The 55,127-nt window shown below is 72.4% G+C and carries 56 protein-coding genes; 32 read left to right on the top strand and 24 right to left on the bottom strand.

All coding sequences use genetic code 11. From position 1 onward, the window contains the following. Positions 1-47 precede the first annotated feature (47 nt). The gene (locus tag ACFRCG_RS22250; RefSeq protein ID WP_380033932.1) at positions 48-1,175 is read left to right on the top strand and encodes a uroporphyrinogen-III synthase; all 1,128 of its coding nucleotides are present in this window, start codon (positions 48-50) and stop codon (positions 1,173-1,175) included. Positions 1,176-1,452: 277 nt separating this feature from the next. Next, the gene (locus ACFRCG_RS22245) at positions 1,453-3,156 is read left to right on the top strand and encodes a helix-turn-helix domain-containing protein (protein ID WP_380033930.1); all 1,704 of its coding nucleotides are present in this window, start codon (positions 1,453-1,455) and stop codon (positions 3,154-3,156) included. 32 nt (positions 3,157-3,188) lie between these two features. On the opposite strand, the gene ACFRCG_RS22240 is transcribed toward ACFRCG_RS22245, so the two are convergent. The 3 genes from ACFRCG_RS22240 to ACFRCG_RS22230 all read right to left on the bottom strand — a co-directional run bounded on the left by ACFRCG_RS22240 (position 3,189) and on the right by ACFRCG_RS22230 (position 5,348). Then, on the bottom strand, positions 3,189-3,413 hold the full coding sequence (locus tag ACFRCG_RS22240) for a hypothetical protein (protein WP_078974137.1): 225 nt from the start codon (positions 3,411-3,413) through the stop codon (positions 3,189-3,191). A 376-nt stretch (positions 3,414-3,789) separates the two neighbouring features. Next, positions 3,790-4,635, bottom strand: coding sequence for a DUF4097 domain-containing protein (locus ACFRCG_RS22235; protein WP_380033928.1), 846 nt, complete (start codon positions 4,633-4,635; stop codon positions 3,790-3,792). A gap of 170 nt (positions 4,636-4,805) precedes the next feature. Continuing rightward, positions 4,806-5,348 carry a hypothetical protein gene (locus ACFRCG_RS22230; RefSeq protein WP_380033926.1) on the bottom strand — a complete coding sequence of 181 codons (543 nt, stop codon included), beginning with the start codon at positions 5,346-5,348 and terminating at the stop codon, positions 4,806-4,808. 957 nt (positions 5,349-6,305) lie between these two features. Between ACFRCG_RS22230 and ACFRCG_RS22225 the strand changes: the two genes are divergently transcribed. Continuing rightward, positions 6,306-7,154, top strand: coding sequence for a helix-turn-helix domain-containing protein (locus ACFRCG_RS22225; protein ID WP_380033925.1), 849 nt, complete (start codon positions 6,306-6,308; stop codon positions 7,152-7,154). Between the two features lie 49 nt (positions 7,155-7,203). Here the strand turns inward: ACFRCG_RS22225 and ACFRCG_RS22220 are convergent, their stop codons facing one another. The 3 genes from ACFRCG_RS22220 to ACFRCG_RS22210 all read right to left on the bottom strand — a co-directional run bounded on the left by ACFRCG_RS22220 (position 7,204) and on the right by ACFRCG_RS22210 (position 9,679). Next, positions 7,204-7,887, bottom strand: coding sequence for a L,D-transpeptidase family protein (locus ACFRCG_RS22220; protein WP_380033923.1), 684 nt, complete (start codon positions 7,885-7,887; stop codon positions 7,204-7,206). A 203-nt stretch (positions 7,888-8,090) separates the two neighbouring features. After that, positions 8,091-9,545, bottom strand: coding sequence for an MFS transporter (locus ACFRCG_RS22215; RefSeq protein WP_380033921.1), 1,455 nt, complete (start codon positions 9,543-9,545; stop codon positions 8,091-8,093). Then, positions 9,542-9,679 (bottom strand): hypothetical protein, encoded by a 138-nt coding sequence (locus tag ACFRCG_RS22210; RefSeq protein WP_380033919.1) that lies wholly within the window; start codon positions 9,677-9,679, stop codon positions 9,542-9,544. The genes ACFRCG_RS22215 and ACFRCG_RS22210 overlap by 4 nt, the downstream gene beginning before the upstream one ends. A 121-nt stretch (positions 9,680-9,800) precedes the next feature. Between ACFRCG_RS22210 and ACFRCG_RS22205 the strand changes: the two genes are divergently transcribed. The 3 genes from ACFRCG_RS22205 to ACFRCG_RS22195 all read left to right on the top strand — a co-directional run bounded on the left by ACFRCG_RS22205 (position 9,801) and on the right by ACFRCG_RS22195 (position 13,663). Further along, positions 9,801-10,487 carry a TetR/AcrR family transcriptional regulator gene (locus ACFRCG_RS22205; protein WP_380033917.1) on the top strand — a complete coding sequence of 229 codons (687 nt, stop codon included), beginning with the start codon at positions 9,801-9,803 and terminating at the stop codon, positions 10,485-10,487. Positions 10,488-11,010: 523 nt separating this feature from the next. Next, on the top strand, positions 11,011-12,714 hold the full coding sequence (locus tag ACFRCG_RS22200; protein ID WP_380033915.1) for an LCP family protein: 1,704 nt from the start codon (positions 11,011-11,013) through the stop codon (positions 12,712-12,714). A 505-nt stretch (positions 12,715-13,219) separates the two neighbouring features. After that, positions 13,220-13,663: a CBS domain-containing protein gene (locus ACFRCG_RS22195; protein ID WP_380001443.1), complete on the top strand. Its 444-nt coding sequence runs from the start codon at positions 13,220-13,222 to the stop codon at positions 13,661-13,663. 155 nt (positions 13,664-13,818) lie between these two features. On the opposite strand, the gene ACFRCG_RS22190 is transcribed toward ACFRCG_RS22195, so the two are convergent. Then, a complete protein-coding gene (locus ACFRCG_RS22190; protein WP_380033913.1) occupies positions 13,819-14,922 on the bottom strand; it encodes an alkene reductase in 1,104 nt (367 codons plus the stop codon). A 55-nt stretch (positions 14,923-14,977) separates the two neighbouring features. Continuing rightward, the gene (locus ACFRCG_RS22185) at positions 14,978-15,436 is read right to left on the bottom strand and encodes a RidA family protein (RefSeq protein WP_380033911.1); all 459 of its coding nucleotides are present in this window, start codon (positions 15,434-15,436) and stop codon (positions 14,978-14,980) included. Between the two features lie 132 nt (positions 15,437-15,568). Between ACFRCG_RS22185 and ACFRCG_RS22180 the strand changes: the two genes are divergently transcribed. Then, on the top strand, positions 15,569-15,994 hold the full coding sequence (locus tag ACFRCG_RS22180) for a MarR family winged helix-turn-helix transcriptional regulator (protein ID WP_380033909.1): 426 nt from the start codon (positions 15,569-15,571) through the stop codon (positions 15,992-15,994). A gap of 45 nt (positions 15,995-16,039) precedes the next feature. Here the strand turns inward: ACFRCG_RS22180 and ACFRCG_RS22175 are convergent, their stop codons facing one another. Next, on the bottom strand, positions 16,040-17,092 hold the full coding sequence (locus ACFRCG_RS22175) for an alpha/beta hydrolase family protein (RefSeq protein WP_380033907.1): 1,053 nt from the start codon (positions 17,090-17,092) through the stop codon (positions 16,040-16,042). Between the two features lie 162 nt (positions 17,093-17,254). Here ACFRCG_RS22175 and ACFRCG_RS22170 point away from each other — a divergent pair, with 162 nt between their 5' ends. The 8 genes from ACFRCG_RS22170 to ACFRCG_RS22135 all read left to right on the top strand — a co-directional run bounded on the left by ACFRCG_RS22170 (position 17,255) and on the right by ACFRCG_RS22135 (position 26,434). Beyond that, positions 17,255-17,911: a GNAT family N-acetyltransferase gene (locus tag ACFRCG_RS22170; RefSeq protein WP_380033905.1), complete on the top strand. Its 657-nt coding sequence runs from the start codon at positions 17,255-17,257 to the stop codon at positions 17,909-17,911. A 38-nt stretch (positions 17,912-17,949) separates the two neighbouring features. Beyond that, a complete protein-coding gene (locus tag ACFRCG_RS22165) occupies positions 17,950-18,819 on the top strand; it encodes a PaaX family transcriptional regulator C-terminal domain-containing protein (RefSeq protein WP_380033903.1) in 870 nt (289 codons plus the stop codon). A gap of 100 nt (positions 18,820-18,919) precedes the next feature. Next, a complete protein-coding gene (locus ACFRCG_RS22160; RefSeq protein WP_380033902.1) occupies positions 18,920-19,492 on the top strand; it encodes a GNAT family N-acetyltransferase in 573 nt (190 codons plus the stop codon). Between the two features lie 27 nt (positions 19,493-19,519). Beyond that, the gene (locus ACFRCG_RS22155; protein ID WP_380033900.1) at positions 19,520-20,902 is read left to right on the top strand and encodes a PLP-dependent aminotransferase family protein; all 1,383 of its coding nucleotides are present in this window, start codon (positions 19,520-19,522) and stop codon (positions 20,900-20,902) included. A 166-nt stretch (positions 20,903-21,068) separates the two neighbouring features. Then, a complete protein-coding gene (locus ACFRCG_RS22150) occupies positions 21,069-21,986 on the top strand; it encodes a branched-chain amino acid transaminase (protein ID WP_380033898.1) in 918 nt (305 codons plus the stop codon). 123 nt (positions 21,987-22,109) lie between these two features. Then, on the top strand, positions 22,110-22,313 hold the full coding sequence (locus tag ACFRCG_RS22145) for a hypothetical protein (RefSeq protein ID WP_380033896.1): 204 nt from the start codon (positions 22,110-22,112) through the stop codon (positions 22,311-22,313). Positions 22,314-22,790: 477 nt separating this feature from the next. Next, positions 22,791-24,524, top strand: a complete 1,734-nt coding sequence (locus tag ACFRCG_RS22140) for an ABC transporter ATP-binding protein (RefSeq protein ID WP_380033894.1) — start codon at positions 22,791-22,793, stop codon at positions 24,522-24,524. Further along, a complete protein-coding gene (locus tag ACFRCG_RS22135; protein ID WP_380033892.1) occupies positions 24,521-26,434 on the top strand; it encodes an ABC transporter ATP-binding protein in 1,914 nt (637 codons plus the stop codon). Before ACFRCG_RS22140 ends, ACFRCG_RS22135 begins: the two co-directional genes overlap by 4 nt. A 28-nt stretch (positions 26,435-26,462) precedes the next feature. Here the strand turns inward: ACFRCG_RS22135 and ACFRCG_RS22130 are convergent, their stop codons facing one another. Next, a complete protein-coding gene (locus tag ACFRCG_RS22130; protein ID WP_380033890.1) occupies positions 26,463-27,737 on the bottom strand; it encodes an MFS transporter in 1,275 nt (424 codons plus the stop codon). Positions 27,738-27,928: 191 nt separating this feature from the next. Between ACFRCG_RS22130 and ACFRCG_RS22125 the strand changes: the two genes are divergently transcribed. Then, on the top strand, positions 27,929-28,669 hold the full coding sequence (locus ACFRCG_RS22125) for a FadR/GntR family transcriptional regulator (RefSeq protein ID WP_380033888.1): 741 nt from the start codon (positions 27,929-27,931) through the stop codon (positions 28,667-28,669). 11 nt (positions 28,670-28,680) lie between these two features. Then, complete coding sequence (locus ACFRCG_RS22120) at positions 28,681-29,922, top strand: pyridoxal-phosphate dependent enzyme (protein ID WP_380033886.1); 1,242 nt, start codon at positions 28,681-28,683, stop codon at positions 29,920-29,922. 21 nt (positions 29,923-29,943) lie between these two features. Here ACFRCG_RS22120 and ACFRCG_RS22115 read toward each other — a convergent pair whose 3' ends face one another. The 3 genes from ACFRCG_RS22115 to ACFRCG_RS22105 all read right to left on the bottom strand — a co-directional run bounded on the left by ACFRCG_RS22115 (position 29,944) and on the right by ACFRCG_RS22105 (position 32,037). Continuing rightward, complete coding sequence (locus tag ACFRCG_RS22115; protein WP_380033884.1) at positions 29,944-30,558, bottom strand: DJ-1/PfpI family protein; 615 nt, start codon at positions 30,556-30,558, stop codon at positions 29,944-29,946. A 102-nt stretch (positions 30,559-30,660) separates the two neighbouring features. Then, positions 30,661-31,062, bottom strand: a complete 402-nt coding sequence (locus ACFRCG_RS22110; protein ID WP_380001412.1) for a pyridoxamine 5'-phosphate oxidase family protein — start codon at positions 31,060-31,062, stop codon at positions 30,661-30,663. A 147-nt stretch (positions 31,063-31,209) separates the two neighbouring features. Continuing rightward, positions 31,210-32,037, bottom strand: coding sequence for an isocitrate lyase/phosphoenolpyruvate mutase family protein (locus ACFRCG_RS22105; RefSeq protein ID WP_380033883.1), 828 nt, complete (start codon positions 32,035-32,037; stop codon positions 31,210-31,212). Between the two features lie 156 nt (positions 32,038-32,193). On the opposite strand from ACFRCG_RS22105, the gene ACFRCG_RS22100 reads away from it, so the two are divergent. Next, entirely contained in the window at positions 32,194-33,786 is a 1,593-nt protein-coding gene (locus ACFRCG_RS22100) for a class I adenylate-forming enzyme family protein (protein WP_380033881.1), read from the top strand. 1 nt (position 33,787) lies between these two features. Here ACFRCG_RS22100 and ACFRCG_RS22095 read toward each other — a convergent pair whose 3' ends face one another. Together ACFRCG_RS22095 and ACFRCG_RS22090 are read right to left on the bottom strand one after the other, a co-directional pair. Next, entirely contained in the window at positions 33,788-34,489 is a 702-nt protein-coding gene (locus ACFRCG_RS22095; protein ID WP_380033879.1) for a helix-turn-helix transcriptional regulator, read from the bottom strand. A gap of 111 nt (positions 34,490-34,600) precedes the next feature. Beyond that, complete coding sequence (locus ACFRCG_RS22090) at positions 34,601-35,209, bottom strand: superoxide dismutase (RefSeq protein ID WP_078974164.1); 609 nt, start codon at positions 35,207-35,209, stop codon at positions 34,601-34,603. A 138-nt stretch (positions 35,210-35,347) separates the two neighbouring features. Here ACFRCG_RS22090 and ACFRCG_RS22085 point away from each other — a divergent pair, with 138 nt between their 5' ends. The 3 genes from ACFRCG_RS22085 (at position 35,348) to ACFRCG_RS22075 (ending at position 37,602) form a co-directional block, all read left to right on the top strand. After that, positions 35,348-36,397, top strand: coding sequence for a questin oxidase family protein (locus ACFRCG_RS22085; RefSeq protein WP_380033877.1), 1,050 nt, complete (start codon positions 35,348-35,350; stop codon positions 36,395-36,397). A gap of 127 nt (positions 36,398-36,524) precedes the next feature. After that, the gene (locus tag ACFRCG_RS22080) at positions 36,525-36,803 is read left to right on the top strand and encodes a hypothetical protein (protein WP_380033875.1); all 279 of its coding nucleotides are present in this window, start codon (positions 36,525-36,527) and stop codon (positions 36,801-36,803) included. Positions 36,804-36,960: 157 nt separating this feature from the next. After that, complete coding sequence (locus ACFRCG_RS22075) at positions 36,961-37,602, top strand: uridine kinase (RefSeq protein ID WP_380033874.1); 642 nt, start codon at positions 36,961-36,963, stop codon at positions 37,600-37,602. Between the two features lie 18 nt (positions 37,603-37,620). Here ACFRCG_RS22075 and ACFRCG_RS22070 read toward each other — a convergent pair whose 3' ends face one another. Together ACFRCG_RS22070 and ACFRCG_RS22065 are read right to left on the bottom strand one after the other, a co-directional pair. Further along, a complete protein-coding gene (locus ACFRCG_RS22070) occupies positions 37,621-38,454 on the bottom strand; it encodes an aldo/keto reductase (RefSeq protein WP_380033872.1) in 834 nt (277 codons plus the stop codon). 68 nt (positions 38,455-38,522) lie between these two features. Further along, positions 38,523-39,794: an MFS transporter gene (locus ACFRCG_RS22065; RefSeq protein WP_380033870.1), complete on the bottom strand. Its 1,272-nt coding sequence runs from the start codon at positions 39,792-39,794 to the stop codon at positions 38,523-38,525. 151 nt (positions 39,795-39,945) lie between these two features. On the opposite strand from ACFRCG_RS22065, the gene ACFRCG_RS22060 reads away from it, so the two are divergent. Next, positions 39,946-40,392, top strand: coding sequence for a MarR family winged helix-turn-helix transcriptional regulator (locus ACFRCG_RS22060; RefSeq protein ID WP_380033868.1), 447 nt, complete (start codon positions 39,946-39,948; stop codon positions 40,390-40,392). 93 nt (positions 40,393-40,485) lie between these two features. On the opposite strand, the gene ACFRCG_RS22055 is transcribed toward ACFRCG_RS22060, so the two are convergent. Together ACFRCG_RS22055 and ACFRCG_RS22050 are read right to left on the bottom strand one after the other, a co-directional pair. Next, positions 40,486-41,535 carry a lactonase family protein gene (locus tag ACFRCG_RS22055; RefSeq protein ID WP_380033866.1) on the bottom strand — a complete coding sequence of 350 codons (1,050 nt, stop codon included), beginning with the start codon at positions 41,533-41,535 and terminating at the stop codon, positions 40,486-40,488. A gap of 178 nt (positions 41,536-41,713) precedes the next feature. Continuing rightward, a complete protein-coding gene (locus tag ACFRCG_RS22050; protein WP_380033864.1) occupies positions 41,714-42,370 on the bottom strand; it encodes a TetR/AcrR family transcriptional regulator in 657 nt (218 codons plus the stop codon). Positions 42,371-42,449: 79 nt separating this feature from the next. Between ACFRCG_RS22050 and ACFRCG_RS22045 the strand changes: the two genes are divergently transcribed. Together ACFRCG_RS22045 and ACFRCG_RS22040 are read left to right on the top strand one after the other, a co-directional pair. Continuing rightward, a complete protein-coding gene (locus ACFRCG_RS22045; protein WP_380033862.1) occupies positions 42,450-43,235 on the top strand; it encodes an ABC transporter ATP-binding protein in 786 nt (261 codons plus the stop codon). Positions 43,236-43,250: 15 nt separating this feature from the next. Continuing rightward, a complete protein-coding gene (locus tag ACFRCG_RS22040) occupies positions 43,251-44,021 on the top strand; it encodes an ABC transporter permease (RefSeq protein ID WP_380033860.1) in 771 nt (256 codons plus the stop codon). Positions 44,022-44,063: 42 nt separating this feature from the next. Here ACFRCG_RS22040 and ACFRCG_RS22035 read toward each other — a convergent pair whose 3' ends face one another. Then, positions 44,064-45,041 (bottom strand): helix-turn-helix transcriptional regulator, encoded by a 978-nt coding sequence (locus ACFRCG_RS22035; protein ID WP_380033858.1) that lies wholly within the window; start codon positions 45,039-45,041, stop codon positions 44,064-44,066. Between the two features lie 172 nt (positions 45,042-45,213). Between ACFRCG_RS22035 and ACFRCG_RS22030 the strand changes: the two genes are divergently transcribed. Continuing rightward, positions 45,214-45,447: a hypothetical protein gene (locus ACFRCG_RS22030; protein WP_380033857.1), complete on the top strand. Its 234-nt coding sequence runs from the start codon at positions 45,214-45,216 to the stop codon at positions 45,445-45,447. Positions 45,448-45,538: 91 nt separating this feature from the next. On the opposite strand, the gene ACFRCG_RS22025 is transcribed toward ACFRCG_RS22030, so the two are convergent. After that, a complete protein-coding gene (locus ACFRCG_RS22025) occupies positions 45,539-46,276 on the bottom strand; it encodes a DedA family protein (protein WP_380033856.1) in 738 nt (245 codons plus the stop codon). Between the two features lie 157 nt (positions 46,277-46,433). Between ACFRCG_RS22025 and ACFRCG_RS22020 the strand changes: the two genes are divergently transcribed. After that, complete coding sequence (locus ACFRCG_RS22020; protein ID WP_380033854.1) at positions 46,434-46,907, top strand: GNAT family N-acetyltransferase; 474 nt, start codon at positions 46,434-46,436, stop codon at positions 46,905-46,907. A 171-nt stretch (positions 46,908-47,078) separates the two neighbouring features. Here ACFRCG_RS22020 and ACFRCG_RS22015 read toward each other — a convergent pair whose 3' ends face one another. Continuing rightward, positions 47,079-47,483, bottom strand: coding sequence for a PPOX class F420-dependent oxidoreductase (locus tag ACFRCG_RS22015; RefSeq protein ID WP_380033852.1), 405 nt, complete (start codon positions 47,481-47,483; stop codon positions 47,079-47,081). A gap of 114 nt (positions 47,484-47,597) precedes the next feature. On the opposite strand from ACFRCG_RS22015, the gene ACFRCG_RS22010 reads away from it, so the two are divergent. Beyond that, positions 47,598-48,113, top strand: coding sequence for a GNAT family N-acetyltransferase (locus tag ACFRCG_RS22010; RefSeq protein WP_380033850.1), 516 nt, complete (start codon positions 47,598-47,600; stop codon positions 48,111-48,113). Here the strand turns inward: ACFRCG_RS22010 and ACFRCG_RS22005 are convergent. Further along, positions 48,097-48,768 carry an SDR family oxidoreductase gene (locus ACFRCG_RS22005; protein WP_380033848.1) on the bottom strand — a complete coding sequence of 224 codons (672 nt, stop codon included), beginning with the start codon at positions 48,766-48,768 and terminating at the stop codon, positions 48,097-48,099. The two genes, ACFRCG_RS22010 and ACFRCG_RS22005, sit on opposite strands and share 17 nt — an antisense overlap. Positions 48,769-48,950: 182 nt before the next feature. Here ACFRCG_RS22005 and ACFRCG_RS22000 point away from each other — a divergent pair, with 182 nt between their 5' ends. Both ACFRCG_RS22000 and ACFRCG_RS21995 read left to right on the top strand, forming a co-directional pair. Beyond that, positions 48,951-49,502 carry a GNAT family N-acetyltransferase gene (locus ACFRCG_RS22000; RefSeq protein ID WP_380033847.1) on the top strand — a complete coding sequence of 184 codons (552 nt, stop codon included), beginning with the start codon at positions 48,951-48,953 and terminating at the stop codon, positions 49,500-49,502. A 179-nt stretch (positions 49,503-49,681) separates the two neighbouring features. Continuing rightward, entirely contained in the window at positions 49,682-51,004 is a 1,323-nt protein-coding gene (locus tag ACFRCG_RS21995; protein ID WP_380033845.1) for a hypothetical protein, read from the top strand. Positions 51,005-51,035: 31 nt separating this feature from the next. Here the strand turns inward: ACFRCG_RS21995 and ACFRCG_RS21990 are convergent, their stop codons facing one another. Further along, positions 51,036-52,358 (bottom strand): bifunctional folylpolyglutamate synthase/dihydrofolate synthase, encoded by a 1,323-nt coding sequence (locus ACFRCG_RS21990; RefSeq protein ID WP_380033843.1) that lies wholly within the window; start codon positions 52,356-52,358, stop codon positions 51,036-51,038. A 997-nt stretch (positions 52,359-53,355) separates the two neighbouring features. On the opposite strand from ACFRCG_RS21990, the gene ACFRCG_RS21985 reads away from it, so the two are divergent. The 3 genes from ACFRCG_RS21985 to ACFRCG_RS21975 are packed head-to-tail and all read left to right on the top strand — an operon-like array spanning position 53,356 to position 55,062. Beyond that, entirely contained in the window at positions 53,356-53,604 is a 249-nt protein-coding gene (locus tag ACFRCG_RS21985) for a hypothetical protein (RefSeq protein WP_380033841.1), read from the top strand. Continuing rightward, positions 53,601-54,497, top strand: a complete 897-nt coding sequence (locus tag ACFRCG_RS21980) for a polyprenol monophosphomannose synthase (protein ID WP_380033839.1) — start codon at positions 53,601-53,603, stop codon at positions 54,495-54,497. The genes ACFRCG_RS21985 and ACFRCG_RS21980 overlap by 4 nt, the downstream gene beginning before the upstream one ends. Before the next feature lie 4 nt (positions 54,498-54,501). Then, positions 54,502-55,062, top strand: coding sequence for an FxsA family protein (locus tag ACFRCG_RS21975; RefSeq protein ID WP_380033837.1), 561 nt, complete (start codon positions 54,502-54,504; stop codon positions 55,060-55,062). Positions 55,063-55,127 lie beyond the last annotated feature (65 nt).

Below are 55,127 nucleotides of genomic sequence, written 5' to 3'. Positions count from 1 at the left end.
GATCGCCCGGCAATACGTCCGTAACACCGGTCCGTCAACCTCACGACATGGTTACTCGTACAGGTGCGGCCGAACCCCTCGTCGGGCTCACGGTCGCGGTCACGGCGGCCCGGCGGCGCGACGAACTCGTCGCGCTCCTGGAGCGCCGGGGCGCGAAGGTCGTGGGCACGCCGACGATGAGCATCGTGCCGCTGCGGGAGGACCGGGAGCTGCGCCGGGCGACCGAGCGCTGCCTGGTCGAACCGCTGGACTACGTGGTGGCCACCACCGGGGTCGGTTGGCGTGGGTGGATGAACGCGGCGGAGGGGTGGGGGCGTTCCGGCGAGGTGCGGCGGGTGTGCGCGGCGGCGACGGTGATCAGCCGTGGGCCCAAGGCCACCGGCGCGGTGCGCGCGTCCGGGCTGCGTGAGATGTACTCGCCGGGTTCGGAGGCCAACGACGAGCTGCTGCACTGGTTGTTGGCGCGCGATCTGCGCGGGCGGCGGATCGCGGTGCAGGAACACGGCGCGCCGCTGGAGGGCTTCGCGACGGCGCTGCGCGAGCGCGGCGCCGAGGTGATCGAGTTGCCGGTGTATCGGTGGGGGCCGCCGGAGGATCCGGCGGCCGTGCGGCGCCTGGTGGAGCAGGTGGTCCGGGGCGAGGTGCACGCGATGACGTTCACCAGTGCGCCGGCGATCGACGCGTTTTTGGCCGCGGCGGGCGAATCGGGTCGGCGCGAGCAGGTGCTGGCCGCGCTGCGCGCCGACGTGTTGCCGGTGTGCATCGGGGCGATCTGCGCGAAGCCGCTGTCGGAGGAGGGTGTGCCGGCGTTGTGGCCGGAGCGCGGACGGCTGGGGTCGATGGTGCGCACGGTCACCGAGACGCTGCCGGCGCGGGTGCGGCGCGAACTGGACACCGGGACGGACCGGCTGGTGCTACAGGGCAACGCGGTGCTGGTCCGGGGCGGGGTGATCGCGCTGTCGCCGGTGCCGGCCGCGGTGTTGCGGGCGCTGGCGGAAAAGCCGGGATGGGTGCTCAGCCGCGCCGAACTGCTGCGCCGCGTCTGGCAGGGCGCGAGCGCGGACGAACACGCGGTCGAGGCCGCGGTGGCCCGGCTGCGGAGCGCCCTGGGGCCGCACAAGGGGCTGGTCAAGACGGTGACGAAGCGGGGATATCGGTTGGCCGTGCCGGTGTGATGAGCGGCGGGCCGGCGCGCCGCGGGGGGCGCTTTTCGGCCATCGACGGGAGTGGGCGCAGTCGTCGACGACACGCCGCGTTCCCTCGGACGGCCCGGCGACGATCGGCACGAGAGCCGCCTGCCGTGGCCGCCGGGACAGCCGTCGGCATCGGCCGGATCCGGCCGAAGGGTGGAAGGCCCCTATCCGGAGCGCCGCGTGTTCATACGATCATTCGAACGAGATGGACGACGACGGGCTTGGGGGCACGGCGGTGCGGGTCGAGGATTTGTTGGGCATGCCCGAGCTGCGACTGGCCCTGCTGGCGGGTACGGGACGGCTCGGCCGCGAGGTGCGGCGCGTGTCGGCGTACGATCCCACCGCCCCGGGCCGGGGTCTGGCCGGCGGCGAACTCGTGGTGGCCGGCGAAGTGCCCGCGTCCCCCGCCGAGTCCGCACACCTCGTCCGCGCCCTCGCCACGAACGGCGCGGCGGCCCTGGTGCTCTCGCCCCGGCCGCCGGTGGCCGAGCCCGGTCCCGACGATGTGCCATATCCCCTGGTCGAGGCCTGTGTTCGGGCCGGCCTGCCGCTGTTCCTGGCGCCGCACTCGATCCCGGCGGTCCGCATCGCCGAGGTGGTCGCCCACCGCATGGCCCGAGAGTGCGATCCCACCACCGAACGCTCCCCCAGCCGCCGGACCCGCCTGCTCACGGCCCTGACCGACGGCGCCGACACCCAGGCCCTGCTCACGGCACTGGCCACCGAACTCGACGCCCGCTGCCACGTGATCACCCCGGCGGGCCGCCTCCTGGCAACCGCGACCCCCACATCGGCGGGGACGGCGGGCCGGAGCGGATCGGCCGACGCGGGGGCGCGTGGGACGACGGGTTCGCGCGACGTCGTGGAGCCGGGCGGAGCCGGTGCGGCGGTGGGGGTGTGCGTGGCGGGTCGCTCCGGCGCGGTTGCCCGGTCAAAGGGGGCGGCGTTCGGTGCGGGCCCGCCGGGTGGCCGTTGTCTCGACACGTCCGGATGCGGGGAGGTGGCTCGGGTTATGGCTCGGGGTGATGGTGGGTCGCCGACTCTGGTGGGTGGGGACACCGTGTTCGCCGTGGGGCGCGGGGCCGGTCTGCTCGGGTACCTGGTTTGCGGCGGGGATCGCCGTACCGATGAGGCCCTGGCGCACGTGGCCGACCTGTTCGTGCTCGGCGACGCGCGGCGCGCCGAGCGGGCGGCCGTGGAGCGGGCCCACGCGTGGGAGTTGGTCGACCTCGTCGAGTCGGATGCGGCCCCGGACACGATTCGGGCCCGCCTGGGTGCGGCCGGCCTCCCGCCCGATGCGGCGCCGATCGTCTGCTCGGCCGCGGGCCACGGCGCCGACGCGGCGACCGCACGCCTGGTCGTCGACCTGATCGAGCACGCACTGGACGAGGAGCCGACCGCACGGTGGGTAGTGGCCGTCGGCAAGGCCGAGGTGGTCGTGTTCGCGGCGGCCGGCACCGGCCCCGGCGGCGCGACGCGCGTCGCTCGTGCGCTGGAGCGGGCGGCCGAGTGGTGGGAGCCGCTCCTCGGGGCCGAGCGCCTGGCGATCGGCATCGCCGGGACGTCACCCACATGGGGGACGGCACTGGCCGAGGCCAGGGGCGCGCGGGACCTCGCATGGACGCGCCCCGGCCGGCTCACCGTGGCCGAAGGCCCCGAGATCGACGCATACCCGGCACTGCTCACCGCGGTCCCCCCGCCCGTGCGCGCCGCGTTCGCGGAGCGGGTGCTGGGCGGGCTGCGGGCGTACGACGCGGAGCACGGCACCGACCTGATCGACACCCTGGCCGCGTTCCTGGCCGCCAACGGCGCCTGGCAGCGCTGCGCCGGGACACTCGGCGTACACGTCAGCGCACTGCACCAACGCATGGGCCGGGTACGGGATCTGACGGGCCGCGACCTGTTCTCCGCCCGGGACCGGGTGGACCTGCTCCTGGCCCTGGAAACCGACCCGGCCGGCTGACCCCGGGTTGAGCAACCGCGCCGACGGCTCGGCTACTTGGCGCCGCTGTCCTGGAGGTCGGCGAGCGACGCGGCCCAGCGGAAGTACTTGTTGCGGCCCAGGTCGCCGATGGTGGTGATCTTCAACGACGCCAGGTGCTCGGCGTGCGCGTCGGTGATCCCGGCCAGTCCGGCGACCGGCGCGGCCAGGACCTCGCTGAGCGTCTTGTTCTCGTAGGCCTTGTCGAGCAGCTTGTCGAGGTCGGCGGTCACGGGCATGAGTACTCCCTGGGGGTTCGTAGCGGCCGTTCGCCGCGATTCGCCCCTATGTTCCGTCGGAATTGTCATTGATTCCGACATTTGCCCGATCACGCGTGTCGCAGATCGAGCGCCTGATCGCGCGTCCGACCTCATGGCGCCACATGGCACGGTGGATCGGACAGCGGCCGGCGCGGCCTCCCGACCCGCGAGCCGATCGGCGCGACGCCGCGCGATCTCCCGCTGCCGACGCCACCGCTCCAACGGCGCCAGGGCCGCGAGGATCAGTACCGCGCACAGCAGCGGAATCGGCACCGGATGCGGTAACGGCCAGACGCCGCCGGACACTTCGGGTGCGGCCCACATGAGCTGTCCTCTCCGCTGCGTGCTTCGGACGTCAGGACCGACGGATCACGATGTCGCCCGAGAGCGTGCGGGCACGCACGTCGACCGTGTCGTCGGTCGGCGCCGGGCCGTCGACCGAGTCCAACGAGGTGTGCACCTTGCCGGCCATGGAGTTCAGGTCGAGCCAGGCGGCGGTACCCTCGCGGATCCCCACCTCCAGTTCGCCGGACGCGGTCTCCAGCCGGATCGCGCCGTGGACCACCTCGCCGATCCGGACGCTGCCGGACACGGTCTTGGCGCCGACGGTGGTCAACGCCCGGTCCACGGTGATGTCGCCGAGTGTGCTGTTCAGGCGCAGGTCGCCGCTGACCGCGCCGAGCGAGATGCCGCCGGCGGTGTTGCGGACCACCGCCGTGCCGTCGATCTTGCCGACCCGGATCTCGCCCGTCGCCGCGCTGATGTCGGTATGGCCCACCGAATGCGCCACCGAGACGTCACCGGAGGTGGAGTTCAGTCGCAGTGCGCCGGTGCGATCCAGTCGGATGTCGCCCGAGGCGACCGAGAGCCGGGTCTCGCCGACCCGCCCCTCCACGTGGATGTCCGCGGCGGCCGCCTGGCCCTCGATCCGGGAGCCCGTGGGCAACTCGATCGTCACGTCCACCGAGGCACTGCGCCCGAAGAACGAACGGGTCTTGTTCCTGGGCACGCGCACCGACAGTCGCCCCGAGGAGCAGGTGACCGAGGTCTGCTCGGCGGCCTGCACGGACGCGGTGTGCGACGGGTCGGTGGGGCGTACCTCGACGACCGTGTCGACGCGGTCGCTCGCGCTGATCCGAAGGCTGCCCACGACCAGGTCGACGGCAGCGAAGATCGGCTTGGGAGTATCGAAAGTAGGCATGAAATCCCGTCCTGGGAATCGAAGGGTCGTACTCCGTGGGGGCGTACTCGGTCGCACACACGCCGCCCGCGAGGCACGCGCGCGGCGCGGGCCGATCGGGCGCGTCTCGCGGCAGGCGCCGTCGGGTGCCACCCGCCGGCGTTTCCCGGGGTCGCCGGCCGCACATCGGGTCACCGCACCCAGCCGGTGTACCGCTGCCTGCTGCGTGACGTGCCGCGCCGTTCGCGCCCGCGCTCCTCGGCGGGATCGAGCGCGGCGGTCACCGTTCGGGCCAGCCAGGCGTTGACGGACAGGCCCGCCCGACCGGCGGCCTGTTCGATCCGAGGCTTGATGTGCTCGGCGAGCCGCAGCGTGATCCGCGCCGTACCGCCCTCCTCGGGCTCCGGCGCGGACGCGGCCGGCGGCCGCCCGGGGCGCTCGTCCGGCTCGTCGTCGAAGGCACCGCGGCCGGCCTCCTCGAACGAGCGGGCGACCGCCGGCGACACCACGAAGTCCGGGTCGAGCCCCCGCAATCGCATGTCGACCGACCCCGGCGCCAAGTCGCGGCTGATCTCGTCGGCGGCGGCGGACAGCGCACTCAGCAGCGCGAGCCTGGTCGCCGATTCGAGCGGCCCGATCAGCCGCTCGGCAAGCGCCCGCGCCTCCGCGCCGTTCGCCTCGGCGGCAACCGCCAGTTCACGGCAGAGCTTGTCGACATACGGCGTGAGGTCCATGACGTCATCATGACGCCATAATGACGTCATGGCAAGCCGACCACGCCACAACTTGACGTCACCTGACGTCACCAAAGGGCTCGGCGGCAACGCCGCCCGCACACCTCCTCGCTCCGCCACAGCCGACACCACGATCCCGACGCCGCAACCCCGACGCCGAACACCGGGCGAACGCCACCGAGCCGAGTCGTCACGCCCAGGAGCCGGACCGACGGGCAACGCCCGAGCAGAACCGGGTCGACGACCCGAACGCCCGGTCCACGTCGGCCGCGACGCCGCCGACACCTCGGGCACACACGCCGGGTCGGCACGTCGGCACAAGACGGGCCACGAAGGCGCCCGCCGCCGGGACAAGACAGGCCGCGACACCGCCAACTCCCACCGGGCCGCCGCCGACACCAAAGCGGCGATCAAGCCCCAACGGAACCGCACCAACGCGGCGCCACCGCAACCCCGGCGCGCTGAAACCCGACCTCACACCCCCGGCACCCCACTCGCCCACCCACGCCCCGACGCCCCGCCCAGCTCAACAGGCGGCCCCGCCAGAAAACGGCTGCCGGCAGCTCCTCGCCGAGTACCGCCACCACCGGCGAGCCAACCGCGCCGAGCCCCCGTCACCCGCGCACCCTCACCGAATTCCGCGCCCACCGCCCGGGCAGCCATACCGAGGCACCCCGCGACCACCGCCCGGCCACCCCACAACTCCCGCGTACAACACCCCCCGACCTCACGCCCCGGCACCCGACCCACTGACCCACGACCCCGGTCCCCGACCGACTCACCGGCAACTCCCGCCGGCGGCAACCCACTCGACCGCACACCCCCGGCGCCCCGCCCCGCTCACCCCGTGCCTCTCCCCCGCCCCACGCAACCCACCGCGCGCACCGGTCCCACCCCGCGAGCATCCGGCAACAAGCGGCAGCCGCCCCGGTGTCGGCGCGCCTTAGACTTCGGGCCGTGAGTGAGAACGAGCTTGGTGGCTTCCTCCGCGACCGTCGCGCGACGGTCACACCCGCCGAAGTCGGGCTGCCCGACGGGCCCCGGCGCCGTGGGCCGGGGTTGCGACGGTCCGAGTTGGCGGGCCTGGCGGGGGTCAGCGTGGAATACCTGGCGCGGTTGGAGCAGGGGCGCGACCGACGCCCCTCCGGCCAGGTGCTGGCCGCGCTCGCCGACGCGCTCCGGTTGACCTCGGAGGAGCGGGTCCACGTGCGCCTGCTCGCCCGGGCCGCCACCGGCAACGCGTTCTCGTACGCGGCGGTCGAGCCGCCCACACGCACGATCCGGCCCACCGTTCGCGCCCTGCTCGACCGGCTCGAACCGGCCCCCGCGCTGCTGATCGACCGGCTCGGCGACGTCCTGGCGTTCACCAACGGCTACGAGCGCCTGGCCCGCCCCCTCGGCATCCTCGACCCGGACCAACCCAACCTGGCACGCTACGTGTTCACCGATCCCCGGGCCCGCGCGGCCTATCCCGACTGGGAGCGGATAGCCGACGAACACGCCGCGATCCTGCGCACGGCCGCCTCGTTCGCCGATCCCTACGTCCAGGACTTCCTGGACGGCCTCGCGATCACCGCCGGCACCGTGTTCAGCCGCCGACTGGCCGCACCGGCCACCCCGCCGCGCCGGGTCGGCGTGGAGCGGCTGGCCCACCCGGAGGCGGGCGAACTGCGCCTGGAACGCGAGATCCTGGACCTCGCCGACGTCGACCAGACGCTGGTCGTCTACCTCCCGTGCGACGAACCCACCTCCGCCGCGCTCGACCACCTCACCGGCCGCCACCCGGGCGCGCTGCGCGCGGTCTGACCGCCGCCGCCTTCCCCACCGGGCCCCGGGGAGAGAGGCGACTCGACTGTCAGGTACCCGACTTGCGGCCGTACACGTACACCTCGTCGCCGGTGTGCAGCAGGTCCCAGTAGGCCTTCGCGTCCGCCGGCCGCATGTTGACGCAGCCGTGCGAGCCGGGCGGCGAGGTGACCGAGCCGTCGATCGCGTGGAAGGCGATGCCGCCGTCGAAGAACTGGCTGTACGGCATCGCCACGTCGTAGAGCGTCGACCAGTGGTTCAGCGCCCGGTAGTAGACCTTGTGCAACCCGGTGCGGGTGGCGAAGTCGGCCCGCCCCGAACGAATCTGCACCGGCCCGTACACCCGCTTCGCACCGTCCTGGATCCAGCTGACCTGCCGGCTCAGGTCCACACACGCGATCCGCCCGACATCGGTCGGACACCCGCCCTCCCCGCCGGCGGACCGCCGCTGGAGCGCCGCGTAGGTGACCGGACCGGCGTAACCGGCCGCCGGGCGAATGCCGTTGTCGGCCTGGTACGTCCGGATGGCACGGCAGTCGGCCTCGGACTCCCGTCCGTCCACCGGCAGTCCGAGCGCCGCCTCCACCTGCCGCTGATACGGCCCGGTCCGCGAGGTACACGCCGTAGCCGCCGCACTCGTCGGCGCCGCGACCACCACCCCCAGCGGCACCACGACCCCGGCCGCGACCACCACCGTCCCCACCCGCCGACACACCCGCCCGAGCACACCCATCGCCGCCCCCTTCGCAGTCGATTCCGCTCGCCCGCACCGCCGTTCGACCCACGGGCGCTCCGGTCACCGGCAGGTACACGACCTGCCACACTCCGTCAATCCTGCCCGCGCCCGACGGTGCCGCACACCCACCAACGGGTCCTTTCACCACGACCCGACAGGACCGCGCCCCTCGACGACCCCGACCCGAGGCCCGAACTCTCCTACGTCACCGTCGACTTCGTCGGCACCAGCAGCACCGCGACCACCGCGGCGACCAGCAACAATCCACCCGCCGCACCGAGCGACACCGCGTAGCCGTGGGCGAGTTCCCGCTTCGACGCGCCCTCGTCGGGCCCGGTCACCGACGCGGCCAGGGTGACCAGTGCGGCCAGCCCGATCGAACCGCCGATCTGGCGCGAGCTGTTGATCAACCCGCCCGCCATGCCCGCCTCGTGCGCGGCCACGCCGGAGGTGGCGGCGGTCCCCAGCGGTACGAAGCACAGGCCCGCGCCGATGCTCGCCACCAGCGACGGCCCCAGGATCGAGCGCAGGAACGTACCGTCGGCATCGAAGGCCAACCCGAACCAGCCGAAGCCGACGCCCACCAGCACCCCGCCCAGCGCGAGCAACCGCCCGAGCCCGACCCGGGTCACCACCTTGGTGGCCAGCACCGAGCCGATCAACACCCCGAGCGAGAAGGGCAGGAACGCCACCCCGGCGGCGGCCGGACCGTAGCCGAGCACCTGCTGGAGATACAGCGAGGTGAAGTAGAACGCGGCGAACTGCCCCGAGAACAACAACATCATGAACAGGTTCGCCCCGACCACCGGCCGACGCCGCAACAGTCCCATCCGCAACAGCGGTGTGGCGACCCGCAGTTCGACCAGGACGAAGGCAACAAGCAACAGCGCCGCGGCCGTGAGCGTACCGATCGTGACCGTCGAGCCCCAGCCCCGCCGTTCGGCCCGCACCACACCCAGGACCAGCGTGGTCGCCCCGGCGGTGACCAGCAGCGCCCCCACCGGATCGAGCCCGCCGCCGGCGCCCCGCGCGGGCCGGTCGCCGGGCAGTCGCCGGGCGGCGAGCAGCGCGAAGGCCACGATCGGCACGTTGATCAACATCACCGCCTGCCATCCCGCCGACTCGGTCAGCAGTCCGCCGATCAGCACCCCGCACGCGCCCCCGGCCGCCGCCGTCGCACCCCACAGGCCGAGCGCCCGTGAGCGGGCCGGCCCGGCCGGGAAGGTCACCGTGATCAGCGCGAACGCCACCGGCGCGAGCGCCGCGGCCCCGACCCCCTGTACCGCACGGGCCGCGATCAGCGCCCCGGGCGAGGAGGCGAAGCCGCCCGCCAGCCCGGCCAGGCCGAACACGGTCAGGCCGCCGATCAGCGTGCGCCGCCGACCCGCCAGGTCGCCGACGCGCCCGCCGAGCATCAATAACCCGCCGAAGCTCAGCGCGTACGCGTTGACCACCCACGGCAGCCCGTCGACGCCGAAGCCCAGGTCGTCACGGATGTCCGGCAGCGCGACATTGACCACCGACATGTCCAACGCGACGGTGAACTGCACGGTCAACACGACCAGCAACAACAACCGAGTACTCGGCTGCCCCCGCCCCACCCCACCCGAAGCAGCGATCGCCCCGGTCACCGTCCCACCCCTCGCCCCGGTCATCCCCGCACCCCGACCCCGTCGGCGCGCGGCTCCCGGCCCACCGCGTCCCCGGTCATCCGGCACTCCCCGACCTCGATCCGGCCACCGCCTTCGGCCGATCGCACCGCGGATTCGAACAGGTCGACATACGTCATCGAAACTCCTCGCCACAGGGAAAAGCACGCCGGGAACACACCGGCGGCACGTTGACGTACTCTGTACGTGAACAGGCCCCAGTCGAACACGTACGCCGTACGTACGTCAAGGAGGAGCAGCATGCCCGCGCCCCGAAAGTTCAGCCGCGAACAACTGCGCACCGCGGCCCTGGCCCTGGTCGACACGCACGGCCTGGCCGCGCTGACCATGCGCAGCCTCGCGGCGGCGCTCGGCACCGGGGCGATGACGATCTACAACTACGTGGACGGGCGCGAGGGCCTGGAGGGACTGCTCGTCGAGGCCGTCCTGGCGGACGCGCTCCCCGCGACCGAACCCGGCGCCGAGGCGGACGATTGGCACGCCGAGGTCCGCCGGCTGGCCGAGGCGAACTGGCGCGCCGTCCGCGCCCACCCGGATGTGATCCCGCTGATCCTCACCCGCCGGATCACCGACGAGGCGACCCTCGTACACGGCGAGGCCCTGCTGCGCGCCCTGGCCCGGAGCGGTCGCCGAGGAGTCGAACTGCTGTACGCCTTCCGTACCGTGACCGGCTTCGTCACCGGCTTCGCCCAGGCCGAACTCGCCGGCCCGCTCTCCATCGCCCCCGACGAGGACGTGCGGTCCATCACCGACCGGGCCCGAGCGTTGCCCGCCGACCGTTTCCCGTACCTGATCGAGATCGCCGGCGCGGCGGCCGAAAGCTCACCGTCCGACGAGTTCCGGGCGGGCCTGGACCTGCTGCTCGCCGGTCTGGAACAGCGCCCGGCCGGAGCGGACACCGGCCGCCTCGACCCCGGCTCCGTATAGGGCGCGTCTTCGAACCTCGCCGAATACGCGCCGAAATCGCCGGGAATGACCCCGGTGGCTCGCTCGTTGTACGGAGCAGTCGGTGAGCGGGTGTCCCCGGGCCCAACCATTGCCGCCGCGAGTTACCGTTCGGCTGGAATCGCGGTGTGCCACCCGCCGAGAGGTGATCCCGTTCACCGACCCGAAGACGACGGCGTCGCCCCCTCCCCCCGAGGGCGGCGCCGTCCCTCGTCTTCCCGGCCCCGCGCAACCGGCCGGCCGGGCCGATCCCCCGATATCGCGACAATCCGCGCTGCAACCGTCCCGCGCCCGAGATCGTCCGTCTTCCCGAAGGCCACCGGCGCAATGATCCGCGACCGGTACATGTACGGTCCGTTCCGGCCGCCCGATACGGTGTCGAGCCAGTCTGCGGCAACGCGGCGTCGGTCCGACGACAGCACTCTCGGGGGTTGGTTTGAATTCCGTTCCGGAGCACGGCGGGCGCCGCCGGCGTACCACCGAGTCCGCGTCCCCCGACCCGGTCGTGCCCACGGATTCCGCGGTCGAGGGCGGCCCCGAGGCGGCCGGAGCCGACGACACCGGCGCCGGTGTGCCGCGCCCCCGACGCGCCGACGGCCGGGGCCGCGCCCGCTCCGCACGCAAGGCCAAGCCCACCGGCCACGGCAAGCCGCGCCGCTTCCGCAAGCTCAAGATCACCGCGATCGTCCTGGCGTTGTCGCTGGTCGCGATCGGGATCACCGGCTTCGTGATCTATCAGAAGCTGAACGGGAACATAAAGCACAGCAAGCTCAACACCAGCGATGTGGACGTGCCCAAGGAGGCCCCGGACGCGTTCGGGCGCACCCCGATGAACATCCTGATGATCGGTTCGGACGGCCGGGACGACCCGACCGACTGCAAACTCGGCGGCGCGTGCGACGGCGGACCGCCGCGCGCGGACGTACAGATGTTGCTGCACGTGTCCGCGGACCGGAGCAACGCGTCGGTGATCAGCATCCCGCGCGATACCCGGGTGCAGGTCCCGACCTGCACCGACCCGAAGACCAAGCAGCGGTTCAACCCGATCAACACCACGATCAACGAGTCGCTGGGCCGCGGCGGACCCGGCTGCGTGGTCGGGACCTGGCAGTCGCTCACCAAGATCCACATCGACCACTTCATGATGGTCACCTTCTCGGGCGTGGTCTCGATGGCCGACGCGGTCGGCGGGGTCGAGGTCTGCGTGCAGTCCAACATCCAGGACGAGCAGATCGAGTACGTCAACGGCGTGCGGCACGAGTACGGCTCGCACCTGAAGTTGACCGCCGGCAAGCACAACATCCAGGGCGAGGACGCGCTGAAGTGGCTGCGCACCCGGCACGCCTTCGAGGACGGCGGCGACGTCGGCCGCACCCACGCGCAGCACATGTACCTCAACTCGATGGTGCGCACGCTCAAGTCGAACAGCACGATCACCAACCCGATCAAGCTGTTCAAGGTCGCCGAGGCGGCGACCAAGGCGCTGACCGTGGACGACGGCCTCAACGGGATCCCCAAGCTGACCTCGCTCGCGAACACGCTGAACAAGGTGAACACCAACCGGATCACCATGACGACGATGCCGCACGCGCCGGACCCGCAGGCGCCGAACGAGCACCTGATCCCGGCCGCGTCCGCGGAAACCCTGTTCAAGATGGTGCGTTCCGACGTGGCCTTCGACAAGAACGGCCCGCCGCCCGGTACCGAGACCAACCCGCCGACCACGCCCGACGCACCACCCGTCCCGGCCCTGGACAAGGCCGCGGTCCAGGTCACGGTGGTCAACGGCACGACCAGGACGAGCCTGCCGGGCCTGGTCACCGACCGGCTGATCGCCCAGGGCTTCACCAAGGCCGTCCGGGACTCGACCCCGCTCAAGCGGCAGACCACCACGGTGATCCACCCGGCCGCCGCCAAGGACCAGGCCCAGGCCGTCGCGGACTCGCTCGGCCTGCCGGCGAGCGCCCTGTCCGCGCAGCCGAACGCGACGCACATCACGGTCCAGATCGGCACGGACTGGGGTTCGGAGGCGACCTTCAAGGGCGGCAAGGGCAGTACGACCTCCGCGCCCCCGTCCACCCCGCCGCCTCCGCCGGCGGGCGAACTCCCCAAGGATTCGGCCGCGTTGAACGGCGCCGACGAGGGCGCGTGCATGAAGGTCTACACCGAGGCCAAGGACCGCAACGGAAAGCCGATCTACACCTGGTGATCCGGCGCCCCCGGTGACATGACGGGCCGGTGGCGAACCGCCGCCGGCCCGTTAGCCGTGTGGCCGCGCCCGGCCCCGACCCGCCGGCCCGATCACGCCTTTTCTTCGTTCACCATCCCGAACACGGCTGCAAATAAAGCCGGTTCGGGATGCTATGTACCGACGCCCTGTCGGCCTCCCGTCGAAATGACGGTAAGGTGTCTGTACCGAAGACATTCCGTACATCGGCTTCCTTGTCGACGCCGTCCTCGGTGGGCGACGACGCCGGCCGTGCCGGCGGGTCCGAAGGCGAGTGCATCGGCTGTCCGTGCAGCCCGCCTTGCGTCCGCCGACCAGCGCACAGCGCCATCACCCGGCGCGGGCCCGGCCGCCCGCGTCGAGCCCCGTGACCTCGCCGCCTCTTCGGCCCCGCGCGCCTTCGCGCGGCCGTGCGACGACACGGGCCCGGGTGCCCCGCCGCCCGACTCCGGTCCCACCGGACGACTCGAAACCAGGTGCGTACCCGATGACCAACCTCCCCCACCATCCCCCCACCGCCCCCGGCATGCCCACCGTCGCCCACGCCATGCGACCTGCCGTGGTGCGGATCGACGCGAACACGATGGTCGACAAGGCGATCGACCTCGTACACGCCGCCGACGCCGACCACGCGATCCTGCACGCCGAGGACGGCCGCTGCCTGGGCATCGTGCGTCGCGCGCAACTCGCGCCGTACCAGACCCGTTCCTGGTACACCGCACGTACGCCGATCCGGAACATCTCCCACGAACGCGGCCCCTTCGCCCGGCCCACGACACCCGCCGCCGAGGCACTGGCCACGATGCGCGCCCGCGGCCTGCGGGTATGGGCGGTGACCGACCCGGAGGGCCGAGCCGTCGGCGTACTGACCCCCGAGTCCCTGCGCGCCGTGCTCGCCGACACCGACCGCCCGATCGGCGCGGCCGCCTGACAACCGGGCAGCCGACGGCGGTTCGTTCGGTACGGCTCCCGCGCCGGCCGAACTCCCGCCCGCCGCACCGCGATCCGCCATCGATGCGCGCATCACCCCCCGGACCGCGCGCCTTCGCGAACTCCGAGCCCGATCCGATCCGATCCGATCCGACCCTAGACCCGCTCCGGGACGGTGATCGCCGGATAGTCCACGTAGCCGCGCGCACCGCCGCCGTACACATCCGCCACCGGCGGCGGGGCCGGCGCCAATCCCCGGGCGATCCGCTCCGGAAGGTCGGGGTTGGTGATGAACAACCGGCCGAACGCCACCACGTCGGCGAGGCCGTCGGCGATCAGTCGCTCGCCGGTGGCCGGGTCGACCGGGTTCGGGCCGTTGTGGTTCGCGATCAACATGCCGGACCAGCGCGGCCGCAGGTCGGCGAGCGCCGCGTACGCACCACGTTCGAGGACGTGCAGGTAGGCCAGGCCGATCGGGTCGAGCGTGTCGACGAGCGCCCGGTAGGTGCCGCGCGCGTCCGGCTCCACGAGCTGGTTCTCCGGGTTGTCCGGCGAGATCCGCAGCCCCACCCGGTCCGCGCCGATCTCCGCCACCACCGCCTCCACCACCTCGAACACGAAACGCAGCCGGTTCTCCCGCGAGCCGCCGTAGCGGTCGGTGCGCAGGTTGCTGTTCTCGGCCAGGAACTGCTGGAAGAGGTACCCGTTGGCGCCGTGGATCTCGACGCCGTCGAACCCGGCCTCGATCGCACGGCGTGCGGCGCGCGCGAACGCGGCTACCACCTCGGCGATCTCGGCGACGGTCAGCGCGCGCGGGACGACGTGCGGGAGCAGGCCGTCGCGGGTGTAGATGGACGCCTCGGTGATCCGCACCGCCGACGGCGCGGTGGGCGTCTCGCCGTCCAGGGTCACCGGATGGGTCATCCGGCCGACGTGCCACAGCTGGGCGAAGATCCGCCCGCCCGCGCCGTGCACGGCGGCGGTGACCTCGCGCCATCGGGCCACCTGTTCGTCCGTACGCAGTGCCGGAATGCCCGGTCCGGCCTTGCCGAGCGGGTGCACCGAGATGCCCTCGGTGATCAACAGCCCGGCGCCGGCGCGCTGTCGGTAGTAGGTGGCGGCGAAATCGCTCGGCACGCCGGTGACATCGTCGGCGCGGCCTCGGGTCATCGGGGCCATCGCGATCCGGTTGGGCAGATCGAGGCGGCCGTGGTGATAGGGGGCGAGCAGCGGGTTGGCGGTGCGGGTCGGAGAGGTCAACGCGGTATCCGTTCCTGAGGTCGTCGGGTGGGCCGGTGGTTGCGGTTTCGCGGACTCAGCGGTCCAGCGCGGTGACCTCGACCTCGATCAGCCAGTCGGGCCGAGCCAGCGAGGAGACCTCGACGAGGGTGTCCGCCGGGTACGGCAGGGACAGGAACTCCTCCCGCAGTTGGATCACCTCGTCCAGGTTCGCGGCCATGTTCCGGACGTAGATGCCGACCTTGACCACGTCGGCGAAGGTCACCCCCGCCTCCGCGAGCACCCGCTCCACATTCCGGAAGGCCTGCCGGCCCTGGGCGAGGAAGCCGCCCTCGACGGTGGCTCCGCTCTCGTCGAACCCGGCCTGCCCGGATACGAAGATCAGGCCGCCGGCGCGGATGGCCTGGGAGATCCGGTACGGCTCGTACCAGTCGGGGGTCGTCGCGATGCGCTCGATCCGGGCGCGGGTGGTGTCGGTGGCGGCGGGGGTGGTGGTGGCGGTCATCGTATGCTCCAGGGTCAAAAGAATCTGCATGCACATGCATGATTTGCTTGCGCATGCATAATCTGGCACTGCATGTAATCTGCTGTCAACAGCGAATCGGTCCGCGCTCGGCCCACCGAGGGCCGGACACGGGATCGACGGGGCCGGAGAAGGGACGGGGTCATGGACGCGAGGCTCTGGGAGCAGGTCGTCGTGCTGCACGCGCGCGTCGAGCACGACCTCGGCCGGACACTTCAGCGGCGACACGGCATCGGCCTGTCCGAGTACCGCGCGCTGTCCCGGCTCGCGGTGGCGCCCGACGGCGAGCTGCGCATGCAGGAGCTGGCCGACTCGATCGGGCTCAACCAGAGTTCGGTCAGCCGCCTCGCGGTCCGCCTGGAGACCGACGGCCTCACCCGACGCGACCTGTGTCCCAAGGACCGCCGAGGGGTGTACACGGTCATCACCGACGACGGCCGCGCCCGCCTGACCGAGGCCGCTCAAACGTACGCCCGGGCCCTGACCACAGCCCTGGAAAAGGCCGCCGGCGACCCACAACTGGCAGAGATCGCGACAGCCCTGGCAGCCGTCCCGACCCCGGTGGGCTGAGCACCCGGGTTCGCCCGCGGCCCCGCGGCTGCCGCCGGGCTCGGCTCAGTGGTCGATTCGGCGTCCGGCCAAAAATCGCCGCTGATCGGCGAGATAGCCGTCGACGAACAGGTCGCGCGGTGCGAAGACAGCGGTGAGGAAGGTCTTCGTCTCCGAACCCTCGATGTCCGCGTCGACCATCGAGTGCGCCGCGTCCGGGTAGTGACGTACCGTCAATTCGGCCCGCCCGGCGAGCAGTTTGCGATACTCCGCCTCGGTCTCGACCACGTCCACGTTCACGTCGTGGCCCGCGAGCATCAGCAACACCGGCACCCGCACTCCCGCCAGGTCCGCGCTCGCGTCGGCTCCGGCGTTCTTGCGCACGAAGTTCCACCGGTCCGCCGACATGGTCGCCGCCGAGCCCAGCGCGGCGCGGTACTCCTGGTGCCCCGCACCCCGCTCGATCAGCCGCCGAGTCTCGTCGCTGCGCCGGACCTCGGTGTCGATCCGAGCCTGCGACGCGTGCTCCGCGCGCAACTCGGCGAGCAGGTTGAACCGGCCCTGCCGCAACCAGTTGATCGCCGGCGACACGGCGATCACGAACTTCACGTCGGGCGTGCGCGCCGCCACCTTCGGCAGCACCCAGCCCGCCTGACTGGCACCCCACAGGCCGACCCGCGCGTGATCCACGTCCGGCCGCGACCGGCTCCAGGCGATCGCCGCCTCGGTCTCCCGGGCCCGGTCCTCCATGCTCTGGTCGAGCCAGTTGCCCGGCGACCCGGACACGCCCGGCTTGTTCCAGGACAGCGTCGCGTAGCCGGCCCGCGCGTACGCCTCCATCTGCGGCCGATAGAAGCCGTCGTTGGTGGCGTTCCGCGCCCCGTCGCCGTGCACGAGGAGCACCAGGCCGTACGGTCCCCGCCCGCCCGTGGGCTTGGCCAGCACGCCGTCCAGCCGCTGCGCGCCGTCGTGGAACACGATCCGCTCCTCCCTCAGGTCGTAGGTGTTGGCCCGGTCCGCGTACACCACCGCGCCCAGTCCCACCGTGAGCAGCAGGGCGAGGATCGCCGCGCAGATGGTCAGCACCCGATGGCGTCGAACGAACCCGCGGATCCCCATGTCGTCATCTCCCTTCGAACAACGTCTGCGATATCGAATCTATCAAATCACAAACGCTCGTGACGCAAACGAACGTTTTCACATCTGCATATACTGGTCTCGGACGGCCCGGCCACAGCCCCACTCGCCCGTCGGGCGCCACCCACCGGCCCGGAGGCGGCAATGGACCAGGAACGGACACCACACCCACACGACGGCCCGAAGCTCCCCGACCCACCGGCGATCGGCCGCGGCCTGCCGGACGGCACGCGGCGGCGCGCGGCCGAGCTGTACTGGGAGGCGTTCGGTCGCAAGTTGGGCGCCGGCCTGGGCCCCGCCGAGGCCGGGATCGCGTTCCTCGCCGAACACCTGCACCCGGACCGCGCCGTGGTCGCGACCCGGGACGGCGAGCTGGTCGGCCTGGCCGGCTACGCCCACGGTGGCCGCGGCCTGACCGGCGGAACCGCGGGCGACGTGCTGCGTGCCTACGGCGGAATCCGCGCGCTGCCCCGGCTCGCCGTCCTGGCCCTGTTCGAACGTCGGCCCAAGCGTGGGGAGTTGGTGATGGACGGCATCTGCGTCGATGCCGCGCAGCGCGGCACGGGCGTCGGCGGCCTGCTCCTCGACGAGGTCGCCGCCGTGGCTCGCGAGCTCGGCTGTCGGCGGATCCGGCTCGATGTGATCGACGTGAACCCGCGGGCCCGGGCGCTCTACGAGCGGAACGGCTTCGTGGCGACCTCGACCCAGCGAACTCCCTTTCTGCGCGAGCTGATGGGCTTCGGCGCGGTGACCACGATGGTCCGCCGGGTCGAGCCCGCGCGTCCGGGCGGGCTCGGGTGAGTGCGAGGGCACGGGTGCGGCGCTCGTATGCTCGGGACATGCCAGGAACGCCGGACACGGGCCGCGTCGAAATCCCCACCCGCACCCTCGTACACGCGCTCGTACACGGCGACGGCAGCGTCGACACCGGGGAGCTGTACACCGTCGCGGGCGCGCTCGGCATGTCCGACCAGCAGGTGCGACTGTGCGTCAAGCGCCTGGTCGCCGAGGGCCGCTTCACCCACGAGGGGCGCGGACGCAAGGCGGTGCTCAGGGCGAGCGAGGATGCCCGACGCACCCTCGAACCCAACGTCGAGTTCGTGCGGCACGCGTTTCGCCAGGATCGGGGCGAGGCGCCGTGGGACGGCGCATGGCGGCTGGTCGCGTTCGCGATCCCGGAGTCCGCACGATCGGCACGCGACGCGCTGCGCGACACGATCGTGTGGCTGGGCGGCGCGGCACTGCACGGCGGGCTGTACGCGTGCGCCAACGACTGGACGGAGTTGATCGCGGCCGAGGCACACCGCCTGGGCGTCTCCGCCGCGGTCACCCAGCTCACCAGCCGAGACCTGCGCATCGGCGCCATCGATCAACCACGCGCCCTGGCCGCGAAGTTGTGGCCGCTGGACGAAATCGCCGGACGCTACACCCGGTTGCTGGAAATCGTCCGCCCCCGCCTGACCCGCCTGGAGTCCGGCGCCGACCTCACCGACGTCGAACTCCTCACCATCGGAGTCGAGTTGGGCGTCGAATTCAGCCGCGCAATCGAACCGGACCCCCTCCTGCCCCCGGAACTCCTGCCCACCCCATGGCCCGGCCACCAGGCCCGCACCCTACTCACCCGAACCTGGTCGACGCTGTCCGAGCAGGACCGAACCAACACAACGAACCGGCTGTACCGCCTATACGAGAACCTGTCCCACTCCTGACGCACCACGCGCTTCGTGGCCGTCGAGTCCGTATCCGGCGCCGGCCCCCGGGGTGGATATTCGGTGTCTGTGCGTCTCGTGAGGACGCAAGATGGTGCGCATGACTTTGGCCACCCCCGTACTCCATACCGCTCGCCTGCGGCTGCGGCCGTTCACCGATGCCGACGTGGACTCCCTCTTCGCGCTCCACAGCAGCACCTACGTGATGCGCTACTGGGACTCCCCGCCCTGGACCGAACGGGCCCGTGCCGAGCGGTTCGTCACGATGTGCCGGACGATGGCGGACGACGGCACCGGGGCCCGGGTGGCCATCGACCGTGTTTCCGACGGGGCCTTCGTCGGCTGGTGCGGTCTGACCGCGTGGGACGAGGAGTGTCGCAGCGCGTCGTTGGGCTACTGCCTCGGTGACGCGATGTGGGGCCACGGCTTCGCGACGGAGGCCGCGCACGCCGTGCTGCGGTGGGCGTTCGACACGCTGGACCTGAATCGGGTCCAGGCCGAGACCGATACGCGCAACGTGGCATCCGCCCGGGTCCTGGAGAAGGTGGGATTCATGCGGGAAGGGACGCTGCGGGAAGACTGCGTCGTGAACGGCGAGGTGTCCGACTCGTGGATATTCGGATTGCTCAGGCGAGAGTGGCAACCGTCGGCCGTGCGACCATCGAGGCCGTGAGGCCCGGGCGCAGAGGGAGTAGTGGTCGTGGACGTCGAGCAGTTCGCCGTGGTGCTCGGGGAGCGTATGGGGCGTCCACGACGCAACGAGCGCCGCTCCCGTGGTGAGCGGCTGTCCGACGCGCTGCGCGACCTGGTCGAGGGCGGCGAGTTGCTGGCCGAGACCCGCCTGCCGTCCGAGCGTGCGCTCGCCGACGCCCTCGGGTTCAGCCGGGGCACCGTCGCGACCGCCTATCTCTCGCTGCACCGGATCGGCCTGGTCGAGCGCCGCCACGGCAGCGGGTCCTACGTGCGCGCCGGCGGCCGGCCGACCTTCGCCCGCTGGCTGCGCGAGGGCACCATCGTCGTGGACCTGGCCAAGGCCGCCGTACCCGACACCACACTCCTGCCGCACACCGCGCTGCGCGTCGAGGACCTGCTCGACTCCCGTCCCCCGGACGGCTACGGGCCGACCGGCGACCCGCGGCTGCGCGAGCTGATCGCGGCGCACGAGTTGCCCGCCGGCTTCACCGCCGACGACGTCGTGGTGACCTCGGGGGCGCAGCAGGCGATCCATCTGATCGCCGACGCGCTGCTCGTGCCCGGCGACCGGGTCCTGGTCGAGCCGACCACGTATCCCGGGATGCTCGCGGCGGTGTACCGCTTCGGCGCCGAGGCGATCCCGGTCCCGGGCGACCGCCACGGCTTCGACCCGGAGGCGCTGCGCGCGGCGATCCGCCGGCATCGGCCCACCTACGTGTTCTCGCTGCCGGTGCACAACCCGACGGGCGCGGTGGTCTCGGCCCGTCGGGCGAAGGCGATCGCCCGGGTCGCCGCCGAGGAGGGCGGGCTCCTGGTCGAGGACCGCACGCTCGCGAGCCTGGCCGACGGGCCGGTGGCCTCGGCGATCGAGCACGTGGCGGACCGTACGGTCTGCCTGGGCTCGTTGTCCAAGACCACGTGGGGCGGCCTGCGCCTGGGCTGGATCGCCGCGCCCCCGGGTGTGCGCTCGCTCCTCGTCGAGGCCAAACAACGTACCGACCTGGCCACCTCGACCCTGGACCAGCAGCTGGCGATCCACCTGCTGCGCGACCCGGGCCGCCCGGCCCGGGTAGGCGAGTGGTTCGCCGATCTGACCCGGCGCCGCGACCACTTCACCGCCGAACTCGCCGAGCGCCTGCCCGAATGGGAGTGGACAACGCCCCGCGGCGGCCTGTCCCTGTGGGCCCGACTGCCCGGCGTGGACGGCGAGGACTTCGTCGCCACCGCGCTGCGCCACGGCGTCGCGGTCTCCCCCGGCGCGGTCTTCGCCCCCGCGCCGCACACCGCCGGCGACCGCGTCCGGCTCAGCTACGCGTGGCCCGAACCGGTCCTGTCCCAGGCGGTGGACCTCCTCGAAGCCGCCTGGCGCGAAACCCCGAAGAACGCCTGACCCGCCGCCCGTTCGCCGGACGGCGGCCTGCCGTCCCGATCCGCGAACACCCCTAGTGGACCAATATCGATGCAGCTAATGTGCCACTTGGCAAGTGGCACATCGACATGCTTGCCAACGATCCACTTTCTCGGCATCGAGTCGAGCGACCCCGGTGGGAGCAGCCATGGCACTGATCGAAGCGGACCGGATCTGGATGAACGGCACGCTCGTGCCGTGGGCCGACGCCAAGGTGCACGTACTCAGCAACGGTCTGCACTACGGCACGGGCGTGCTCGAAGGCACCCGCGCGCACGCCACCCCGCGGGGCCCCGCCGTGTTCCGCCTGGACGACCACCTGCGCCGGTTCCGGGAAAGCGCGCACATCCTGGGCTTCGAACTGCCCTACGATCCGGCCGCGCTGCGCACCGCGACGCTGGAGTTGATCGCGGTCAACGGACACGACGAGTGCTACCTGCGCCACCTCGCGCACCTGGGCTACGGCGAGATGGGTCCGGGCTTTCGCCCCGGGCTGCCGGTCGAGGTGAGCATCGCGGGCTGGGAGTGGCACGCCTACCTCGGCGACAGCGCCGAGCGCGGCGTCCGGCTCGCCACCAGTTCGTGGCGGCGCAACGACCCCAACGCGATGCCGCCGGCGGCCAAGGCCACGGCCGGCTACCTCAACTCGGCGCTGGCCAAGACCGCCGCGCTGCGCGCCGGTTACGACGAGGCGCTGCTGTTGAACGCGGACGGGTACGTCAGCGAGTGCAGCGCGGCCAACGTGTTCGCGGTGCGCGAGGGCGTGCTCTGCACGCCGCCGCCGAGCGCCGGCGCGCTGCGCGGGATCACCCAGGACACCGTGCTCACCCTGGCCCGCGACCTGGGCCTGGAGGTGCGGGTGCAGAACCTGCTGCGGAGCGATCTGTACACCGCCGAGGAGGTGTTGGTCACCGGCACGGCCGCCGGCGTGATCCCGGTGGCGTCGCTGGACGACCGCGAGGTGGGCAGCGGTCCGATCACCCGCAAGATCCAGGCCGCTTACACCGCGGCGGTCACCGGAAGGGACGAGCGATACGCGCACTGGCTCACCCTCGTGGAGCAGTGACGGCGGCCGAACGGGTCACACCCGACGGTCGACACACCCCCGAATAGGGGAAATCTCCCATGATATGCAGTTTTTCGGATATTCATAGCTCGCCCTGCTCACGCCCACTCCATGGGAGATGACATGCGTATCCGTACCACCCTGGTCGCCGTCGCCGGTGCCGCCCTCTTCGCGTTCGCCGGTGCCGGTACCGCCCAGGCGCACGAAAGCGGCGTCGAGGTCGACCACACCACCGTCTCCGGCGTGCTCATCGCGCACGGCTGTGGTGGCCACGGCGGCAAGGTCGCCGCGTTCCACGCCTCGCGAACGCACGTCTCGATCCACTGACCTACGCCCGCAGCGAACGCGGCAAGCGGCCCGTCCACCCCCGAGGTGGGCGGGCCGCTGTGCTGTGTACGGTGCACAAGGGCCGGCGACGACCCCAGGGCATCGACGCGTCCCGGTCGCCCGCGTCTTGACTTCAAGTCGACTTGAAGTTCTACGGTTCGAACCGAAGTCTCCACGGTTTCGACGTGTCGCCCGGGCACCGTCGCCGACCCGCGTCCGGCATCCTGGACCACTCACGGGGAGATCCGCCATGCACAGCCCGCCGTCCACCGACGTCCGCCCGCGCCGCCACCCGGCCGTCGTGCGCAATCCGATCGACCGTTGCGGCCACGGGCACTACCGTCGGGAGCAGGACCCGCCCCGACGACGCGCGCCCGACCCATGCCCAGGACCGGCGCCCCGCACAAGCCCCGGCCCGAGGCCGCTCCGGGCCGCCGCCTCCTGTCGGCCGCGCTCCTTTGACCCGAAGAGGACATCGTGCTGATCCGACTGCTGCGCGCACATCTGCGCCCCTACGCCAAGCCGATCGGCCTGGTGGTGCTGCTGCAACTGGTCCAGACCCTCGCCACCCTGTACCTGCCGACCCTCAACGCCGACCTGATCAACCACGGCGTGGTCGAGGGCGACACCGGCTACATCCTGCGCGTCGGTGGCGTGATGATCGGCGTCACCCTGGTCCAGATCGTCTGCGCCGCGGTAGCCGTGTACTTCGGTGCCCGCATCGCCATGGGCGTGGGCCGCGACATCCGCTCCGCCGTGTTCGACCGGGTGCAGACCTTCTCCGCGCGCGAGGTCGGCCGGTTCGGCGCCCCGTCGTTGATCACCCGCACCACCAACGACGTGCAACAGGTCCAGATGCTGGCGCTGTTGGCGCTGACCCTGATGGTGTCCGCGCCGATCATGTGCTTCGGCGGCATCCTGATGGCGGTCAACCAGGACGTCCCGATGTCCCTGCTGTTCCTGCTGATCGTGCCCGTGCTGATCCTCGCCGTGGGGTGGATCGTACGGGCGATGCCGCCGCTGTTTCGCACGCTGCAGGGCCGGATCGACAACGTGAACCGGATCATGCGCGAGCAGATCACCGGGATCCGGGTGATCCGCGCGTTCGGCCGCGACGGCCACGAACAGGCCCGCTACGCGGACGCCAACGCGGACATCCGCGACGTGTCGCTCTCCGTCGGCCGGCTGATGGCGTTCATGTATCCGTCGGTCCTGCTCGTATGGGAGACCTCGGCGATCGTCATCGTGTGGATCGGCGGACACCGGATCGGCGACCGGTCGATGGACATCGGCGCGCTGGTCGCCTTCCTCAGCTACCTGATGCAGATCCTGACCTCGGTCATGATGGCCACCTTCATGACCATGATGATCCCGCGCGCGGCGGTGTGCGCCGACCGGATCACCGAGGTCCTGGACACCGAGACCAGCCTGACCGTATCGAAGGCACCGGTGACCGCGCTGCACGCGCACGGCCGGCTCGAACTGCGCGACGTGAGCTTTTGCTATCCCGGCGCGGAGGAGCCGGTACTGCGCGGCATCGACCTGATCGCCCGGCCCGGCGAGACCACCGCGGTGATCGGCAGCACCGGCGCGGGCAAGACCACACTGCTCGGCCTGATTCCGCGCCTGTTGGACGTCACCGGCGGCTCGGTGCTGATCGGCGGCGTGGACACCCGCGAACTCGAGGCCGGGCTGCTGTCGCGCACGGTGGGCCTGGTCCCGCAGAAGCCGTACCTGTTCTCCGGCACCGTCGCCTCCAACCTGCGCTACGGCAATCCGGACGCCACCGACGAGGAGTTGTGGCGGGCCCTGGAGATCGCCCAGGCCCGCGACTTCGTCGAGGCCCTGCCCGAGAAGCTGGACGCGCCGATCGCCCAGGGCGGCGGCAACGTCTCCGGCGGCCAGCGGCAACGCCTGGCGATCGCCCGGCTGTTGGTGGTCAAACCGGAGATCTACCTGTTCGACGACTCGTTCTCCGCGCTCGACTACGCCACCGACGCGGCGCTGCGCGCGGCGCTGCTCGCGGAAACCGCCGAGGCCACCGTGGTGATCGTGGCCCAGCGGGTGGCCACCATCCGGCACGCGGACCGGATCGTGGTGCTGGACGAGGGCCGTGTGGTCGGCACCGGCACCCACGCCGAGTTGATGGCCGACAGCGACACCTACCGCGAGATCGTGCTGTCCCAGCTCACCGAGGAGGAGGCGGCGTGACCACCACCGACGAGGGCGCCGGCCCGCGCGAGACCGAGAGCGACACCGAGACCGAGGCCGCCGTCCCCGCCCGCCGCCCGGGACCGCAGGCCGGCGGTGGGCCGATGACGCGGATGATCGGCGGCCCGCCCATCGAGAAGTCGATGCACTTCAAGGCCAGCAGTCGGCGACTGCTGCGCATGATGGCCCCCGAGCGCGCCCGACTGTACGCGCTGCTGTTCTGCGGCATCGCGGGCGTCGGCCTGTCGGTGCTCACCCCCCGGCTGCTCGGCAAGGCCACCGACGCGATCTTCACCGGCGCGGGCCGCGGCGGAGGCATCGACTACGACCACGTCCGCGACATCCTGCTCGTCACCTTCGCGGTGGTGGCCGGCTCGGTGTTGTTCGCGTTCGTCCAGGGCCGACTGACCGCGACCATCGTGCAACGCACCACCTACCGGCTGCGCGAGCAGGCCGAGACCAAGCTGTCCCGGCTGCCGCTGAACTACTTCGACAAGCAGCCCCGGGGCGAGGTGCTCTCGCGCACCACCAACGACATCGACAACATCGCCCAGACCCTCCAGCAGGCGATGGGCCAGATCGTGCGCTCGCTGCTGACCATCGTCGGCGTGCTGGTGATGATGTTCTGGATCTCCCCGCTGCTCGCGCTGGTCGCGCTGATCAGCGTGCCCACCTCGATCCTGGTCACCGTGGTGATCGGCAAGCGCGCCCAGCCGCAGTTCGTCAAGCAGTGGTCGAGCACCGGCAAGCTCAACGCGCACATCGAGGAGATGTACACCGGCCACGCGCTGGTCAAGGTGTTCGGCCGGCAGAAGGAGTCCGCCGAGGTCTTCGACAAGCACAACGAGGCGCTGTACACGGCCGGGTTCAAGGCCCAGTTCATCTCCGGCCTGATCCAGCCGGCGATGTCCTTCGTGGGCAACCTCAACTACGTGCTGGTCGCGGTGATCGGCGGGCTGCGGGTGTCCTCGGGCGCGATGACGCTCGGCGACATCCAGGCGTTCATCCAGTACTCGTACGAGTTCAACGGACCCGTCACCCAGGTCGCCGCGATGTCCAACCTGCTCCAGTCCGGAGTGGCCTCGGCGGAGCGGGTGTTCGCGCTGCTCGACGCCAAGGAGCAGTCCCCCGACCCGGAGCCGGCCGTACACCTGGAGAAGGTGACCGGGCACGTCGCCTTCGAGGGGGTCTCCTTCCGCTACGAGCCGACCAAGCCGCTGATCGAGAACCTGGACCTGGAGGTGCACCCGGGCCAGACGGTGGCCATCGTCGGGCCGACCGGCGCGGGCAAGACCACGCTGGTGAACCTGCTGATGCGGTTCTACGAGGTCACCGAGGGACGGATCACCGTCGACGGTGTGGACATCGCCACGATGACCCGCGAGGACCTGCGCGCGCCGATCGGGATGGTGCTCCAGGACACGTGGCTGATCGGTGGCACGATCGCGGACAACATCGCGTACGGCGTCGGCGACGTCTCGCGCGAGCGCGTCGTCGAGGCGGCCCGGGCCACCCACGCCGACCGCTTCGTGCGCACCCTGCCCGACGGATACGACACCGTGCTCGACGACGAGGCCGGCAACCTCAGCGCCGGCGAGAAGCAACTGCTCACCATCGCCCGGGCGTTCCTGACCGAGCCGCAGATCCTGGTGCTCGACGAGGCGACCAGTTCGGTGGACACCCGCACCGAGGTGCTGATCCAAAAGGCGATGAACTCGCTGCGCCGGGGCCGGACCAGCTTCGTGATCGCGCACCGGTTGTCCACGATCCGCGACGCGGACGTGATCCTGGTGATGGAGTCGGGCTCGATCGTCGAACAGGGCACGCACGAGGCGTTGTTGGCCTCGGATGGCGCCTATGCCCGGCTGTACGCCTCGCAGTTCGCCCAGCCGGCCGCGGAAGTCCTGTAAACCCGATGGGCGGTCCGGTGCCGGTGGGTCAGGCACCGGGCCGCCGGGCGGGTTCGGGGGCTTCGGATTCGGCGCCGCCCGTCGCGCCGCGGCCGCCGGAGAGCACCAGGCCGACCAGGAGTTGGCCGACGGCGGTGACCACGAGGGCCGCCATCGGCACCGTCCAGCCGCCGGTGGCGCCGTGCATCAGGCCGAGCGCGAACGGGCCGGTCGCGGCGACCCCGTAGCCGAGCGACTGGGCCAGCGTGGACAGTGCGGTCGTCTCTGCGGCGCCGGCGCCACTGCCGCCGATCACCGAGAGCACCAGCGGGAACGAGCAGAAGCCCACCCCGACCGCCACCGCCCACAACACCGGCGCCGCGACCGGCGCGATCAGCAGGCCGGCGAAGCCGATCAGCATGCTCACCGAGACCAGCACGAACGCCGGCCGCAGCCGCCCGGTGGCCCGCACGAACGCGAGCAGCGCGAATGTGGCGGGGATGCCCGCGCCCTGGGTGATCGCCAACATCGCGCCCGCGCCGCCGTGGCTCATCCCCCGGTCCGACAGCAGCGTGGGCAACCACCCCACCAGCGCGTAGCAGTTCAACGCCTGCAGCGCGAAGTAGGCGGTGACCAGGCGGCCCAGACGGGTGCGCGCCATCGCCCACGGCGATACATGCCCCGCGGCCCCGGTGCCGCCCGCCACCGCGTGCGGGGCCCGGACCAGCGACCACACGAGCAGCGCCGCCACCGCCGGGATCGCCCACACGGCCAGGCCCAGCGAGGGCGAGTCGAGCCCGTCGGCCACCGGCACGGCCACCGCGGCGGCCAATGTCGCGCCCAGCGCCATCACCGTCGTGTACACCCCGGTCAGCACCGACACGCGGTGCGGGAAGTGTCCGCGCAGCAGGGCGGGCAGCAGCACATTGCCCACGGCCAGCCCCGACATGCCCACGACGGTGCCGGTCAGCAGCGCCCAGGTGGCCGGCACCATCCGCAGACCCAGCCCGGCGGCGAGCGCGACCAGCGCCACCAGGACCGCGTGCTCGGTGCCGAACCGGCGGGCCAGCGGCGAGGCGGTCAGCCCGGCGGCGGCGAAGCACAGGGTCGGCAGGGTGGGCAGCAGCGACGCCGTCACCGAGCCGAAGCCCAGCGTGTCGCGCAGCGCCTCCAGGAGCGCCGCCGCGCTGCTGATGCCGAGCCGCAGGTTGAACGCGATCAGCACGATGCCCACACCGGCCAGCCACGCGGCCCGCCGACGAGCGGCCGGATCGGCGGCGGTCGGCACCGCGAGCGAGGTGGGGGCGGGGACGGCGGAAGTCATGGATCAAAGGTAAGACGTCTGATGAATCCTGTCCAGATGACGTCCGATCATCCGACGTATACGGAGGTATCCTGAGGTCCGGCGAGGGTTTCGCGGCCGGTCGGCGAATTCCATCCGTCGAGTTTCCGTCGTCGCCCGAGGGGCGGCCGTCCCGGTCGCCGCCGACGTCCCAGGTCAGGAGTCCGCGCGCGATGAGCAGCCTCGAATCCGTGCGCCGGCCGGCGCTGTCCGCCGAGGTGATCGCCCGGCTGCGCGAGCGGATCACCTCCGGTGACTGGCCGGTCGGCGACCGCATCCCGCCCGAGCCCGAACTGATGACACAGCTCCAGGTGGCCCGGGGCACGCTGCGCGAGGCGGTGCGCGCGCTCGCCCACGCGGGCCTGCTGGACGTGCGCCAGGGCGACGGCACCTACGTCCGGGCCGTCAGCGAACTCTCCGGCGCGGTCGAACGCCTCTACGGCGGCAGCGACATCGGCCAGGTCCTGGAGGTACGCCAGGCACTCGACCTCCAGGCCGCCCGGCTCGCCGCGATCCGTGCCGAGGAGAGCGACCTGGCCGCGCTCGACGACGCGCTGCGCCGGCGCCGGGCGGCGTGGGACGCGCGCGACTTCGACGCGTGGATCACCGCCGACTGGGAGTTCCACCTGGGCGTCGCCGACGCGGCGCACAATCCGCTGCTGGCCGAGCTGTACCGCAATCTGTCCGGCCCGGTGCGGGCCTCGGTGGCCGACTCCTGGACCGACCCGGGTTACCAGGGCGCGGCACCCGCGGGCCACGAGGACCTGCTCCGCGCGCTGCGCGACCGCGACCCGGCCGAGGCCGCGCGCCAGGCCGATGCCAACCTGACCGACACCCACGACTGGCACGCGGTGCGTTCGACGAACCGCCCGGCGCCGCGGGCGAATCCCCCGGAGGCGCAGGCGCGGCGTTAGGCTCGACGGTCATGATCTCCGAAGTTGCCACACCCCGGTCGAGCCCGTCCGGTCCGGGGGAATCGCTGGCCACGGTGCAGCGTTCGCTGGGCGATCCGAGCGTCGAGTTTCCGCTGTGGCCGCCGCTGGTGTCCGGGTGTCCGGTGACGGGCACCGACGAGGTCGCCTATCCGGTCGAGGTGGACTACGCCTACGACCGGGTCGAGCCGAAGCTGTTCGCGCCGGGTGGCCCGCGCGCCGGACTGGCCCGCTGGGCGCCGCTGTTGCCGCCGCTGCTCGGGTCCGGACTGGGCGAGGGCGACACGCCGCTGATCGAGTTCGGCGACGGGGTGTACGTCAAGGACGAGTCGCGCAACCCCACCTGGAGCCACAAGGACCGGATCAACCGCTGTACGGTCTCCGCCGCGCTCGCCGTGGGCGCGCCCGGCGTCGTGGTGTCCTCCTCCGGCAACCACGGCGCGTCGGCGGCGGCCTTCGCGGCCCGGGCCGGGCTGCCGGCGGTGGTGCTGGCGTCCTCGGACGCGCCGCCGGCGGTGTACTCGTTCCTGGAGGCGTACGGCGCGACCGTGCTGCCCGTACCGGCCGAGGCGCGGTGGGGGCTGATGCGCGAGATCGTCGACCGGCTCGGCTTCCATCCGCTGAGCAACCTCACCACCACGCACACCGGCCACGCCTTCGGCCCCGAGGGCTACAAGACCATCGCGTACGAGATCCACGCCGAACTCGGCGTCCCGGCGGCGGTGTTCGTCCCGACCGGCTACGGCGAGCTGCTGTTCGGGGTGTGGAAGGGCTTCGCCGAACTCCGCCGCCTCGGCCTGACCGACCGCACGCCCCGGCTGTTCTCGTGCGAGCCGGCCGCCGGCGGACCCCTGGCCGCGGCGGTGCGCGCGGGCCTGCCGGCCGCACACGTCCCGGTCGGCCGCACCACCGCGTACGCGATCGACTGCCCCGTCGGCGGCTACCGGGGCGTCCTGGCCGTGGAACACGACGAACGGCGGGCCCTGCTCCTCACCGACGCCCAACTGACTGCGGCCCGCGCGGAGTTGAGCCGCCAGGGGATCTGGGTGGAAACCTCCGCCGCGGCGGGCCTGGCGGGCCTGCGGGCACACGGGCCGATCGAGGGGCCGGTGGTCTGCGTGGCCACGTCCAGCGGCTTCAAGGACCTCGACGTCGGCACCCACCGACCGGACCCGGTGGAGCCGACGTGGACGGGGGTCGAGGCCCGCCTAAGGGCGGCGGGAATCGCGGCGTAGCGGCGGCGTCGCCGGGCCCGGTCAGCCCGTCGTCACGCGCTCGCCCGCGCGCAGGACCCGGAACACGTGCTCCACGGTGGACTGCTTCTCCCCGACCGGGGCCACGTAGTCGATCGCCGCCCGGGCCGCCGCCTCGCCCAGTGTGCGGGAGATCGTCCAGGCGGCCAGATACTGCGAGGCCATGCAGCCGCCGGCGGTGGCGATCGGGCCGGACGCGTGGAACGGGGCGTCCAGAACCTCGACGCCGGCCGCCTCGACCCACGGCCGGGAGGTGGCGTCGGTACAGGCGGGCAGGTCGGTCAGCAGGCCGAGTCGGGCCAGGACCAGGGCGCCGGAGCACTGGGAGCCGACGAGTTGCCGGCCGGGGTCGAGCGGCAGACCCGCGAGCAGCGTGTCGTCGGCGACCACGTCGCGGGTCCTGATGCCGCTGCCGATCAACACCACGTCGGCCTCGGGGATGAAGTCGAACGTGCGTTGTCCGGTGACCTCCACGCCGTTCATCGAGGTGACCGTCGGCGTGGGCGTGGTGATGTAGGCCGTCAGACCGTCGTGCCGACAGCGGTTGACGATGGCCGCCGCCACGAAGCTGTCCAGTTCGTTGAAGCCGTCGAAGGTGACCACGGCAACCTGTGTCATCGACCCATCCCCGTTCGAATCGGTGTACCCGCACTCTCCCGGCAGGCTACGCCCCGACGGCCGGTACACCCCACCCCACGGTGGTCGAGCGCGGCCCCGCCCCTACACCGTCCCCATCCGCCGAGTCACCGCGATCTCGATCACCACCCGCTCCGGATTCACCCTCGGCTCGCGGTAGCGCTCGGTGTACCGCCGCACCGCCTCGGCGACGGCCTCCGGATCGCGGTTGACCGTCGCGATCCCCTCCAGCGTGGACCAGCGCCGCCCGGCGACCTGGGAGAGCGCGACGCGGGCGCCCGGTGCCGCCGCGAGCACGTTGCGGACCTTCTTGCTCGCGCCGTGCGAGATGACCCGGGCGATCCCGGACACGTCGTCGTACGTGGCGCCGACGGGCACCTGGTGCGGCGTGCCGTCGGGGCGGTGCGTGACCAGCAGGCACAGGTGTCGTTCCTGCCAGAAGTCCCGGAAATCCGCGGTGATGGTCGGCGGAACGTGCAACGTCATCGAGATCAGGTCTTTCACGATCGAGCCGGCCGAGTCCGGCGAAGCCGTCCCGGCCCCGCCCCAGCAGTATGCCGCGCCGCACCCCACCCCCCGCGCCCCGGCCCACCCGCCGACACCGTCGGCCTTCGGAAAGCCGCGGCGCCGGTCTCAGTGCGCCCGGTACACCTCCGACATCGCCTGCGCCTGTGCGTACGTCGGCGCGTCGCCCGCCGTCGCGGCGCCGTCGTGCGCGACCGACCACGCCAGGTCCACCGCGCTGCTCACCGCGACCCGGAACAGCAGCGACCCCGTGCTGATCCGTCGCACGCCGAGCTGCGCGAGGCGGGCCCGGGACAGGCCGGTGGGGCTGTACAGGATGTTCAGCGGCGCGTCGGTGGCGCCCACCAGCTTCTCGATCACGGCCTCGTCCTGGACGCCCGGTACGAACACGCCGTCGGCCCCCGCCGCCCGGTAGGCCCGGATCCGCCGCACCGTCTCGTCCGGCGAGGCGTCCGGGCCGCCCGCCCAGTACGTGTCCGTGCGCGCGTTGACGAACAGCGTCGGCGCGGCCTGCTTGATCGCGGCGATCACCGCGACCTGGTGGTCCGCGTCGGTCAGCGTCCCGTCGGCCCGCCCGTCCTCGATGTTGATCCCCGCCACCCCGGCCCGTACCAGCTCGGCCCCCAGCGCCGCGACGTCCTCCGGGCGCTCGGCGAAACCACCCTCGACGTCGACGCTGACCGGCACCGGCAGCCGCGCGATCCCGGCCCCCAGGCGAACCGTCTCCTCACGCGTGCCGCCGACCCCGTCCGGCTTGCCCACCGCGATCGCGACGCCCAGGCTCGTCGTCCCGATCGCCGGGAACCCGCGCTCGACCAGCGCCGCCGCCGTGGCGTGGTCCCACGCGTTCGGCAACACCAGTGGCGTGTCGGCCCGATGCAGGGCCAGGAATTCGGCGTAACGATCGGCGTTGGCGGCCTGGTTCACAGTACTCATCGAGCATGCCCTCCGAATCGACGACGACCGCCCGATCGCGGCCGGCCCCGACGATCCTCCCCCACCGCCCCGGGTCCCGACAGCCGAAATCCCGGCCCGCCCCCCGAACCCGCCGCCCACCTGCGGTAGCGTCCCGGCGAGAAGGTCGGAGGCCCCATGCTGCTGCACGAGATCCTGGTCGCCGCGGCTCGGGAGGTACCCGATCGCACCGCGCTGATCGTCCCCGGACACCCGTTCCGCACCCCGGCGGCCACAGCGGTCGCCGACCCGCCCACCACGTCCTGGACGTTCGCCGAACTGACCGCGCGCTCCCGAGCCCTGGCCACGAATGTGGCGAAGCGCACGTCGCCCGGCGCCCGGGTCGCGATCCTCGCGCACAATCGGGCCGAGTACGTCGCCGCCTACTACGGCGTCCCGTGGGCCGGGCGCGTCCTGGTCCCGCTCAACCCCCGGCTGCACCCGCGCGAATGGGCCGACCAACTCGCCCGCTCCGGCGCGGAACTGCTCCTCGGCGACGCCGACCTGCTCGGCACACTCGCCTGGCCGGGCGGCCCGAGCCTGGAACTGGACGCGGCCGTCACCGCCGAGCACACCGGTGCCGAGTGGAGCGCCGACGACCCGCCGACCGACGCCGCCTTCGACCCCGCCGCCGACGAATCCGCCCTGACCTGGCTGCTGTTCACCTCCGGCACCACCGGCCGGCCCAAGGGCGTGCGGCTCACCCACCGCGGTCTGATCGCGGCCATGCGCGCCTCGCTGGCCTGCCGCCCGGTCGACCCGGACACCGTCGTACTGACCCCCTTCCCGCTGGCGCACGTGGCCGGCTACCAGGTGTTGGCACACCATCTGGCCCGCCGCCCGGTGGTCGTGCTGCGCCGCTATCTCCCGACCGAACTGGCGTCTGTGGCCCGCGAGTTCGAGGTGACCAGCCTGTCCCTGGCGCCGACCATGATCGACGCGCTCCTCGACCACGTGCGCGAGGGCGACGGGTTGCGCGAGCGCATCCGCTCGATCAGCTACGGCGCCTCGCCGATCACCCCCGAGCTGATCCGCCGGGTGGGCGCGCTGCTCGGCTGCGGCCTGGGGCAGGGGTACGGGATGACCGAGTTGTCGGGCAACGCGGTGTTCCTGAACGCCGCCGACCACCGCGACGCCGCGAACGATCGCCCGCACCTGTACACCGCCGCCGGGCGCCCCGGCCCGGGGGTGGAGATCCGGATCGTCGACGACGCGGGCCGGCCGCTGCCCGCCGGCGCCGTCGGCGAGATCTCGGTCCGGTCCGAGCAGGTCGCGGACGGCTACTGGCAGGTGGACACCGGCGAGTTCGCGGCGGGCTGGTTCCGCACGGGCGACCTGGGCCGACTCGACGCCGAGGGCTACCTGTACGTCCTGGACCGCAAGAAGGACGTGATCATCACCGGCGGGGAGAACGTCAGCGCCCGCGAGGTGGAGGCGGTCCTGCGCGAACACCCCGGCGTACGCGAGGTCGCGGTGGTCGGCGAACCCGACACCCGGTGGGGCGAACGGGTGGTCGCCGTGGTGGTCCCGACCGCCGGACACACCATCGACCCGGACGAGTTGGTCGCGCTGTGCCGCGCGCACCTGGCCGGCTTCAAGGTCCCGCGCCGGGTCGTGTTCACCGACGCGCTGCCGGTCACCGGCACCGGCAAGATCAGCAAACCCGCCCTGCGCGAACGTGTCCTGGAATGGAGTCGCGCCGACTCCCCGGCCGGGCACACGGGCTCCTGAGCTACTCCGCGCCCGACGACCCCTCGTCGGCCTGCGTCGACCCCGCCTCGGGCCAGGTCCCCCGGGGCCGGATCTCGTACGCGCAGTGCGGCGCGCCGGCCACCATGTGGCTCACCCGCCGCACCTCGGTGTCCGGCAACGCCTCGCGCAGGAAGGCCAGTTCCGACGAGCACGCGCTGCCGCAGCGGATCGCCACGTCGAAGATCGCGCAGTTCTGCTCGACGATCAGCCAGCCGCCGCCGTCCGCCAGCGGTCGCGCTGCGGCCAGGTAGCCGTCCTCGTCGAGGATGGTGGCGATCGCGGCCACCCGATCGGCGAGGTCGGGCGCGGTGGTCCGGGTCCGGGCGCGCTCCAGGCGCCGCTCCCGGCGCCGGTCGAACAGGCGGTCCACAAAGCCGGGTTCCTCGGCCTGTGCGGTCTCCAGGAGATCCCCGACCAGGTCGCCGTAGCGCCGGGGGAACAGGTTCTCGCCGGCCGCGGTCAGCCGGTACACGTGCTTCGGCCGCCCCGGCCCCAGTCGGGCCTGTCGGTGGGTCACATACCCCTCGGCGACCAGTCCGGCCAACTGCTGGCGCATGCCGCTCGCGGTCATCCCGACCGCCTCGGCCAACTCCTCCGCGCGCAGTTCGCCCGCGCCCTTGAGGCGCCGCAATATCTCCCGCCGGGTCTCGGGCAACAGTGCGAACGCGTCCTGCTCGCTCACCCCGCTCGCCTCCCTCGTTCGTCCCGAGTGCCCCGAGTGTGTGTCCACCCCCACCGGACGGGGCCGCACGGGGGGGGAACCCCCGCGCGGCCCCGGACCGGACGTCGTTCCTCAGGCGCCCTTGGCGGCCGAAAGGCGCGCGGCGACGTCGTCCCAGTTGAAGACGTTCCACACGGCCTTGAAGAAGTCCGCCTTGACGTTCTTGTACTGGAGGTAGAACGCGTGCTCCCACGCGTCGATCGCGAGCAGCGGCACGGTGCCCTGCGGGATGTTGCCCTGGTGGTCGTAGACCTGGGTGACCACGATGCGCTGCGACAGCGGCTCCCACGCGGCAACGGACCAGCCCGACCCCTGCACCGTCATCGCGGTCTGCGTCATGTGCGCGCGGAACTGCTCGAAGCCGCCGAAGTCGACCCCGATCTGCTCGGCCAGGTCACCGGTGGGCTCGCCGTTGCCGGTCGGGCCCAGGTTGGTCCAGAACAGGCTGTGCAGCACGTGGCCCGAGACGTGGAAGGCCAGGTCCTTCTCCAGCTTGGAGATGGTGCCGTACGCCTCCTTGTCGCGGGCGTCGGCGAGCTGCTCGAGGGCGGTGTTGGCACCGGCCACGTACGCCGCGTGGTGCTTGTCGTGGTGCAGCTCCATGATGGCGCCGCTGATGTGCGGCTCCAGGGCGGCGTAGTCGTAGGTCAGGTCGGGGAGCGTGTAGACCTTGTCGGCCACGGGAGTTCCTCCTGCGCAGTGGTTGCGGTGACAGAGTCGACCCTATGCTTCTCCCGGGAATACCGGCAAGTTAGGCAAGACTTAACTGTCCTAACCGGAAGTCCCCGGTCCACACTCGGCACACGAAGGAAACGAACGATGCGACAACAAGCCGCCGAAGCCCTGGACGAAGCATTCGCACGTCTGCACCGCACCGGCTCCGAATTCGACGACAAGCTGTCCAATCACGGGCCGATGGCCGTCGAAGCCCTCGTGCACGCGGGCCAGTGGGAAGCCGTGCCCGCTTGGCTCGACTCCTACACCCGCCGGCTCGAACCGGTTTCGCGACCCACCGAGCGCATCGCCCGCGACGCGTGGCGCGAGGCGCTGGGCGACCGCGCCCGGGATGGCGACTGGATCGCCCTGTTCACCGACGAGATCGCCGAACGGCCGTGGCGCGAGGTGCTCGCGCTGTGGTGGCCCAGGCTGCTCCCGGGACTGCCCGGCGGCGCCACCCACGGGGTGATCCGGGTCGGACACGCGGTTCGTGCCCTGCTGGACCTCGGCGAGAGCCCGGTCCGCCTCGCCGAGTTCGCCCACGCGATGGCGTACTTCGCGTCCAGCAACCAGGCCCTGCCCGAACTGCCGCGGCTCGCGGGGGGCCGCACGCCGTTCGAGGCCCTGGACGCGGTCCCGCCCCTGCCGATCGAGGAGAAGGACCACATCAGCCGCCGGCTCGACTTCCTGGCCGGGTGGGACGCGTGGCTGACCCCGACCCTGTCGGTGCAGGAGGCCACGACCCCCGAGCAGGCGCGGACGCTGCTCGCCGACACCGTGCACGCGGCCACCCTGCGCTACCTGCGCCGCGGACACGGCAGCGGGGTGATGAACGTGCACGCGGTGACCGCCCCGAGCGCGGTGTCGCGGGTGTTGCCGGCGCTGCCGCGTGAGCAGTGGATCCCCTCGTACACCACGGCCTGGGCCACCAGCAGCGCGGTTTTCGCGGTCTACTCGGGTCGCGAGGACGCGAGCGGGACGCCCGCTCCCGCGCCCGATCCCGTCGAGGCCGGGCAGCGCGCCCTCGCGCACGGCGACGAGCACGTGATCAAGCTCGTGGACACCGCGGTGGACGTGTTCGCCCGCTCCGGCGACACCCGCGCGCTGGCCGCCGGCACGCTCGCGGCGGAGTTGATCGCGCCGGAGCACTGACCGGTCGCGCCGGGCAAGGCGACACGCCCTCGAACGGGTGAGATTCCCCCACTCGGCGCAGCCGACCGCGTTCGCTGGTGCCGCACACACCGTGCGGCACCAGCGAACCATCCATGAACGGAGCCCCATGCGCATCACCCCGCCGCTCACCGCCGCGACGGTCGGCGCCCTGCTCGCCCTGACCCCGGCCGCCCCCGCGCTCGCCGACACAAACGCGGAAACCATCACGAGCGAGACCAGCCGGATCGGCCCGGGCGGCCCGGGCGGCGTGATCGGTGAGGACGACGTGCTGCACGACCTGCGTCCGGCCGTGGTGGGTGTGCACCAGGGCATCTCCGGCGGCTTCGTGGAGGTACCCGCACCGGTGGTCCAGGCCCCGCAAATGCCGCCCATGCCCACCTTCTGACGCCCGCCCGCCTTCCCACGCCCACCTCCCCCACGGCCGCCCTCGGCCCGAACCGCGCGGGCCGGCACACCGCGGGCCGGGTCGGGCGCATCCGTTGGATCGGCGCGGTCGACAATGGCCCCATGACCACACCGAACGCACCCCGCCCGGCGCGCCGATGGTGAACGTACGACCGATCACCCCGACCGCCCTGGTGGACGAGTTGGTCGAGGCGATCGCCCGGCGCGCCGCCGACCGGCCGTGGACCCGGGTGGCCCTGGACGGCGCGGACGCCGCCGAACCGGGCGCGCTCGCCGACGCGTTGGTGGCGCCGCTGCGCCTGCGCGGGCATCCGGTGTTGCGGGTGCGGGCCCGCGACTTCCTGCGGCCGGCGTCGGTGCGCCTGGAGTACGGGCACACCGACGCCGAGTCGTACCTGTGGGGCTGGCTGGACGACGCCGGGCTGCGCCGCGAGGTGTTGGAACCGCTGGCGGCCGGCGGCACCGGGCGGGTGTTGCCGAGCCTGTGGGACGCGGCCCGGGACCGGGCCACCCGCGCCGACTACACCGTGTTGCCCGAGGGCGGGGTACTGCTCCTGGACGGGCCGCTGCTGCTCGGCAAGGGCCTGCCGCTGGAGCTGACGGTGCATCTGTGGTTGTCCCCGGGGGCGCTGCGCCGGCGCACCCCCGCCGAGGACGCCTGGACCATCGAGGCACTGACCCGCTACGCCGAGGAGATCGTGCCCACGACCGAGGCAGACCTGACCGTGCGCTACGACCATCCCGCGCATCCGGCGCTGGTCGAGCCGCGACGCCGCTGACCGTCGGCGCGGTCGGCCTCAGTCGACCTCGTCCGGGTCCGGGCCGAGCCGCTCGCCCCGGTCGAGCCGGCCGATCGCGTCCAGTTCGGCCGCGTCCAGGTCGAAGTCGAACACCTCGAAGTTCTCCCGGATCCGTGCGGGCGTGACCGACTTGGGGATGACGATGTTCCCCAGGTGCAGGTGCCAGCGCAGCACCACCTGGGCGGGCGATTTGCCGTGCGCGCGAGCCGCCTCGGTGATCACCGGGTCCGCCAGCAGCGCGCCGCCCTTGCCCAGCGGACTCCACGCCTCGGTCGCGATCTCGTGTGCCCGGTCGTACGCGCGGACCCGGCCCTGCTGGAGGTAGGGGTGCAGTTCGACCTGGTTGACCGAGGGCACCACGGCGGTGTGGTCGAGCAGTCGGGTCAGGTGCTCGGGTTGGAAGTTGGACACCCCGATCGTGCGCACCCGGCCGTCCGCGAGCAGCTTCTCGAACGCGCGCCAGGTGTCCAGGTAGCTGTCCCGGCTCGCCGCCGGCCAGTGGATCAGGTACATGTCCACGTAGTCCAGGCCGAGCAGCCGCGCGCTCTCCTCGAACGCGGCGAGCGTCGAGTCGTAACCCTGTTCGGTGTTCCACAACTTGGTGGTGACGAACAGCTCCTCGCGCGGGACGGAGGAGGCGGCCAGGGCCCGGCCGACACCCGCCTCGTTGCCGTAGATCGCGGCGGTGTCGATGCTGCGGTAACCCACCTCGATGGCGTTTGTCACGGCGGCGGTGGCCTCGTCGTCGCCGACCTGGAAGACCCCGAAGCCGAGCTGCGGGATGGTGACGCCGTTGTTGAGGGTGACGTCGGGTACGGGGGTGGAACTCATGATGGAAACGGTCCTTCGTGGTGGGGGGTGGGGATGGGGGCTGGATGGGGGATGGGAGGGGCTCGCGGTCAGCCGGGAAGCCCGACGGGCCGAGGGGTCGCCGACTCCGGCACGCCGGAGTCACCCTGCCCGCTCTGCCCGCCGGCGGCCTCGGCCACACCGGGGAGGTGTCCGGCGACCGTGCGCGAACGGGTGGGCGTACGCCGTTCCAGTGCCCGGGCCGACACCGCCAGGGCCAGTGCGCCGAGCGCCAGCCCGGCGCCGACCCAGTTCGCCGACGCGTAGCCGTGGCCGGCGTCGATCACCAGGCCGCCCAGCCACGCAGCGATCGCGTTGCCGAGGTTGAACGCGCCGATGTTGACCGCGGAGGCCAGGGTCGGCGCGCCGGCGGCGTTGTCCATCACCCGCTTTTGCAGCGACGGCACGGTGGCGAAGCCGAGCGCGCCGATCAGGAACAGGGTGAGCACGGATCCGACCCGGTCGTGCGCCGTCACGGTGAACAGCGCCAGGACGCCGGCGAGCGCGATCAACGAGCCGAACAGCAGCGACATCGGGTGCCGGTCGGCCAGCCGGCCGCCGACCGCGTTGCCGACCAGCATGCCCAGGCCCACCACCACCAGCAGCCAGGTGACGGCGCCCTCGGAGAAGCCCGCGACGTCGGTCATCATCGGCTTGACGTAGGTGAGCGCGGCGAAGACCCCGCCGAAGCCGAGCACGGTCATCCCCATCGCGAGCAGCACCTGGACGTTGCGGAACACCGCGAGTTCGTGCCGTAGGTGGACACCCTCGGGCCGGGGCTGTTCGGGTACCAGGCGGGCGATGCCCACGGCGCCGAGCACGCCGACCGCGGCGACCAGGAGGAAGGTCAGCCGCCAGCTCACCGACTGCCCGATCAGCGTGCCCAGCGGCACGCCCACCACGTTGGCCAACGTCAGGCCGGTGAACATGGTGGACAGCGCCGCCGCCTTGCGGTCCGGCGCGACCAGGTCGGCGGCGACCACGGAGCCGATGCCGAAGAACGCGCCATGGGTGAAGGACGCGACCACCCGGCCGAGCAGGATCATCCCGAAGGCCGGGGCGAGCGCGGTCAGCACGTTGCCGAGCACGAACAGGCCCATCAGCAGGATCAGCATGCGTTTGCGGGAGACCCGGGTGCCCAGGACGGTCATCAACGGGGCACCGAGGAGTACGCCGATCGCGTATCCGCTGACCAGGAGGCCCGCGGTGGTGATCGAGACCTCGAACGTGCCGGCGACCTCGGGCAACAGGCCCAGGATGACGAACTCGGTGGTTCCGATGCCGAAGGCTCCGATGGCCAGGGCCAACAGTGCGAGAGGCACGACGTACCCCTTTCCGGGGAGAGCGTGTGGGGACGGTCGGCGGGGAAAGGCCCGCGAAACCTTGCAGAGACGACTTGCAAGCGTAAACAATAATTGCAGACGCTACTCAATGCAAACGCGGGCTATTTCGATTCGGAGGTATCCTCGGGCCATGGGACAACAGAGGCAGGCGATCCAACCGAGGCCGGCGCAGGGCTGGTGCGCGCTGGCCGCGCTGCACAATCGACTCGAGGCGCACATCGAGCGCGCGCTGCAGAGCGAACACGACCTGAGCGTGCGGGAGTTCTCGGTCCTGGACGTGCTCGACCGGCAGGACGGCTTCCACCTGCGGATGAACGAACTCTCGGACGCGGTGGTACTGAGCCAGAGCGCGACCACGCGCCTGGTCACCCGGCTGGAGGAGCGCGGCCTGCTCTCGCGCTATCTGTGCGACACCGACCGTCGGGGCATCTACACCGAGGTCACCACCGCGGGCTGCACACTGCTCTCCGCCGCCCGCCCCACCCACGACCGCGCCCTGCGCGAAGCCCTCGCCAAGGCCGAGGAGCACACCGAACTGGCCCCGCTGGTCGACGCGGTCAAGTCGCTCGGCGCGTAGGGAACACACCCCGGCCCGCAACCGAGGGCGCGCCGGGCCCGACGCCGGACGGATCGAGGCGACCCGTCCGGCGGGCAGGCGAACCGGGAGCGACTAGGCGAGCACGCCGGTCGGACTTCCGGTCGCGAGCGCGACGCCGAGGGCGGTGAGCCGGCCCGTGCCCGGGTCGCAGCGGAACGCGGTGATCGTGTCGCCGCGCTGGTTCGCCGCGTACAACACGTCGCCGACCAGGGTCAGGTCACGCGGCCAGGCCCCGCCCGTCGGGATCTCCTCGACCAGGGACAACTCCGGGCCGTCGACGGCGAGCACCGAGATCGTGTCCGGCCCCCGGTTGGCCGCGTACACGAAGCGCCCGTCCGCCGAGGCCACGATCCCCGACGGCGCACCCTCGCCGCCGGACAACACGAACGGCTTGCCCGCCACGGCCAGCGCCCCCGTACGCGGATCGCCGCGCAGCGGGGTGACCGTCGTGTTCAACTCCCCCGCCAGCCAGGCCAGGTCCTTCGGCCCGTACGCGATGTGCCGAGGTCCGGTCCCCGGCGGCAGGGTCACCTTCGGCCCCTCGGCGATGGTCCCCGCCTCGGCGTCGAAGTTCAGGTGGTACACGGTGTCCGAACCCAGGTCGCACACCACCAGCCACCCGCCGCCGGCGGCGAACGTCACCTGGTGCGCGTGCGAGGCCGCCTGCCGGTCCGCCACCGGCCCGGACCCGGTCAGCCGGACGTGCGTGGCGGCCTCGCCGAGCGTGCCGTCGTCGGCGATCGGATGCACGGTCACACTGCCGCCGCCGTAGTTGGCCACCACCACGAACCGCCCCGTGGGGTCGGCCGCCAGATGACACGGTCCCGCGCCGAGCGTGGAGACCTCGCCCAGCGGCACGAGCCGTTCGTCCTGCACCGAGTAAGCGCCGACCGCGCCCTCGCCGGCCCGCTCGCTGACCGCGTACAGGAAGCGGCCCGAGGGGTGCCGGGTCAGATACGACGGCGAGATCGCGGGAATGGCCGCGGACGGTGTACCGAGCAGTCCGCTCTCCGGGTCCTGCCGGCACACGGTGATGCCGGTGCCGTGCCCGTCCATGTCGGGGGTGTACGAGCCCACGTACACCAGCGGCCCGCGTCGGTCGGAAGCATTTGGTGAGGTCACACGGTTCTCCTGTGGTCCGGCCGGTGGCGGCCGATCATCGGTCGACTCCTGATCCATCGGCCGAGCTGGCGACGCCGACCACGCAGATCATCGCGGATCGAACGCGCCGCCGCGGCCGATGTCATGCTCCTCCCCGACCCCACCGCCGGCACACCCCCGCCGCGGCGCCGGAGCCGGCTCACTCGGATCCGCGAACCGCGTAGCCCAGCACCTCGGCGCTCAACAACGTTTCGACCGCGTCCAGTTGCTCCAGCGCGCGGTCGGCCGTCTCGTCCGGATCGACGCCGTCGGCCAGGCGGCGGCCGATCCCTCGGAAGACGGCCTGCTGGATTCCGGCGAGTTGGCCGGCGATCAACTCCGGTACCGGATCCGTGGGCGCGACCCCGGCCTCCTCGGCGAGGGTCCGCGCCAGCGCGTCGGCGCCGGCCTGCTGCATCCGCCACAGCCTGCCCACCAGCACCGGCGATTCCAGCATCACCCGCGCCCACCGCTCGTAGCCCGGAAACAGCCCGGCGTAGGGCGAGCGCTCCTCCACGTCCCGGCGCAGCACCGCCAGCACCGCGCGCGTGGCCGACTCGCCCACCGCGCGCTCGCGCACGATCCGGGACAGGCGGTCCACCAGTTCCGACTCGCGGTCGAAGAACAGGTCCTCCTTGGCCGGGAAGTAGTTGTACACGGTGTTCACCGAGACCTCGGCCAGTTCGGCGATCTGCGCGACGGTGACCGCGTCGAACCCGCGTTCCATGAACAACCCGGTCGCGATGTCCGAGATGTGCGTCCGGGTGCGGCGCTTCTTGCGCTCACGCAGACCCTCGGCGGGTTCGGTCTCCGTCATGTCGCCATTGTAGTCATCTTGGGGGTTCTTAAATTTTGGGGTCGTTGCAAAAATTAAGCGACTGTGTTTCGGTGGTCCCATGACACCGGTCATCCACACCGCCGGGCTCGCCCGGACCTTCCAGACAAAGCGCGGCACGGTCGAGGCCGTCCGCGGCATCGACCTGACCGTCCCCGCCGGCGAGATCCTGGGATTCCTCGGGCCCAACGGCGCCGGCAAGACCACCACGCTGCGCATGCTCACCACGCTGCTCGCCCCCACCGGCGGCAGCGCCTCGGTGGCCGGTCACGACCTGCTGCGCGATCCGGCGGGCGTACGCCGACGGATCGGCTACGTCGCCCAGTCCGGCGGCCTCGACCCGGGCGTGTCCATGCGCGAGGAACTCACCACCCAGGCGCGCCTGTACCGCCTCGACCGGGCCGCCGCCCGGGTGCGCACCGCCGAACTGGCCGCCGCGCTGGACCTGGCCGACCTCCTGGACCGCCCGTGCGCCGCGCTCTCCGGCGGCCAGCGCCGCCGGCTCGACATCGCGATGGGCCTGCTCCACCGCCCCGAGGTGCTGTTCCTGGACGAGCCGACCACCGGCCTGGACCCGGGCAGCCGGGTCGACCTGTGGGACCTGGTCCGACGGATCCGCGACGAGTGGGGCACCACGGTCTTCCTGACCACGCACTACCTCGACGAGGCGGACGCGCTCGCCGACCGCCTCGTGGTCGTCGACCACGGCCGGGTCGTCGCCGAGGGCACCGCACGCGCGCTCAAGACCGAGTACGCCGGCTCCCCCGACGCCTCGCTCCAGGACGCCTTCATCGCCATCACCGGCCGGCGCGCCCCCGCGCCCGCCGAGACCCCGATCGCCGTCTGACCCGCCGAGGTGACCATGTCCACGCCATCCGCGCCGGCCGCGTTCCTGGCCGACACACTGCTGATCTTCGGCCGCCATCTGCGCCAGACCCTGGCCGCCCGGGTCGGGTTGGTGTTCGGGCTGCTCCAACCCCTGCTGTTCCTGGTCCTGTTCGGACCGCTCCTGCGCGAGGTCCCACTCGGCGGGAAAGGCGACTCCTGGCAGACCCTCGTCCCCGGCCTGCTGGTGCAACTCGGGCTGTTCAGCGCAGCGTTCGCCGGTTTCGGCATCCTGATCGAAAAGCAGCAGGGCATCCTGGAGCGGATGCGGGTGACCCCGGTGAGCCGCGTGGCGCTGCTGCTCGGGCGGGTGCTCAAGGACATCGTGCAACTGCTGGTCCAGTCGCTGCTGCTGGTCCTGGTCGGGGTGGCCTTCGGGCTGCGCGCGCCGATCCTCGGGATGCTGGTCGGATTCGGCTTCGTCGCGCTGATGACCGCGTCGATCGCGTCGCTGTCCTACGCGTTGGCCATGCGGGTGGACAGCCCGCAGGAGTTCGCCCCGGTGGTCAACTCGGTCAACCTGCCGGTGATGCTGCTGTCCGGGATCCTGCTGCCGATGTCGCTGGCCCCGGACTGGCTGGACGGGCTCTCCCGGGCCAATCCGCTGCGGTACGTGGTCCTGGCGGTGCGCTCGGCGTTCGTCGGGGACTACGGGGGCACGGTCGGCACGGGGGCACTGGCGGCGCTGGGCCTGACCGCGGTGTCGGTCCCGGTGGCGGTACGGCTGTTCCGCAAGGCGGGGGCGTAGCGGTCGGCCGGTCCGGGGGCCTCGGCGGCGCGGCGCGGGTGCCTACCCGTACCGCGCCGCCGTCGCGCGTGCGCCGGCGGCGATCGCGGCGCGCAGCTCGGGCGGGCCCAGGACTTCCACCTCCGGCCCCAGTCGCAGCAGTTCGGCCACCCCCACCTCGATCGTCTCGACCGGGAGCCGGGCCCGCACCCGACCGTCGGCCAGCGGCTCCCCCACGCTCGCCTCCACGACCTCGGCGACGTGCGCGCCGAACAGGGTCCGCACCAACCCCCGCGCGCCCTCGGTCAACAACACCTCGGCGTCGATCGGGCGCAACCGCTCGGCGAACTCCCGCGACGAGTCCTCCCAGTAGGCCGCCAGATCGAAGTCCGGATCACGCTCGAACACCTCGCCGAGCACGTGCAACTCCTCGATCCGCACCACCCGATAGGTGCGGTCGCGGCGCTCCCCCGTCCCGACCGAGCGCGCCACCAGGTACCACTGTCCCGCCTTGAGCACGAGCCCGTACGGTTCCAGCTCGCGGGTGACCCGGCCGGCCCAGCGCCGGTAGTGCACCCGGATCCGCCGGTCGGTCCACACCGCGCCCGCGATCCGGGACAGCTCGGGCGAGCGGTCCGCCTCCCGGTACCACCCCGGCGCGTCCAGGTGGAAGCGCGGTCGGGCCCGCTCGACGCGCTCGCGCAGTTCGGCGGGCAGTCCGGCCCGGACCTTGAGCTGCGCGGAGGCGACCACCGCGCCCAGACCCAGTTCCGCCGCCGGACCCGGCAGCCCGGCCAGGGACAGTGCGTGGGCCTCGTCGTCGGTGAGCCCGTTGATCCGGGTCCGAAAGCCCTCCAGGAGCCGATAGCCGCCCGCGGGACCGCGCTCGGCAAGGACCGGCACCCCGGCCGCCGCCAGCGCCTCCACGTCCCGGTAGACGGTCCGGACGGACACCTCCAACTGCTCGGCCAACTCGGTCGCGGTCACGAGCCCCCGGTTCTGCAGGGTCAGCAGGATGGTCAACAACCGACTCGCACGCATGGTCGCAATTGTGGCGGAGCGGACCCCGGCGGCGCCGAACGGGTGAAATGCCCGGCCGAACCGGTGCTCTCGGCTTCGGGATCCTCGATCGTGCGCCGTTCGTTGATCGAATATCGAGTGGACTCCGCACGACTGTGATCTCGGGGCCGGAACGAAACGGAGAACGGGCGCCATGAGCGGCTTCCTCGACAAGGCCAAAAAGATGGCCGAGGACACGATGAACACCGGCAAGCAGAAGGTCGAAGAGGTCCAGGTCGGCCGGGACGCGTCGGCACTGCTGAAGAAGTTGGGCGCCGCGTACTGGAGGGAGCAGCGCGGCGGCGGCTCGCACGAGGAGGTCACCAGGGCCCTGGCGGCGCTCGACGAGCACGTGGCCAAGCACGGCGACGCGGCGCTGCACGGCTGAACCGCCGCCTCGACCGGGGCCCGGGCACAACGAAGGGGGCCGGGTCCACGACCCCGCCCCCGCTTTTCCGTCGCGTATGCCCGCCGGCCGATCAGGCGACGCTGTCCTCCCGGGTCGCCGACGTGGCCCCCGCGAAGTCGCGGCGCGCGTCACCCGACGCGGCGTCGGCGGTGGGGTCCGCGAACGCCGAGGAGCCGTCCTCCTCGGCCTTGCGGCGCCGCCGGCGCCGAATGAAGGTGACGGTCCCGGCGACGATCCCGATCGCCACGATCGCGGCCCCTATCCAACCGGGCACGCTCGCCGCCGACGGGTACGCGCTGCCCGCGAGCCGGCCCAACATGATCGAGCCCGGCACCCAGACCACGATGCCGACCGCGTTCCACGGGGCGAACCGTCGATAGGGCATCCCCGCCGCCCCGGCCAGTCGCGGCAGCAGCGTGCGGGCGAAGGCGACCCAACGACCCAGCATCACCGTCACGCCGCCCGCACCCCGCCCGCGGGTGAACATCTCCTCCGCCCGTTCCCATCGATGCTCACCCACCCTGCGCCCGATGCGCCCGGTTCGTATGCGTTCGCTGCGATGTCTGCCGGAGAGGTAACCGAGAGTGTCCCCGGCGAGCGCGGCCGAGGTCGCGATGATCAGTACCGGCACCAGTGCCAGGTGTCCGGTCGAGGTGAGCAGTCCACCGAGCAGGAGCACCGGTTCCGCGGGGGCGAAGACGCCGAGCAGCAGACCCGTCTCGATGATGGCGACCAGTGCGATCACGACATAGGCGTATAGCGGCGGGAGATCTCCCAGCCGGTCCACCCACTCGTGCACGGCATCCACGTGGAACCTCCCCGTTAGGCCGCTTGCCATGTGGCCTGACAAGCATCCGCCTCCAATGGTGTCAACGGATCCTGCGCGCGGCCGAATTCCCGCCTACTCCCCTGGCGGTATGGACCTGACAAAAGTCATCCGGTCCCGCGCGTCTACGTTGGGCACCATGAACGACATCCAAATCCGGCCGGCGAACCGCGACGACCTGGCCGCAATAGTCGGCCTCCTGGTGGACGACACCCTGGGCTCGGGGCGCGACTCGCAGGAGGACATGACCCCCTACCTGGCCGCCTTCGACCGCCTGTCGGCCGACCCGAACCAGGAGGTGGTGGTGATGACCCGCCCGGACCCGGAAACCGGCGCCCCGAAGGTGATCGGCACCCTACAACTCACCATCGTCCCGGGCCTGTCCCAACGCGGCACGACCAGGGCCCTGGTGGAGGCGGTCCGCATCCACAGCACCGAACGCGGCAACGGCCTCGGCACGACCCTGATGCACTGGACCATCCAGCGCGCCCGAGAACGAGGCGCCACCCTGATCCAACTGACCTCCAACAACACCCGAGAAAACGCCCACCGCTTCTACCGAACCCTGGGCTTCACAGACTCCCACGTAGGCTTCAAACTCCCCCTGCGATAACCACCACCCAAAACCAGGCACCCGACCCCACCCAGCAGCCCTGCCGGCGCCTGAGGCCGGTTGGCCCGGCCGGCGCCTGAGGCCACCCAGCCCGGCCGGCGCCTGAGGCCAAGGCCGCCGCACGGCCCGAGTGCGCTCGAGGCCGATCCGGGTGCCATCAGCCTCGGGCGCCTACCCGCGCCCCCCGAGCACAACTCGCACACCCACCGTCCCCGCAACCCCCCGCCGCACCCGGCTCCCGAGCAGCGTCACCCACCCCACCACGCCGAACTTGCGCCGAATCAACCCCCGATACCGCTCCGTCCCGGCCGCGTCCAACAACGACGCGGTCCCCGGCACCGCCTCCCCCCGCACGCGCCCCCGCGCATCACACTCGGCGACCGTGACCCGCCCGCTGTTACGGATCCGCTTCACCTTCCCTGACGACCGCGCCGTCCACACCCCGAGCGCATCGCCGTCGCGGAATACCCACACCGGCGTGCCCACCGCCCGCCCGTCCCGGCGAAACGTGGTCAGCAGGACGTATTTGCCCGCCGTGAGTCGATCCAGATCCTCGGGCGTCCCGGGCGAAGTCATGCGCGCGAGTCTAGGGCGCACACGCGGCGCGGAGGCGGCGCACACGAAGCCGTAGCCAAGATCGTCCGCCGCCCGACCTGCCCGGCGCGCCGCCGCGGATGGGACGATGATCCGATGTCGCGCACATCGGAGGAAACCCGCGTCCAGGTCCGCCCCGCCGTCGAGGCGGACGGGACCAGTCTTGCCGAGATAGACCACCTCACGTGGTCCCCCGACGTCACGCCCGCCCCCCGCTGGGCGGTCGACAAGGTCTTCTTCCGCGACGCCGACCACGTGCGCGACACCCTCGTCGCCCACGAGGACGACCTCGTCGTCGGCTATCTGCAACTCGAACGCTCGACCCTGTGCCCGGCCTCCGGCCACGTGCAGATCATCAACGGCCTCGCGGTACACCCCGACCACCAGGGCCGCCGGATCGGCCGACTGCTGCTGACCGCGGCCGAGGCCGAGGCGCGCCGGCGCGGCGCCCGCCGCATCACCCTGCGGGTGCTCGGCGGCAACGCGTCCGCGCGCGCCCTGTACGCGGCCTGCGGCTATCGCATCGAGGGCGTCCTGGAGGGCGAGTTCCTGCTCGCCGGGCGTTATGTCGACGACGTGCTGATGGCGCTCGACCTCACGAACGGGGCCTAGCCGCCGCGTACTTGACCGCCTCGGCGACCGGCACGTCGCCGCCGACCGCCTCGAGCGTGCGGCCGATCGTCCCGGACTCGGCGATCAGTTCCGCCAGGATCGCCGCCACGTCGTCGCGACGGATCGCGCCGCCGCCCTCGCGTTCGGACAGCGCGATCAGTCCGGTGCCCGGGTCGTCGGTGAGCCGGCCCGGGCGCAGGATGGTCAGGTCCAGCGCGCCGCGCGAGCGCAGGTCCTCGTCGGCCTCGCCCTTGGCGGTCAGGTAGAGCGCGAAGTCCGGGTCGGTGTCGGGCGGCGGCGCGGTCGAGGCGCCCATCGACGAGACGATCACGTAGCGCCGCACCCCCGCGTCCTCGGCCGCGTCCGCCAGCAGGACCGCACCGCCGTAGTCGACGGTCATGGTGCGCTCGCGGGTGCTGCCCGGGCCCGCGCCGGCCGCGAACACCACCGCGTCGGCGCCCGCCAGGTGCTCGGCGACCTCCTCGACCGGGGCCCGCTCCAGATCGCACACGACGGGCTCGGCACCGGCCGCGACCAGGTCGTTCGCGTGATCGGGGTTGCGAATGAACCCGACCACCGTGTGTCCGCGATCGGCGAGCAGGCGCTCCAGCCGAAGGGCGATCTTTCCGTGTCCACCCGCGATGACAATGCGCATGTATGACACGGTAAATTCACAAACCGGGACATTCACCACCGTCGACCCGCGACACGTCCAGGTTCCACTGATCGGCCGCGCCCCGGGCCCGCACCCCCGCCCACGCGCCTCCCGCACACTCGCGCCCGCACCGAACCACCCTCGCCCGGCACCGCTCCCACCCACCCCTACAGTCACATGCCATGACAATCACCCCGGGCCCGACCATCGACACCGACCTCACGCACACCCGCGACCTGCTCTTCGCGTACTACAACGCGACCGCCGAGGAGGTCGGCCACGCCGGCTGGGCGTCCCCCGACCTGCTGCCCGAGTGGTGCCGCACCGATCACGACGACCCGGCCGACTACTACGCGCATCCCGGCGCCTACTTCACCGCGCACCTGGCCGGCCGGCCCGCGGGCGGCGTCGGTGTACATCTGCTCGACCCGGGGACGGCGGAGGTCAAGCGCCTGTACGTGCTCCCGCACGCCCGGGGCCACGGCACGGCCCGGGCGCTGATGACCCGCCTGCACGCACACGCCCGCGCCGTCGGCGCCGACCGCTGCGTCCTGGACTGCCTTCCGCAGCGCACCGGCGCGATCGCCCTGTACGAAGCCCTCGGCTACCGGCCCATCCCGCCGTATCGGGAGTACACCGCCCACGCACCGCTGTCCTGCTTCGAACTCCGCCTCGACGCGAACCGATCACCACAGCGCAAGGGCGCGGCCGGCGGCCGGCGAGGCTCATGGTGAACCCGACTTCAGGTCGACGCTCGCCGACTGCCGAAGTCGCCCATGATCCCCCATTTGCCGTAACCTGCCACGTCGCTTCCCCGCACGATCGGGCGGATTTCGCCCTTTGACCTCCCCCGCGCCCCGCAGCCGTTCTATCGTCGCCCCGTTCGGTGTCACCCGTACGGAAGGGGCCGGTCGTGACCCGAGGAGGCATCGGTGCGGCGCGCGTCGGCAAGGCACTGGGGCTCGTCCCCCGCCAGGTCCGCCTCGCCGCCCGAACAGGACTGCTGGCCCAGCACCAGGACGGCACCTTCGACGCGGACGCCGTCGCCCGCGCCGCCGCCGACCCGGGCCCCTTCCTCACCGCCCTGCAACGCGAGGAACCGCTGACCGCCACCGAGGCCGCGCACCGCCTCGGCATCAGCCGCGAGCGCTTCCGCCGGGTCGCCCGGGCCGCCGGGCTGGCGGTCGTCGACCGGGTGCGGGTCTCGCGCTACGGCCGCGACCTGGAGGTGCGCTACTACCGCACGGCCGACGTGGACACCCTGCACCCGCACATCGCCGCCGACCGCGAACTGCGCGAGGCGGCCCGTACCGTGTCCCGCTCGCTGGCCGCAGCCAAGGCCGCCGCCACCCGCGCGCACAACCGCGAACGGGCGCACAACGCGCGCCACTACCTGGCCACGCTGGCCCCCGACCGGCTGACCGACCCGGCCGACGTGATCGCCTACGCCTGCGCGCTGGCCCGCCTGCACGGCACCGCGCCCGCCCGGCTGCGCCGCTTCATGGCCGACCCGCGCGTACGCGACATCGCCGAGATCGCCGACCAGTGCCGCTACAAACCGGACGAGATCGCGGACCTGCTCACCGCCTCCGCCCCGCGCGCGATCGCCGCGCTGCGCGCCCTCGCCCGGCCGCACCGGATCTGGGCCACGCTCGGCGTGCCCGCCGAGGACATCGCCCACCGGGTGCCCTCGATCGACCACCACATCAGCGTCGACCTGCTGCACGAACTGGCCACCGACCCCCCGCGCTGGCTGCTCGAACTGCACGCCGACCGCGAACTCGAACACGCCTCCGCGGCGGTCACCCGCTGGTTGGACCGGGAGTGGCACGCCCAGCAGCGGCGCGCCGAGGCGGTATGTCGCGCGGCCGAGGCGGTGATCGACCAGCTCGCCGACGACGCGGTCGCCGAACTGTTCGCGCTGCCGGTGGAGGTGGTCGTGCAACTGCGCCCGCGCAGCAACAAGTGGACGACCGCGTACGTCGAGGAGCTGCTGCACACCCGGCCGCTCTGGTTGCGCAGCCCGGCCCTGGCCCATGCCGAGATCGCCCGCCGCACCGCCGCCCGCACACGCCGCGAGGCGGCCCGCACCCAGCGCCGCCTCAACTGGCGCCGCACCTGGGCGAAGGCCCTGTCCGTCCCCCTGGACACCGTGCCCGACACGGTCGAACGCCCCACGCCCGCGGCACTGCGCACCGCGCAAACCGACCCCCCGCCCTGGGCCCGCCCCCACTGACCGACCCGAGAACCGAGCCGGCCGTGGCGGTTCAGGCAGGGGCCAGGCCCAGCGCGGTGCGGGCCTCGCCGACCAGTTTGTGCGAGCCCAGGACCACCACCAGGCCGCCCTCCCCGGCCAGTCTCCCGGCGCGGCCCAGCGCCGCCGTCACATCCGGCTCGACGCAGTCGGAGCGCGCCGCCCCGGCCGCCGTGCGCAACGCGAACAGCGCCGCCGGGTCGGCCGCGTCGCCGGAGCCGCTCCGGGTCATCACCACGGGCCAATCGACCGGCAGCGCGGCCAACATCCGCGCCGCGGGCTTCTCCCGCATGACGCCGAAGACGACCACCGGCGGCACCCGATCCGCGGCGCGCGCGTGCCGGGCGATCTCCGGCGCGACGGTGGCCAGCCCCTGGACGTTGGTCGCCCCGTCCAGCAACACCCGTCCCGACCACCGCCCCACGCGCGCCGACGCGACCAGTTCGAGCCGTCCGGGCCAGCGGGTCGTGGCCAGCCCCGCCCGCAGGCGCTCGTCGCGGTACGCGGGCACATGGCCGCGCTGTACGAGCGCGTCCACGCCGGCCACCGCGAGGGCGAGGTTGTCGTACTGGTGCACGCCCGGCAACGTGCACACCAGGTCGCGATGCACCCCCAGGGGCGTTCGTACGTCGAGGAGCGGCGCGCCGCCCGGGCCGCCGTCCCGCGCCTCGACCAGGATCTCCCGCCCCAGCCGCCACACGGTCAGCCCCGCGTGCCCCGCCAACACCTCCTCGGCCGCCGCGGCCGCCTCCGCCGACAGGCGGCCGAGCAGCACGTGATCCCCGTCCACGGTCGCGCCGACCTTGGCCCGGGCGATCTCCGCCTCGCTCGCGCCCAGCCGCTCGGTGTGGTCCAGGCCGACCCCGGTGAGCACCTTCACGTCGAGCCCGAACCTGCGCACCACCGTGCGCTGCCCGCCGATGTTGGCCTCGGCCGCGACCAGTTCGACCCCCACCCGCCGAAAGTGCGCCGCCGCCGCGGCCGCGTGCAACGACGAGGCGTTGTAGGCCAGTGCGGTCGCCCGGATCGCGTCCATCGCCTCCGTACAGGCCGCCGCGTACTCCTCCTCCGACACCGGCACCCCGTCGACCCGGATCCGCTCGCGCGGCTCCTGCAGATGCGGACTCGGCATGCTCCCCACCCGCAGCCCCATCCCGTTCAACGCCGCGACCGCGAACGCGCACGTGGACCCCTTGCCGTTGGTCCCCACCACCTGCATCCCCCGCAGCGCCCGCTCCGGATGCCCCAACGCCGCCAACAGCTCCGGAAAATGCCGCCCGTTCCCCCGCACGCGGTGATACTCCTCGACCACGTGCACACACTCGCGATAGTCCATGACCCTCGATCGTGTCACCCCGAGCCACCTCTCGGCCACCCACCGTCGCGACCTCCCGGCGACCCGCAACAGCCGGGCCCCGTCCGAGAATCGCCGATGGCCTCGCGGTGCGCGGCACCCGCCGCCGCGCGCTCGTGGAGTGGTGTCGGGTGAGCGGCCGACCGGGCGGCCGCGACTCGATCCCGGCACTTTCGGGGCTCCTCCTCGGTGTGGCGACGGAGGGAGGCCGCTCGCGTGGTGGGGCCTGGTACGTGTACAACTCCTACAGCACCCCCGTACGGCCCGCGCGCACGACACGCCGGGACTCCGGACGAGCACGGTGCGGCGCGTCGAAGCGGTGTCGTCGGCGGGGCGAAATGGTGCGACGCGACCCATTGGGGGAACGATTGCGCCACCCGGCGGGCGCACACCACCCACACCCGTGCCGCACCACCCCGGGGTCTGACCTGCACCGATACCACGTTTGCCCAGGTCAGTGCATTGTTGACACCGCGCCCGCATCGCCCAGTACGTTCGACCCGGTCCACCGCAGGACGACCGGCAGGAGAACACCCTCCCCGAGCACGCGCACGTCTCCGGGCCACAGGTGGCACAGCCACCGGGCGCCAGGTCCGGAACCGACGTGACACGCGCCCGGGAGGCCGCCCCACGCGGCCACGAACGGCAGAGCGGCACCCGTGCAGCCGCCCCGCCGGACGCGAGCACACCCCACGCCGGAAGGTGAGACCGCGGCAGAGCCCGGTCGCCCAGTAGACAACGACCACCGCGACCGACAGCCAGCCGGTCCGGGGCCGGCCCGAAGGGCGACCGGGTTCCCGCTGCCATCCACCCCGCGCCGTCGAGCCGCCCGTGCCGTCGAGCGGGCCACGGGTCTGTCCCAGGGCGAAACCGAATGGCCGGCTCGTCCGTTGTACCGTCACTGCATCACCCGCCCGGCGCACCACCGTGTCGAGCGCGACCGCAGCGATCCACGACGACCCGGCGAGGGGGCCACACGGTGCCGCAGTTCGACCGCGACGCGGCGCCCCGCGCCGGCCACGCGGTCGGCCGCACCCTCGCGTTCCGCCCGCGTACCCCGCTTCCCGCCGCCGCGCCGCGCACCGGGCGCACCCGCGCCGGCCGGCTCGGTTCGGCTCCCGAGGCGATCCTGACTATCGTCGGACACCGCGCCCGCGCCGACGCCGGACCCGGAGCCCACACCATCGACAACGCCATCGAAGCCAACGCCATCAAGGAGATGATGTGACCGACCGCGAGCAGACCAGCTTCGCCGATCTCGGCAAGGTGCTCGTCATCATCCCCACCTACAACGAATCGGAGAACATCGAGCCGATCGTTGCGCGCCTGCGCGCCGCGGTGCCCGACGTCGACGTGCTCATCGCCGACGACAACAGCCCCGACGGCACCGGCGACATCGCCGACACCCTCGCCGAGCACGACCCGCACGTCCAGGTCATGCACCGCGCGGGCAAGGAGGGGTTGGGCGCCGCCTACATCGCCGGCTTCCGCTGGGGCATCGATCGCGGTTACGACGTCCTGGTGGAGATGGACGCCGACGGGTCGCACCAGCCCGAGCAGCTGCCCCGACTGCTCGAAGCGGTCCGGGACGCGGACCTGGTGCTCGGCTCGCGCTGGGTGCCCGGCGGCGGCGCGGTCAACTGGCCCGGCCACCGCAAGCTCATCTCCCGGGGCGGCAGCACCTACTCGCGGCTGATGCTCGGCGTCGACATCCACGACGTCACCGGCGGCTTCCGGGCGTTTCGCCGGGACACCCTGCTGGGCATCGGTCTGGACGAAGTCGCCTCGCAGGGCTACTGCTTCCAGGTCGACCTGGCCTGGCGCGCGATCCGCAAGGGCTTTCGCGTCCTGGAGGTGCCGATCACCTTCATCGAGCGCGAACGCGGCAACAGCAAGATGAGCAACACCATCGTCGCCGAGGCGCTGTGGCGGGTCACCGCGTGGGGCGTCGGCCGCCGGGTCGGCAAGTACGCCGACGAGCCGACCCCGGAACCCGCCCCGAGCAAGGCCGCCGATCGGATCCCGGACGCCGCCTCCGTGCCGGCCCCCGCCGTCCCGACCGACGCCGAAGCCGCCAGTACCTCCGGCGCCACCACCGGTGCCACCCCGCCGAGGACGTGATCTCGTGAGTACCCCGCTGCGCCGAGCGGTCAAGCTCCTGCCGATCGTCGCCCTGCCGCTGGCCGAGATCTACGTGATCGCCCTGGTGGGCGGCGCCATCGGCGCGGGCGAGACCTTCCTGCTGATCCTGGCCGGCATCGCGGTGGGTTCGCTGGTGATCCGGTACGAGGGCCGCCGGGTGCTGAACCGGCTGCGCGCGCTGGGCGAACGGGCGCAGCGCGAGGGCCAGTCCGACCCGGCCGTGATCGCGGCCCAGGGCAAGGAGGCGACCAAGGCCGCCGCCGACGCCGGTGTGGTCATCCTGGGCGGCGTGCTGCTGATCATCCCCGGCTTCATCAGCGACGCGCTGGGGCTGCTGTGCGTGCTGCCGTTCACCCGGCCGCTGGTCCGCCGGCTGATCGGCACCGTGGTGGCGGCGAAGGTGGCGAGCAGCACCCGGTTGAGCGGCATGACCCGGGACGCCCGGATCCATCGTCCCGACGGCAAGATCATCCAGGGCGAGGTGATCGATCCGGACCCGCGGCGGGACGACGAACCACCACCGCCGCCGCGCCCGCTGCCCTGAGCGTGCCAGCACGACGCCCGGGGCGCCACGACCGTGAAGGTCGTCGGCGCCCCGGGCGTCGGTGC

The organism is Embleya sp. NPDC056575 (assembly GCF_042793325.1).
GTDB lineage: Bacteria > Actinomycetota > Actinomycetes > Streptomycetales > Streptomycetaceae > Embleya.
The sequence above is the reverse complement of the archived record's forward strand: the minus strand, read 5'-3'. Positions and strand labels throughout refer to the sequence as shown.

Bases quoted from the DNA above. Each gene is read 5' to 3' on its own strand.
- ACFRCG_RS22110 (WP_380001412.1), bottom strand. From the start codon at position 31,062: ATGACGTTGCACGTTCCGCCGACCATCACCGCGGATTTCCGGGACTTC.
- ACFRCG_RS22145 (WP_380033896.1), top strand. From the start codon at position 22,110: ATGCGTATCCGTACCACCCTGGTCGCCGTCGCCGGTGCCGCCCTCTTC.
- ACFRCG_RS22220 (WP_380033923.1), bottom strand. From the start codon at position 7,887: ATGGGTGTGCTCGGGCGGGTGTGTCGGCGGGTGGGGACGGTGGTGGTC.
- ACFRCG_RS22030 (WP_380033857.1), top strand. From the start codon at position 45,214: ATGAGCGGCTTCCTCGACAAGGCCAAAAAGATGGCCGAGGACACGATG.
- ACFRCG_RS22215 (WP_380033921.1), bottom strand. From the start codon at position 9,545: ATGACCGGGGCGAGGGGTGGGACGGTGACCGGGGCGATCGCTGCTTCG.
- ACFRCG_RS22015 (WP_380033852.1), bottom strand. From the start codon at position 47,483: ATGACTTCGCCCGGGACGCCCGAGGATCTGGATCGACTCACGGCGGGC.
- ACFRCG_RS22060 (WP_380033868.1), top strand. From the start codon at position 39,946: ATGGGACAACAGAGGCAGGCGATCCAACCGAGGCCGGCGCAGGGCTGG.
- ACFRCG_RS21990 (WP_380033843.1), bottom strand. From the start codon at position 52,358: ATGGACTATCGCGAGTGTGTGCACGTGGTCGAGGAGTATCACCGCGTG.
- ACFRCG_RS22205 (WP_380033917.1), top strand. From the start codon at position 9,801: ATGCCCGCGCCCCGAAAGTTCAGCCGCGAACAACTGCGCACCGCGGCC.
- ACFRCG_RS22050 (WP_380033864.1), bottom strand. From the start codon at position 42,370: ATGACGGAGACCGAACCCGCCGAGGGTCTGCGTGAGCGCAAGAAGCGC.
- ACFRCG_RS22195 (WP_380001443.1), top strand. From the start codon at position 13,220: ATGACCAACCTCCCCCACCATCCCCCCACCGCCCCCGGCATGCCCACC.
- ACFRCG_RS22010 (WP_380033850.1), top strand. From the start codon at position 47,598: ATGTCGCGCACATCGGAGGAAACCCGCGTCCAGGTCCGCCCCGCCGTC.
- ACFRCG_RS22250 (WP_380033932.1), top strand. From the start codon at position 48: ATGGTTACTCGTACAGGTGCGGCCGAACCCCTCGTCGGGCTCACGGTC.
- ACFRCG_RS22160 (WP_380033902.1), top strand. From the start codon at position 18,920: ATGACTTTGGCCACCCCCGTACTCCATACCGCTCGCCTGCGGCTGCGG.
- ACFRCG_RS22075 (WP_380033874.1), top strand. From the start codon at position 36,961: ATGGTGAACGTACGACCGATCACCCCGACCGCCCTGGTGGACGAGTTG.
- ACFRCG_RS22150 (WP_380033898.1), top strand. From the start codon at position 21,069: ATGGCACTGATCGAAGCGGACCGGATCTGGATGAACGGCACGCTCGTG.
- ACFRCG_RS22245 (WP_380033930.1), top strand. From the start codon at position 1,453: ATGCCCGAGCTGCGACTGGCCCTGCTGGCGGGTACGGGACGGCTCGGC.
- ACFRCG_RS22105 (WP_380033883.1), bottom strand. From the start codon at position 32,037: ATGAGTACTGTGAACCAGGCCGCCAACGCCGATCGTTACGCCGAATTC.
- ACFRCG_RS22070 (WP_380033872.1), bottom strand. From the start codon at position 38,454: ATGAGTTCCACCCCCGTACCCGACGTCACCCTCAACAACGGCGTCACC.
- ACFRCG_RS22210 (WP_380033919.1), bottom strand. From the start codon at position 9,679: ATGACGTATGTCGACCTGTTCGAATCCGCGGTGCGATCGGCCGAAGGC.
- ACFRCG_RS22115 (WP_380033884.1), bottom strand. From the start codon at position 30,558: ATGACACAGGTTGCCGTGGTCACCTTCGACGGCTTCAACGAACTGGAC.
- ACFRCG_RS22125 (WP_380033888.1), top strand. From the start codon at position 27,929: ATGAGCAGCCTCGAATCCGTGCGCCGGCCGGCGCTGTCCGCCGAGGTG.
- ACFRCG_RS22035 (WP_380033858.1), bottom strand. From the start codon at position 45,041: ATGCGTGCGAGTCGGTTGTTGACCATCCTGCTGACCCTGCAGAACCGG.
- ACFRCG_RS22130 (WP_380033890.1), bottom strand. From the start codon at position 27,737: ATGACTTCCGCCGTCCCCGCCCCCACCTCGCTCGCGGTGCCGACCGCC.
- ACFRCG_RS22235 (WP_380033928.1), bottom strand. From the start codon at position 4,635: ATGCCTACTTTCGATACTCCCAAGCCGATCTTCGCTGCCGTCGACCTG.
- ACFRCG_RS22230 (WP_380033926.1), bottom strand. From the start codon at position 5,348: ATGGACCTCACGCCGTATGTCGACAAGCTCTGCCGTGAACTGGCGGTT.
- ACFRCG_RS22165 (WP_380033903.1), top strand. From the start codon at position 17,950: ATGCCAGGAACGCCGGACACGGGCCGCGTCGAAATCCCCACCCGCACC.
- ACFRCG_RS22040 (WP_380033860.1), top strand. From the start codon at position 43,251: ATGTCCACGCCATCCGCGCCGGCCGCGTTCCTGGCCGACACACTGCTG.
- ACFRCG_RS22045 (WP_380033862.1), top strand. From the start codon at position 42,450: ATGACACCGGTCATCCACACCGCCGGGCTCGCCCGGACCTTCCAGACA.
- ACFRCG_RS22120 (WP_380033886.1), top strand. From the start codon at position 28,681: ATGATCTCCGAAGTTGCCACACCCCGGTCGAGCCCGTCCGGTCCGGGG.
- ACFRCG_RS22020 (WP_380033854.1), top strand. From the start codon at position 46,434: ATGAACGACATCCAAATCCGGCCGGCGAACCGCGACGACCTGGCCGCA.
- ACFRCG_RS22000 (WP_380033847.1), top strand. From the start codon at position 48,951: ATGACAATCACCCCGGGCCCGACCATCGACACCGACCTCACGCACACC.
- ACFRCG_RS22080 (WP_380033875.1), top strand. From the start codon at position 36,525: ATGCGCATCACCCCGCCGCTCACCGCCGCGACGGTCGGCGCCCTGCTC.
- ACFRCG_RS22005 (WP_380033848.1), bottom strand. From the start codon at position 48,768: ATGCGCATTGTCATCGCGGGTGGACACGGAAAGATCGCCCTTCGGCTG.
- ACFRCG_RS22240 (WP_078974137.1), bottom strand. From the start codon at position 3,413: ATGCCCGTGACCGCCGACCTCGACAAGCTGCTCGACAAGGCCTACGAG.
- ACFRCG_RS22100 (WP_380033881.1), top strand. From the start codon at position 32,194: ATGCTGCTGCACGAGATCCTGGTCGCCGCGGCTCGGGAGGTACCCGAT.
- ACFRCG_RS22180 (WP_380033909.1), top strand. From the start codon at position 15,569: ATGGACGCGAGGCTCTGGGAGCAGGTCGTCGTGCTGCACGCGCGCGTC.
- ACFRCG_RS22085 (WP_380033877.1), top strand. From the start codon at position 35,348: ATGCGACAACAAGCCGCCGAAGCCCTGGACGAAGCATTCGCACGTCTG.
- ACFRCG_RS22175 (WP_380033907.1), bottom strand. From the start codon at position 17,092: ATGGGGATCCGCGGGTTCGTTCGACGCCATCGGGTGCTGACCATCTGC.
- ACFRCG_RS22170 (WP_380033905.1), top strand. From the start codon at position 17,255: ATGGACCAGGAACGGACACCACACCCACACGACGGCCCGAAGCTCCCC.
- ACFRCG_RS22185 (WP_380033911.1), bottom strand. From the start codon at position 15,436: ATGCAGATTCTTTTGACCCTGGAGCATACGATGACCGCCACCACCACC.